The sequence below is a fragment of the Azospirillum canadense genome (assembly GCF_025961225.1).
Classification (GTDB): domain Bacteria; phylum Pseudomonadota; class Alphaproteobacteria; order Azospirillales; family Azospirillaceae; genus Azospirillum; species Azospirillum canadense.
Genome location: NZ_JAOQNG010000001.1, coordinates 1175976 through 1232250 on the forward strand (window position 1 = coordinate 1175976; position 56275 = coordinate 1232250).

56 protein-coding genes and 1 tRNA gene (2 of these 57 only partly in view) are annotated in these 56275 nt (G+C 69.2%); 35 read left to right on the top strand and 22 right to left on the bottom strand.

Features of this window, described 5'->3' with window-relative positions:
• The 11 genes from ruvA to ftsH (M2351_RS05620) form a co-directional block, all read left to right on the top strand.
• Window positions 1-174, top strand: partial view of a Holliday junction branch migration protein RuvA gene (gene ruvA / locus M2351_RS05570; RefSeq protein ID WP_264655134.1) — the 3' portion only. It extends 459 nt beyond the left edge of the window; the window shows 174 of its 633 coding nt (coding positions 460-633); its start codon lies off the left edge, out of view; its stop codon occupies window positions 172-174.
• Window positions 171-1277, top strand: coding sequence for a Holliday junction branch migration DNA helicase RuvB (gene ruvB, locus M2351_RS05575; RefSeq protein ID WP_264655135.1), 1107 nt, complete (start codon window positions 171-173; stop codon window positions 1275-1277). Before ruvA ends, ruvB begins: the two co-directional genes overlap by 4 nt.
• Window positions 1267-1743 (top strand): tol-pal system-associated acyl-CoA thioesterase, encoded by a 477-nt coding sequence (gene ybgC / locus M2351_RS05580; RefSeq protein WP_264655136.1) that lies wholly within the window; start codon window positions 1267-1269, stop codon window positions 1741-1743. The genes ruvB and ybgC overlap by 11 nt, the downstream gene beginning before the upstream one ends.
• Window positions 1744-1748: 5 nt before the next feature.
• Window positions 1749-2471: a protein TolQ gene (tolQ, locus tag M2351_RS05585; RefSeq protein WP_264655137.1), complete on the top strand. Its 723-nt coding sequence runs from the start codon at window positions 1749-1751 to the stop codon at window positions 2469-2471.
• Between the two features lies 1 nt (window position 2472).
• On the top strand, window positions 2473-2952 hold the full coding sequence (gene tolR, locus M2351_RS05590) for a protein TolR (RefSeq protein ID WP_264655138.1): 480 nt from the start codon (window positions 2473-2475) through the stop codon (window positions 2950-2952).
• Between the two features lie 16 nt (window positions 2953-2968).
• Window positions 2969-4081 (top strand): TonB C-terminal domain-containing protein, encoded by a 1113-nt coding sequence (locus tag M2351_RS05595; RefSeq protein ID WP_264655139.1) that lies wholly within the window; start codon window positions 2969-2971, stop codon window positions 4079-4081.
• Between the two features lie 2 nt (window positions 4082-4083).
• The gene (gene tolB / locus M2351_RS05600; RefSeq protein ID WP_264655140.1) at window positions 4084-5436 is read left to right on the top strand and encodes a Tol-Pal system beta propeller repeat protein TolB; all 1353 of its coding nucleotides are present in this window, start codon (window positions 4084-4086) and stop codon (window positions 5434-5436) included.
• A 148-nt stretch (window positions 5437-5584) separates the two neighbouring features.
• On the top strand, window positions 5585-6061 hold the full coding sequence (pal, locus tag M2351_RS05605) for a peptidoglycan-associated lipoprotein Pal (RefSeq protein ID WP_264655141.1): 477 nt from the start codon (window positions 5585-5587) through the stop codon (window positions 6059-6061).
• Between the two features lie 233 nt (window positions 6062-6294).
• Window positions 6295-7218 carry a tol-pal system protein YbgF gene (ybgF, locus tag M2351_RS05610; protein WP_264655142.1) on the top strand — a complete coding sequence of 308 codons (924 nt, stop codon included), beginning with the start codon at window positions 6295-6297 and terminating at the stop codon, window positions 7216-7218.
• Between the two features lie 21 nt (window positions 7219-7239).
• Window positions 7240-8601: a tRNA lysidine(34) synthetase TilS gene (tilS, locus tag M2351_RS05615; RefSeq protein WP_264655143.1), complete on the top strand. Its 1362-nt coding sequence runs from the start codon at window positions 7240-7242 to the stop codon at window positions 8599-8601.
• 82 nt (window positions 8602-8683) lie between these two features.
• The gene (ftsH, locus tag M2351_RS05620) at window positions 8684-10621 is read left to right on the top strand and encodes an ATP-dependent zinc metalloprotease FtsH (RefSeq protein ID WP_307421008.1); all 1938 of its coding nucleotides are present in this window, start codon (window positions 8684-8686) and stop codon (window positions 10619-10621) included.
• A gap of 70 nt (window positions 10622-10691) precedes the next feature.
• Here ftsH (M2351_RS05620) and M2351_RS05625 read toward each other — a convergent pair whose 3' ends face one another.
• The 7 genes from M2351_RS05625 to M2351_RS05655 form a co-directional block, all read right to left on the bottom strand.
• The gene (locus tag M2351_RS05625) at window positions 10692-12848 is read right to left on the bottom strand and encodes a response regulator (RefSeq protein WP_264655144.1); all 2157 of its coding nucleotides are present in this window, start codon (window positions 12846-12848) and stop codon (window positions 10692-10694) included.
• 172 nt (window positions 12849-13020) lie between these two features.
• Window positions 13021-13095 (bottom strand) — tRNA-Thr (locus M2351_RS05630).
• Window positions 13096-13223: 128 nt separating this feature from the next.
• Window positions 13224-15200, bottom strand: a complete 1977-nt coding sequence (locus tag M2351_RS05635; RefSeq protein WP_264655145.1) for a polysaccharide biosynthesis protein — start codon at window positions 15198-15200, stop codon at window positions 13224-13226.
• 62 nt (window positions 15201-15262) lie between these two features.
• Window positions 15263-16216, bottom strand: coding sequence for a UDP-glucose 4-epimerase family protein (locus tag M2351_RS05640; protein ID WP_264655146.1), 954 nt, complete (start codon window positions 16214-16216; stop codon window positions 15263-15265).
• Window positions 16216-17232 (bottom strand): MraY family glycosyltransferase, encoded by a 1017-nt coding sequence (locus M2351_RS05645; RefSeq protein ID WP_264655147.1) that lies wholly within the window; start codon window positions 17230-17232, stop codon window positions 16216-16218. The genes M2351_RS05640 and M2351_RS05645 overlap by 1 nt, the downstream gene beginning before the upstream one ends.
• Complete coding sequence (locus M2351_RS05650; protein ID WP_264655148.1) at window positions 17229-18407, bottom strand: glycosyltransferase family 4 protein; 1179 nt, start codon at window positions 18405-18407, stop codon at window positions 17229-17231. The genes M2351_RS05645 and M2351_RS05650 overlap by 4 nt, the downstream gene beginning before the upstream one ends.
• Before the next feature lie 10 nt (window positions 18408-18417).
• Complete coding sequence (locus M2351_RS05655; RefSeq protein WP_264655149.1) at window positions 18418-19401, bottom strand: SDR family NAD(P)-dependent oxidoreductase; 984 nt, start codon at window positions 19399-19401, stop codon at window positions 18418-18420.
• 188 nt (window positions 19402-19589) lie between these two features.
• Between M2351_RS05655 and M2351_RS05660 the strand changes: the two genes are divergently transcribed.
• Genes M2351_RS05660 through M2351_RS05670 form a run of 3 tightly spaced genes read left to right on the top strand, consistent with a single transcriptional unit; the run spans window position 19590 to window position 22079 of the window.
• Entirely contained in the window at window positions 19590-19928 is a 339-nt protein-coding gene (locus M2351_RS05660; protein WP_264655150.1) for a hypothetical protein, read from the top strand.
• Between the two features lie 19 nt (window positions 19929-19947).
• Window positions 19948-21939 carry an asparagine synthase (glutamine-hydrolyzing) gene (gene asnB, locus M2351_RS05665; RefSeq protein ID WP_264655151.1) on the top strand — a complete coding sequence of 664 codons (1992 nt, stop codon included), beginning with the start codon at window positions 19948-19950 and terminating at the stop codon, window positions 21937-21939.
• Entirely contained in the window at window positions 21936-22079 is a 144-nt protein-coding gene (locus tag M2351_RS05670) for a hypothetical protein (RefSeq protein WP_264655152.1), read from the top strand. Before asnB ends, M2351_RS05670 begins: the two co-directional genes overlap by 4 nt.
• Before the next feature lie 83 nt (window positions 22080-22162).
• On the opposite strand, the gene M2351_RS05675 is transcribed toward M2351_RS05670, so the two are convergent.
• Window positions 22163-22606, bottom strand: a complete 444-nt coding sequence (locus tag M2351_RS05675) for a GNAT family N-acetyltransferase (RefSeq protein ID WP_264655153.1) — start codon at window positions 22604-22606, stop codon at window positions 22163-22165.
• Window positions 22607-22749: 143 nt separating this feature from the next.
• On the opposite strand from M2351_RS05675, the gene dcd reads away from it, so the two are divergent.
• From dcd to M2351_RS05700, 5 genes are all read left to right on the top strand, one after another.
• Entirely contained in the window at window positions 22750-23304 is a 555-nt protein-coding gene (gene dcd, locus M2351_RS05680; protein WP_209765588.1) for a dCTP deaminase, read from the top strand.
• A 51-nt stretch (window positions 23305-23355) separates the two neighbouring features.
• Window positions 23356-24660 (top strand): UDP-N-acetylglucosamine 1-carboxyvinyltransferase, encoded by a 1305-nt coding sequence (murA, locus tag M2351_RS05685; protein ID WP_264655154.1) that lies wholly within the window; start codon window positions 23356-23358, stop codon window positions 24658-24660.
• A 49-nt stretch (window positions 24661-24709) separates the two neighbouring features.
• On the top strand, window positions 24710-25168 hold the full coding sequence (locus tag M2351_RS05690) for a DUF2948 family protein (protein WP_264655155.1): 459 nt from the start codon (window positions 24710-24712) through the stop codon (window positions 25166-25168).
• A gap of 60 nt (window positions 25169-25228) precedes the next feature.
• The gene (locus M2351_RS05695) at window positions 25229-25648 is read left to right on the top strand and encodes an OsmC family protein (RefSeq protein WP_264655156.1); all 420 of its coding nucleotides are present in this window, start codon (window positions 25229-25231) and stop codon (window positions 25646-25648) included.
• Window positions 25649-25712: 64 nt separating this feature from the next.
• Complete coding sequence (locus tag M2351_RS05700) at window positions 25713-26738, top strand: SDR family oxidoreductase (RefSeq protein WP_264655157.1); 1026 nt, start codon at window positions 25713-25715, stop codon at window positions 26736-26738.
• Here the strand turns inward: M2351_RS05700 and sugE are convergent.
• The 5 genes from sugE to M2351_RS05725 form a co-directional block, all read right to left on the bottom strand.
• A complete protein-coding gene (gene sugE / locus M2351_RS05705) occupies window positions 26728-27045 on the bottom strand; it encodes a quaternary ammonium compound efflux SMR transporter SugE (protein ID WP_264655158.1) in 318 nt (105 codons plus the stop codon). The two genes, M2351_RS05700 and sugE, sit on opposite strands and share 11 nt — an antisense overlap.
• A gap of 154 nt (window positions 27046-27199) precedes the next feature.
• Window positions 27200-27412 carry a hypothetical protein gene (locus M2351_RS05710; protein WP_264655159.1) on the bottom strand — a complete coding sequence of 71 codons (213 nt, stop codon included), beginning with the start codon at window positions 27410-27412 and terminating at the stop codon, window positions 27200-27202.
• 71 nt (window positions 27413-27483) lie between these two features.
• Complete coding sequence (locus M2351_RS05715; RefSeq protein ID WP_264655160.1) at window positions 27484-28041, bottom strand: hypothetical protein; 558 nt, start codon at window positions 28039-28041, stop codon at window positions 27484-27486.
• Window positions 28038-28619: a hypothetical protein gene (locus tag M2351_RS05720; RefSeq protein ID WP_264655161.1), complete on the bottom strand. Its 582-nt coding sequence runs from the start codon at window positions 28617-28619 to the stop codon at window positions 28038-28040. Before M2351_RS05720 ends, M2351_RS05715 begins: the two co-directional genes overlap by 4 nt.
• 13 nt (window positions 28620-28632) lie before the next feature.
• Window positions 28633-29754, bottom strand: coding sequence for a hypothetical protein (locus M2351_RS05725; protein ID WP_264655162.1), 1122 nt, complete (start codon window positions 29752-29754; stop codon window positions 28633-28635).
• A gap of 230 nt (window positions 29755-29984) precedes the next feature.
• On the opposite strand from M2351_RS05725, the gene M2351_RS05730 reads away from it, so the two are divergent.
• The 4 genes from M2351_RS05730 to M2351_RS05745 all read left to right on the top strand — a co-directional run bounded on the left by M2351_RS05730 (window position 29985) and on the right by M2351_RS05745 (window position 34002).
• The gene (locus M2351_RS05730) at window positions 29985-31775 is read left to right on the top strand and encodes an ATP-binding response regulator (protein ID WP_264655163.1); all 1791 of its coding nucleotides are present in this window, start codon (window positions 29985-29987) and stop codon (window positions 31773-31775) included.
• Between the two features lie 182 nt (window positions 31776-31957).
• The gene (locus M2351_RS05735) at window positions 31958-32509 is read left to right on the top strand and encodes a SiaB family protein kinase (protein WP_264655164.1); all 552 of its coding nucleotides are present in this window, start codon (window positions 31958-31960) and stop codon (window positions 32507-32509) included.
• Between the two features lie 54 nt (window positions 32510-32563).
• Window positions 32564-32962: a DUF1987 domain-containing protein gene (locus tag M2351_RS05740; RefSeq protein WP_264655165.1), complete on the top strand. Its 399-nt coding sequence runs from the start codon at window positions 32564-32566 to the stop codon at window positions 32960-32962.
• On the top strand, window positions 32959-34002 hold the full coding sequence (locus M2351_RS05745; protein WP_264655166.1) for a sensor histidine kinase: 1044 nt from the start codon (window positions 32959-32961) through the stop codon (window positions 34000-34002). Before M2351_RS05740 ends, M2351_RS05745 begins: the two co-directional genes overlap by 4 nt.
• Window positions 34003-34008: 6 nt before the next feature.
• Here M2351_RS05745 and M2351_RS05750 read toward each other — a convergent pair whose 3' ends face one another.
• The 6 genes from M2351_RS05750 to M2351_RS05775 form a co-directional block, all read right to left on the bottom strand.
• Window positions 34009-34770 (bottom strand): response regulator transcription factor, encoded by a 762-nt coding sequence (locus tag M2351_RS05750; protein ID WP_264655167.1) that lies wholly within the window; start codon window positions 34768-34770, stop codon window positions 34009-34011.
• Between the two features lie 116 nt (window positions 34771-34886).
• A complete protein-coding gene (locus M2351_RS05755; RefSeq protein WP_264655168.1) occupies window positions 34887-36476 on the bottom strand; it encodes a SpoIIE family protein phosphatase in 1590 nt (529 codons plus the stop codon).
• Window positions 36473-37270: a substrate-binding periplasmic protein gene (locus tag M2351_RS05760; protein WP_264655169.1), complete on the bottom strand. Its 798-nt coding sequence runs from the start codon at window positions 37268-37270 to the stop codon at window positions 36473-36475. The genes M2351_RS05755 and M2351_RS05760 overlap by 4 nt, the downstream gene beginning before the upstream one ends.
• A 157-nt stretch (window positions 37271-37427) precedes the next feature.
• Entirely contained in the window at window positions 37428-39206 is a 1779-nt protein-coding gene (ftsH, locus tag M2351_RS05765; RefSeq protein ID WP_264655170.1) for an ATP-dependent zinc metalloprotease FtsH, read from the bottom strand.
• A gap of 154 nt (window positions 39207-39360) precedes the next feature.
• A complete protein-coding gene (locus tag M2351_RS05770; protein WP_264655171.1) occupies window positions 39361-40341 on the bottom strand; it encodes a J domain-containing protein in 981 nt (326 codons plus the stop codon).
• Between the two features lie 48 nt (window positions 40342-40389).
• Window positions 40390-40848 carry an RT0821/Lpp0805 family surface protein gene (locus tag M2351_RS05775; protein ID WP_264655172.1) on the bottom strand — a complete coding sequence of 153 codons (459 nt, stop codon included), beginning with the start codon at window positions 40846-40848 and terminating at the stop codon, window positions 40390-40392.
• 200 nt (window positions 40849-41048) lie between these two features.
• Between M2351_RS05775 and pdxH the strand changes: the two genes are divergently transcribed.
• The 10 genes from pdxH to M2351_RS05825 all read left to right on the top strand — a co-directional run bounded on the left by pdxH (window position 41049) and on the right by M2351_RS05825 (window position 51459).
• Window positions 41049-41657, top strand: a complete 609-nt coding sequence (pdxH, locus tag M2351_RS05780) for a pyridoxamine 5'-phosphate oxidase (RefSeq protein ID WP_406567363.1) — start codon at window positions 41049-41051, stop codon at window positions 41655-41657.
• Between the two features lie 45 nt (window positions 41658-41702).
• Window positions 41703-42617 (top strand): cation diffusion facilitator family transporter, encoded by a 915-nt coding sequence (locus tag M2351_RS05785; protein ID WP_264655173.1) that lies wholly within the window; start codon window positions 41703-41705, stop codon window positions 42615-42617.
• A gap of 154 nt (window positions 42618-42771) precedes the next feature.
• A complete protein-coding gene (locus tag M2351_RS05790; RefSeq protein ID WP_319801871.1) occupies window positions 42772-44175 on the top strand; it encodes a methyl-accepting chemotaxis protein in 1404 nt (467 codons plus the stop codon).
• A gap of 242 nt (window positions 44176-44417) precedes the next feature.
• Window positions 44418-45452, top strand: a complete 1035-nt coding sequence (locus M2351_RS05795) for a methyl-accepting chemotaxis protein (RefSeq protein ID WP_264655174.1) — start codon at window positions 44418-44420, stop codon at window positions 45450-45452.
• Between the two features lie 100 nt (window positions 45453-45552).
• Complete coding sequence (locus M2351_RS05800) at window positions 45553-45786, top strand: hypothetical protein (protein WP_264655175.1); 234 nt, start codon at window positions 45553-45555, stop codon at window positions 45784-45786.
• 227 nt (window positions 45787-46013) lie between these two features.
• Window positions 46014-46838, top strand: a complete 825-nt coding sequence (locus M2351_RS05805) for an MBL fold metallo-hydrolase (RefSeq protein WP_264655176.1) — start codon at window positions 46014-46016, stop codon at window positions 46836-46838.
• Window positions 46839-46901: 63 nt separating this feature from the next.
• Window positions 46902-48134, top strand: a complete 1233-nt coding sequence (locus tag M2351_RS05810) for an SLC13 family permease (RefSeq protein WP_264655177.1) — start codon at window positions 46902-46904, stop codon at window positions 48132-48134.
• Window positions 48135-48316: 182 nt separating this feature from the next.
• On the top strand, window positions 48317-49366 hold the full coding sequence (locus tag M2351_RS05815; protein WP_264655178.1) for a glycosyltransferase: 1050 nt from the start codon (window positions 48317-48319) through the stop codon (window positions 49364-49366).
• 16 nt (window positions 49367-49382) lie between these two features.
• Window positions 49383-50966: a DUF2339 domain-containing protein gene (locus tag M2351_RS05820; protein ID WP_264655179.1), complete on the top strand. Its 1584-nt coding sequence runs from the start codon at window positions 49383-49385 to the stop codon at window positions 50964-50966.
• Between the two features lie 103 nt (window positions 50967-51069).
• Window positions 51070-51459 carry a COG4315 family predicted lipoprotein gene (locus M2351_RS05825; RefSeq protein WP_264655180.1) on the top strand — a complete coding sequence of 130 codons (390 nt, stop codon included), beginning with the start codon at window positions 51070-51072 and terminating at the stop codon, window positions 51457-51459.
• 254 nt (window positions 51460-51713) lie between these two features.
• Here the strand turns inward: M2351_RS05825 and M2351_RS05830 are convergent, their stop codons facing one another.
• The 3 genes from M2351_RS05830 to M2351_RS05840 form a co-directional block, all read right to left on the bottom strand.
• Window positions 51714-52355: a PRC-barrel domain-containing protein gene (locus M2351_RS05830; RefSeq protein WP_264655181.1), complete on the bottom strand. Its 642-nt coding sequence runs from the start codon at window positions 52353-52355 to the stop codon at window positions 51714-51716.
• A 149-nt stretch (window positions 52356-52504) separates the two neighbouring features.
• Window positions 52505-53410 carry a CAF17-like 4Fe-4S cluster assembly/insertion protein YgfZ gene (gene ygfZ / locus M2351_RS05835; protein WP_406567364.1) on the bottom strand — a complete coding sequence of 302 codons (906 nt, stop codon included), beginning with the start codon at window positions 53408-53410 and terminating at the stop codon, window positions 52505-52507.
• Window positions 53411-53537: 127 nt separating this feature from the next.
• Window positions 53538-53969 carry a GreA/GreB family elongation factor gene (locus M2351_RS05840; protein WP_264655183.1) on the bottom strand — a complete coding sequence of 144 codons (432 nt, stop codon included), beginning with the start codon at window positions 53967-53969 and terminating at the stop codon, window positions 53538-53540.
• Window positions 53970-54229: 260 nt separating this feature from the next.
• On the opposite strand from M2351_RS05840, the gene M2351_RS05845 reads away from it, so the two are divergent.
• Window positions 54230-55780, top strand: coding sequence for an ABC transporter ATP-binding protein (locus M2351_RS05845; RefSeq protein WP_264655184.1), 1551 nt, complete (start codon window positions 54230-54232; stop codon window positions 55778-55780).
• A gap of 28 nt (window positions 55781-55808) precedes the next feature.
• On the top strand, window positions 55809-56275 hold the 5' portion of the coding sequence (locus tag M2351_RS05850) for an ABC transporter permease (protein ID WP_264655185.1). It continues 634 nt past the right edge of the window; the window shows 467 of its 1101 coding nt (coding positions 1-467); it begins with the start codon at window positions 55809-55811; its stop codon lies beyond the right edge, outside the window.

Here is a 56275-nt window from a genome sequence, read left to right on the forward strand (position 1 = left end):
GGAGCGGTCACCCAGGACAACGCGATCATGGCGGACGCCGTCTCGGCCCTCGTCAACCTCGGCTACGGCCGGTCGGAAGCCTTCGGCGCCGTCGTGGCGGCCGGGCGGAAGCTGGGCGACGCGGCCAACGTGTCGGAGCTGATCCGCCATGGCCTTAAGGAACTGAGCCAATGACGGCTGATCAAGACGGGCAGAGCCCGGAGCGGCTGGTGCAGCCGGGGCCGGGCGCCGGCGATTCCACCGAATCCTCGATCCGCCCGCTGTCGCTCGCCGAGTTCATCGGGCAGCGGCAGGCGCGCGAGAACCTGTCGATCTTCATCCAGGCCGCGCGCTCGCGCGGGGAGGCGTTGGACCATGTCCTGCTGTTCGGCCCGCCGGGGCTCGGCAAGACCACGCTGGCCCAGATCGTCTCGCGCGAGCTTGGGGTCGGCTTCCGCGCCACCTCCGGCCCGGTCATCGCGCGGGCGGGCGACCTCGCCGCGCTGCTGACGAACCTCCAGCCGCACGACGTCCTGTTCATCGACGAGATTCACCGCCTCAATCCCGCCGTGGAAGAGGTGCTTTATCCGGCGATGGAGGATTTCCAGCTCGACCTCATCATCGGCGAGGGGCCGTCGGCGCGGTCCATCCGCATCGACCTGCCGCCCTTCACGCTGGTCGGCGCCACGACGCGCTCCGGCCTGATCACGCGCCCCCTGCGCGAGCGCTTCGGCATTCCCGTGCGCCTGCAATTCTACGAGCCGGACGAGTTGGAGCTGATCGTCCGCCGCGCCGCGGGCGTGCTCGGCATGGCCATAACGCCGGAGGGTGCGCGGGAGATCGCCAACCGCTCCCGCGGGACGCCGCGCGTGTCCGGCCGGCTGCTGCGCCGCGTGCGCGATTTCGCCGCCGTGGCCGGCGTGCCGGAGGTGGACGCGCGCATCGCCGACGCCGCCCTGACGCGGCTGGAGGTCGACCGTCTCGGCCTCGACAGCATGGACCGGCGCTACCTCGGCATCATCGCCGGCAACTACAACGGCGGCCCGGTGGGCGTGGAAACACTGGGCGCCGCGCTCGGCGAGCAGCGCGACGTGCTGGAGGAGGTGGTGGAGCCCTACTTGATCCAGCAGGGTTTCCTGCAGCGCACGCCGCGCGGCCGCATGCTGACCGACCAGGGCTTCCGCTACCTGGGGCTCAACCCGCCGTCCGCGCCGACGCGGCAGTTCGACCTGCTCGACCGCCTGTCTGGTTCCGGGGGCGGCTCTGGGGCCGATCCGGAGGACGGCGATGATGCCTGACTCTCAAAACGCGGAGTCCGCAAATCTGTCGGGCTGGTTTGACGAGAACGCGCAGCACCGCCTTCCCCTGCGGGTCTACTACGAAGACACGGACGCCGGCGGGCTGGTGTATCACGCCAACTACCTCCGCTTCTTCGAGCGGGCGCGGACCGAGATGCTGCGCCTGACGGGTTTTACCAACGCCGGTCTGACCGACAGCGACGGTGTGTCATTTGCGGTACGACGGGTGGAGATCGATTTTGTCGCTCCCGCCAAGCTCGAGGATACGCTTGAAGTGGTGACGCGAATCACCGATACCGGCGGGGCTTCCTTCGCAGTTGCACAAATCGCCCGCCGCGACGGCCGCGACCTCGCGCGGTCGCAGGTGCAATTGGCGACGATCAACCGGGCCGGACGACCCGCGCGCCTTCCGGCGCCGGTCCGCGAGGCGCTCATTAATTTGTGCACAAGGCAGAAGCGAGACTGACAGCGATGGATCTTAACTCCGCCCAGGTGGTCGGGGCCGCGGCGAAGGCCCATGACATCACGATGTGGGGCCTGTTCTGGCAGGCCGACCTGATCGTCAAGTGCGTGATGCTCATGCTGTTGGTCGCCTCGGTGTGGTGCTGGGCCATCATCATCGAGAAGCTGATGCGCATCCGCCGGCTGAACGCCCAGGCGGACGCCTTCGAGGAGAGCTTCTGGTCCGGCGGCTCGCTGGACGCGCTGTACGACCGCATCGGCCAGGCGCCGTCCGACCCGATGTCGGCGACCTTCGCCGCGGGCATGCGCGAATGGCGCCACGCCGCCGACCGCGGTATCGGCAGCATGAAGGGCTCGCTCCAGCAGCGGGTCGAGCGCGTGATGTCGGTGACCATCGGCCGCGAGATGATGCGCGCCGAACGCTACATGACCTTCCTCGCCTCGGTCGGCTCCACGGCCCCCTTCATCGGCCTGTTCGGCACGGTGTGGGGCATCATGAACTCCTTCACCTCGATCGCCTCGTCGGGCAACACCAGCCTCGCCGTCGTGGCGCCGGGCATCGCGGAGGCGCTGTTTGCCACCGCCATGGGCCTGCTGGCCGCCATCCCCGCCGTCATCTCCTACAACAAGTTCAGCACCGACCTCGGCCGCTACGCCGACCGGCTGGAGACCTTCTCGGGCGAGTTCTCGGCGATCCTGTCGCGGCACCTCGAGGAGCGGGGGGCCGCCTGAGATGGGAGCCCAGCTCGCAGGCAAGGGCGGCCACGGGCGCGGCAAGCGCCGCGGCTACCGCGCGATGGCCGAAATCAACATGACGCCCTTCATCGACGTCATGCTGGTGCTGCTGATCGTCTTCATGGTCGCGGCGCCGCTGCTGACCGTCGGCGTTCCGGTGGACCTGCCGAAGACCAACGCCGCTCCGCTGGAGGCGCAGAAGGATCCGCTGTTCGTCACCGTGCAGTCGGATGGCCGCGTCTACGTCCAGGAAACGGCGGTCGAGATGGGCAACATGGTCGCCCTGCTGATCGCCGTCACCAACAACAACCCCGAAGCCCGCATCCTGGTGCGCGGCGACGCCAAGATCGCCTACGGCAAGATGCTGGAGGTGATGGGCACCATGAGCGCCGCCGGCTTCAAGAAGGTCGGCTTGGTTGCCGAGATGCCCACCGGCCCGACCGCGGCGGGTCCGCGCGTCGGCGGGGCGAAGCGCTGAGTCCAAGGCGAAACCCATGCGCAACCACCTGATCGCCTCGGCAACGCTGCACGTCGCGCTGATCGCGCTGATCGTGCTCGGCATGCCGCCCAGCGATCGCAAGCTGGACATCCCCGAGTCCATCCCGATCGAGATCGTGGACATGGGCGAGGTGACCCAGGCCGCGCGCGTCGACAAGGGCGAGCCCAAGCCGCAGGCGCCGAAGCCGCCGGTGCCGGAGGCAAAGCCGACTCCGCCGGCCCCGCCGCCGCCGGAAGCCGCGTCGGAGCCTCCGCCCCCGCCGCCGAAGCCGGAACCCAAGGTCCCGGAGCCGCCGAAGGTCGCCCAGGTGCCGCCGCCCCCGCGCGAGCCGACGCCGCCCAAGCCGACTCCGCCCCCGCCGCCGCCCGATCCGGAACCGACTCCGACCCCGAAGCCGCCCGAGCCCAAGCCGGAACCAAAGCCGGAGCCGCCCAAGCCGCAGCCCCCGAAGCCGGAACCGCCCAAGCCCGAGCCGCCCAAGCCGGAACCTCCGAAGCCCGAGCCCCCCAAGCCCGAGCCGAAGAAGCCGGAACCGCCAAAGCCTGAGCCGGCCAAGCCGGAGCCGAAGGCCGAGCCCAAAAAGCCGGAGAAGGCGCCGGAAAAGGAGACGGCGAAGGCTGACCCGCTGCAGGACCTGCTGAAGAACGTTCAGAAGAACGCTCCGAAGTCGGCGCCTTCCGACAGCAAGGCGGACGCCAAGCCGACCCAGCACGCCGCCGCCCCGTCGGCGCCGGCCGGGGCCGCCAAGGCGGTGAACGGACCCGACAAGCCGTTCAAGCCGTCCGGGCGCGCCATCGACGGCATCCGTGGCGCGGTGAGCAAGAACTGGAACTTCGATCCGGGCCGCAAGGACGCCGGAAACATGCAGGTGGAGATCATCGTTGAGCTTGGCCGCGACGGTTCCGTGCTGAACGCCACGATCAACGAGAAGTACCGGTCCCGCTACATGTCGGACGCGGCCTTCCGGGCGTCGGCCGACGCGGCGCTGCGCGCGGTGAAGCGGGCCAGCCCGCTGCCGATCAGTGAGTTCTCCGGCGACTTCACGCCCGCCAAGTATGAAGAGTGGCGTTACTTCGTGTTCAATTTCGACCCGAGGGATATGTTCTGACCATGACGATGAAGACGAGGCTTCTGCTGAAGGTTGCCGGCTGCACCGGCGCCCTGCTGCTCGCCCTCGGCGTCGCGGGGCCTGCCCCGGCGCTCGCCGAGGTGCGCATCGACATCACCAAGGGCGTGGTCGAGCCGTTGCCGATCGCCATCACCAGCTTCGCCGGTTCCGGCGGACGCGAGGCGCAGATGGGGTCGGACATCTCCAAGGTGGTCTCGGCCGACCTTGAGCGGTCCGGCCTGTTCCGGCCGCTCGACCCCAAGGGCTTCCTCCAGACGCCCGACCAGCTCCGTTCCGGCGAGCCGCGCTACCAGGATTGGCGCGCCGTCGGCGCCCAGGCGCTGGTCGCCGGCAACACCACCGCCATGGGCGACGGCCGCATGAAGGTGGACTTCCGCCTGTGGGACGTGGCCGGCGGCCAGTACATGCAGGGCCTGAGCTACACCGCCACGTCGGACAGCTGGCGCCGCATCGCCCACATCGTCGCGGACGCCATCTACAAGCGTCTGACCGGCGAGGAGGGCTACTTCGACACGCGCATCGTCTATGTGGCCGAATCGGGCCCGGCGAACGCGCGCAAGAAGCAGTTGGCCATCATGGACCAGGACGGTGAGAACCATCAGTTCCTGACCGACGGCCAGACCCTGGTGCTGACCCCGCGCTTCTCGCCGACGGCGCAGGAAATCACGTACATGTCGTACTTCAACAAGAAGCCGCGCGTGTACCTGTTCAACATCGACACCGGCCGCCAGGAAGTCCTGGGCGACTTCCCCGGCATGACCTTCGCCCCGCGCTTCTCGCCGGACGGCAACAAGGTCATCATGAGCATGGCGCAGAATGGCAACACCGACATCTATGCCCTGGACCTGCGCACCCGCCGCCAGACCCAGCTGACCGATTCGCCGGGCATCGACACCGGCCCCAGCTTCTCGCCGGACGGCCAGCGCATCGTCTTCGAGTCGGACCGCGGCGGCAGCCAGCAGCTCTACATCATGGGCGCGGACGGCTCGGGCGTGAAGCGCCTGACCTTCGGCGAGGGCCGCTACGGCACGCCGGTGTGGTCGCCCCGTGGTGACCTGATCGCGTTCACGCGCCAGCGTGGGGGCAGCTTTGCGCTGGGCGTGATCCGTCCCGACGGCACGGGCGAGCGCATCCTGACCGAATCCTTCCACGTGGAAGGCCCGACCTGGGCGCCGAACGGCCGCGTTCTCAGCTTCTTCCGCGATGTGCCCTCGGGCGACGGCCGCGGGCGCAGCGCGAAGCTGTACACGATCGATGTCACCGGCGCGAACGAGCGGCGTGTGATCACTCCTCTGGATGGTTCCGATCCCGCATGGTCGCCCTTGATTCCCTAGTGGCTTAGCCCTATTTTGCGCGCGCAAGATCGACGCTTAAGACGAAGGTCGGCAGTTTGACGTTTGTCGGGGTCTGGCAAACGTCGGCGTCGCTCGCACTCCATCAGTCCGGCCAAAACATCGAGTGTCGCTTAGGGGGTCAATAGACATGCGTATCAAGTATCTCAGCCTCATCGCCGCCGTCGCGCTGGTCGCCGCTTGCGAATCCGCTCCGAAGGACGCGGGCAACGCTTCGGGCACCGGCACCAACCAGACCAGCTCGATCCGTCCGGGCTCGCAGGAAGACCTGGTCGTCAACGTCGGCGATCGCGTCTTCTTCGGCTTCGACCGTTACGACCTCGCTCCGGAGGCTCGCGCCACCCTGGACCGTCAGGCTTCGTGGCTGAAGCAGTACCCGAACGTCACCGTGACCATCGAGGGTCATGCTGACGAGCGCGGCACCCGCGAGTACAACCTCGCCCTGGGTGAGCGTCGCGCCAACTCGGTGAAGAACTACCTGGCCGCCGGCGGCATCAACCCGTCGCGCGTCAAGGTCATCTCCTACGGCAAGGAGAAGCCGGCCGTCCTCGGTTCGAACGAGGCCGCCTGGGCCCAGAACCGCCGTGGCGTGACCGTCGTCGACTAACGACGGCGCCCGTCCGGGTTCCAGAAAACGCCGCTCCGGAGCGATCCGGGGCGGCGTTTTTCGTTTTGCCTTCATTGGAATTGCACCGCACACGCGGGTGATGCCCAAAATCACCACCGTGCATGGCGTGTCGAGTTCTGCTACACAGCCGCCTTAGTTTCGCCCGCTTGCCCCGGCACCATTTTTCCCGCCACCAGCCTCACGACGGCATCGCCCGGACAGGACCTTCCCGCATGACCAAGACCTCTTCCTTCGCCGCGCTGCTGCTTGGCGGCCTGCTGTGCAGCGGCTCCGTGTACGCCCAGACGGCGTCGATGCAGGAACGCCTCGAACGGCTGGAGTCGGGCGTGGCGGCGCTCGGTGGGGAGGGTGGTCAAGTTCAGGTGGCGCAGGCCTACCCGCGCGCCAACAACTGGAACCAGACGGCCCAGGCGGCGGAGATGTCGCCGTCGCTGGCCGCCGACTTCGAGGTCCGCCTCCAGAAGCTGGAGCGCGCCATGTCGGAGCTGACCGGCCGGTATGAGGAGGCGACCTATCAGGTGTCGCAGTTGAAGGATCGGCTGGAGCGCATCAACAGCGACATCGATTTCCGTCTGAAGGACCTGGAGACCAAGGCTTCCGGTGGAGCCAGCGATCCGTTCGGCGGTTCGAAGCCCAGCGCCGCCGCCCCGGCTGGCAAGGCGCCGGAGAAGGTCGTCGACAAGGCCCCGGAGAAGCCGGCCGACAAGCCGACGCAGACCGCCTCGGTCGCCCCGCTGCCGGCCAACGCCAGTCCGGACAAGCAGTACGAGCACGCTTTCGAGCTGCTGCGCCAGTCCGACTACGACAAGGCGGAGAAGGCCTTCACTGACTTCCTGGCGAAGAACAAGGGCCACCAGCTGGCCGGCAACGCCCAGTATTGGCTTGGCGAGACCTACTACGTCCGCAACAAGTTCCAGGAGGCCGCCGTGGCCTTCGCCGAGGGCGTGCAGAAGTATCCGAAGAACTCCAAGGCGGCGGACAACCTGCTGAAGCTCGGCATGTCGCTGGAACAGCTGAACCAGAAGAAGGACGCCTGCACGGCCTTCAACCAGCTGATCAACAAGTTCCCGGAGGCCTCGGCCAGCGTGAAGCGCCGCGCCGACACGGAACGCCGCCGCATCAACTGCCCCAGCTGATCCTTATTAAGACCTAATTTCTTGCCCGCCGCGACCGACCCTTCCCCCGTATCCCCGGACGAATTCGCCGCCCGCATGGCGCGGCTCGGCGGTTTCGAGTCGGCCCCGCGGCTGGCGGTCGGCGTGTCCGGTGGGGCGGACAGCCTCGGTCTGGTGCTGCTGGCCCATGAGTGGGCGCGCGGGCAGGGCGGTTCCGTCCTCGGCCTGACCGTGGACCACGGCCTTCGACCTGAATCCTCCGACGAAGCGGAACGGGTCGGCCAATGGCTCGCCGACCGCGGCATCGCCCACGCCGTTCTGCACTGGGACGGCGACAAGCCCAAGACCGGCATCCAAGCCGCTGCGCGCGCCGCGCGGCACCGCTTGCTCGCCGAGCGCTGCCGCGATGAAGGCATCCTGCATCTGGCGCTCGCCCATCACCGCGACGACCAAGCGGAGACGGTGCTGCTGCGCCTTGCCCGCGGCTCCGGGATCGACGGGCTGGCCGGCATGGCGCCGGTCCGCGCCGCGGGTCCCGTCCGCGTGATCCGGCCCTTGCTCGATCTGCCGCACGACCGCTTGGCGGCCACCTGCCGCGCCCATGGGCAGGACTGGATCGAGGATCCGTCCAACCGCAACCCGGCTTTCGCCCGCGCCCGGCTGCGCGCCGCCGAAGACGCCCTGTCGGCCGAGGGGCTGGACGCGGACCGGCTCGCCGACTCCGCCCGCCGCGCTGCCCGCGCCCGCGCCGCGTTGGAGGCGGGTGCCGCGTCCCTTCTGGCTGGCGCGGCGGCGGTCTATCCGGAAGGCTGGATTCGGCTGGACCCCGCGCCCTTGCGGGATGCGCCGGAGGAACTCGGCCTGCGCGCGCTCGTCCGTTGTCTCCTGGTCGTCGGCGGCGCGCCCTATCCGCCCAAGGCGGAAGCGGTCGAGCGCCTGTTCGCCGAAGTGATGCGCGGGCTGGAGGCTGGCCGGACGCTGGCTGGCCGGACACTGGGCGGCTGCCGAATCCTTCCTCGCCGTGGCGGTCTGGTGATTGCCCGCGAGCCCGCCGCGGCTACGGAGCGGGCGACCATCCGGCCCAGCGAAACGCTGTGGTGGGACCGGCGCTTCACCGTCCGGCTGGGACCGGAGAGCGGCGGTGCCTTCACCGTTGCGCGCCTCGGCGACGACGGGTGGAAAAGCGCCCTGGCGCTGGACCCCGAGTCGGACGCTTTCGGGCTCCCCCAACCGGCGCGCGCGTCGATGCCCGCGCTGTGGGACGAACACGGACTTGCCGCGGTGCCCGGTCTTGGAATTTTCCGTAAGGAATCAACCGTTTCGGCGGAGGTGTTCTTCACCCCGGCGATGCCGTTGGCGGGGCCAGCTTTTCCGGTTGTTTCGGCGGGGGGCGGCATTATTTAATCTGGGAACGTGCCCGTAAGACCGGGGAATGCGTCCGCCACGGCGCAGGCTCCGGCGCTGGGTTCGCAGAAAGGCTTTCGACGTGAACAATTTCGGCAAGAATCTCGCGCTCTGGATCATCATAGGGCTGCTGCTGGTGGCCCTGTTCAACCTGTTCCAGAGCTCCTCCACGCGCAGCCCGCAGACGACGGTTCCGTTCAGCGAGCTTCTCGCCGAAGTGGACCGCGGCCAGGTGGCCGACGTCACCATCAAAGGAAACCAGGTCTCCGGCCACTTCACCGACGGCCGGTCCTTCAGCACCTACGTCCCGCCCGAAGCCGGGCTGGTGGAGCGGCTGACGCAGAAGAACGTGCGCATCAGCGCCGTCCCCGACGACAGCAACGTGCCGTCGCTGTTCTCGGTCCTGCTGTCCTGGTTCCCGATGCTGCTGCTGATCGGCGTTTGGATCTTCTTCATGCGTCAGATGCAGTCGGGCGGCGGCAAGGCGATGGGCTTCGGCAAGTCGCGGGCGCGCCTGCTGACGGAGAAGGTCGGCCGGGTCACCTTCGACGACGTCGCCGGCATCGACGAGGCCAAGCAGGAACTGGCGGAAATCGTTGAGTTCCTGAAGGACCCGCAGAAGTTCCAGCGGCTGGGCGGCAAAATCCCGAAGGGCGTGCTGCTCGTCGGCCCCCCGGGCACGGGTAAGACCCTGACCGCGCGCGCCGTGGCGGGCGAGGCCAACGTGCCCTTCTTCACCATCTCCGGCTCCGACTTCGTGGAAATGTTCGTCGGCGTGGGCGCGTCGCGCGTCCGCGACATGTTCGAACAGGGCAAGAAGAACGCCCCCTGCATCATCTTCATCGACGAGATCGACGCGGTCGGCCGCCATCGCGGCGCTGGCCTGGGCGGTGGCAACGACGAGCGCGAGCAGACCCTGAACCAGTTGCTGGTCGAGATGGACGGCTTCGAGGCGAACGAGGGCGTCATCCTCATCGCCGCGACCAACCGTCCGGACGTGCTCGATCCCGCGCTGCTGCGTCCGGGCCGCTTCGACCGTCAGGTCGTTGTGCCGAACCCCGACGTGCTGGGCCGCGAGAAGATCCTGAAGGTCCACATGCGCAAGGTTCCGCTGGCGCCGGACGTGGACGCCAAGGTCATCGCGCGCGGCACCCCGGGCTTCTCGGGCGCCGACCTCGCCAATCTGGTGAACGAGGCCGCCCTGCTGGCCGCGCGGATCGGCAAGCGAGTCGTCGGCATGGCCGAGTTCGAGGCCGCCAAGGACAAGGTCATGATGGGCGCGGAACGCCGCTCCATGGTCATGACCGAGGAAGAGAAGAAGCTGACCGCCTACCACGAGGCCGGCCACGCCATCGTCGCCATCCACCAGCCGGACAGCGACCCGGTGCACAAGGCCACAATTATCCCTCGCGGCCGCGCGCTGGGCATGGTGATGCGTCTGCCGGAAGGCGACCGCATCTCCCTGTCCCAGGCCAAGCTGCACGCCGACCTGCGCGTCGCCATGGGCGGCCGCATCGCGGAAGAGCTGATCTTCGGAAAGGAGCGCGTCACCACCGGCGCCTCGGGCGACATCAAGATGGCGACGGACATGTCCCGCCGCATGGTCACCGAGTGGGGCATGAGCGAGAAGCTGGGCCCGCTGCTCTACGGCGAGCCGACGCAGGAGGTCTTCCTCGGCCACTCCGTCACCCAGCACAAGAACATGTCCGACGCCACCGCCCGCACGGTGGACGAGGAAATCCGCCGCATCGTCGACGAGGCCTACGCCGAGGCGCGGCGCATCCTGACGGAGAACATCGACCAGTTGCACACCCTGGCCAAGGGCCTGCTGGAGTACGAGACGCTGAGCGGCGAGGACATCTCCCGCCTGCTGCGCGGCGAGCCGCTGATCCGCGGCGACGAGCGCGAGAGCAGCTTCGCCCCGCCGAAGCAGCCGACCTCCACCGGCCGCCGCGCGTCGGTGCCGACCACCGGCACCAAGGAAAGCGGCGGCATGGATCCGGAGCCGCAGGGCACCTGAACCACCGGATGATCCAGCGAACGCACGAACAGCCGGCGCCCCTCGGGGCGCCGGTTTTCGTTTGCCGGAACTATTCCACGGACGCGTGCCGCGCCCGCTCCAGCGCGTCCGACAGTTCCACCGGGCCATAGGGCTTGAGGAGCAGCGCGCCGATGTCGTCAGCCGGCAAGGCATCGTCGTCGCAGCCGGTGGCGAGCACGACCAGCAGGCCGGGATGGCGCCGACGCGCATCCCGGGCGAGCGACAGCCCATCCCGTCCGGGCAGGCGCAGGTCCGTCAGCAGCACGTCCACCGTGTTCAGCCGGTCCAGCATGGTCAGCGCCTCCTCGGCGCTTCCCGCTTCGCCGACGACCTCCGCGCCGATCTCGTCCAGCATCTGCACGGTGGACATGCGGACCAGAGGGTCATCTTCCACCACCAGCACGCGGAGCGCGGTACGTCCCAACGCCGGAGCGGGGGCGAGCGCGGCCCGCACGGCGCGGGCCAGCGCGTCGCTCCGATACGGCTTGGGCAGGAGCGGGTAGGGAAGCGTCTCCGGCGGGTCCCCGTCTGGAGAGCGGGCCGGATAGCCTGAGGTCAGCAGCACGCGCAGCCCCGGCACGACATCGCACGCGGCGTGGGCGAGGTCGACGCCGCCGAGACCTCTCGGCATCACCACGTCGGTGAAGAGCAGGTCCACCCGCGGCGGCGCCGTCAGCATCGCGAGCGCCGCCACGCCGTCGGCGGCGACCAGCACCTGATAGCCCAGCCCTTGCAGCGTCTCCACGGCCATGCCGCGGACGTCCGCGTCGTCCTCGACCACCAGGATCGTTTCGCCGCGTCCCCGCAGGCCGGCGGCGGCGTCCGCCGGACCGGTCATGGCGGAGGCGACGGCCTCATCGGTGCCGAGGCCGGTGCAGGGCAGCCACAGCTCCACGGTCGTGCCTTGCCCGACGGCGCTGTCCACCCGCACCTGCCCGCCGGACTGGTGGACAAATCCGTAGACCTGACTCAGCCCCAGGCCCGATCCCCTGCCGACTTCCTTGGTGGTGAAGAAGGGGTCGAACACGCGGGGCAGAACGTCCGGCGGAATCCCGGTTCCGGTGTCGCGTACGCTCACCACCGCGTAGCGGCCTGGCGGCAAGTCGGCCGGCGTACTCTGGGTCGCGTCCGGATCGGGCGGGGAATGGCCCGATGTTGCGCCCCATGTGGCGATGGTGATGCTGCCGCCGGCCGGCGTGGCGTCGCGGGCGTTTACGACAAGGTTCAGCAGGGCGGCTTCGAACTGCGCCGCATCGATGCGGCAATGGGCATGGCCGCCTGGGTCATGGCCGCCTGGGTCATGGCTGCGGTCATGACAGGAGGCCAGCGCGACGCGCACCTCGACGGCTTCGCCGACGGCGCGCCGGATGAGAGCCTCCCCCTCGTGGATCAACCGGTCGATGTCGACCACCTCCGGCCGCAGGGGCTGCCGGCGCGCGAAGGCCAGCAGCTGCCGGGTCAGGCGCTCGCCGCGCTCCGCGGCCGCCAGGGCGGCGGCGCTGAGCCTGCGGATGCGGTCCGGCGCGTCTTCGGTGCGCGCGATCATGTCCAGGTTGCCGACGATGACGGTCAGCAAGTTGTTGAAGTCGTGGGCGACGCCGCCGGTCAGCTGCCCTACGGCCTCCAGGCGCTGCACCCGCGCCAGGGCGCCCTCGGCCCGCTCGCGCTCGCTGATTTCCGCCAGCAGGCGGCGGTTGGCGTCTTCCAGCGCCCGGGTGCGGTCGCCGACCAGACGTTCCAGCTCGACCGTCGCGCGCTTGCGCTCGTCCGCCTCCGCCTCGGTGCGGGCGCGCAAGACCTCCTCGTTTGCGCGCAGGCGGGCGAAGGCGCCGCGCAAGCGATGGGCGACCAGCACCATCAACAGGCAGGACAGGCTGAACAGGACGAGGTTCGCCGCGTCCGGCGCGCCGGGGGCGGGTCCGTCCACCACGGGTGTGGACATCACCGTGGCGGGCAGCAGGTAGGTCCAGGCGAGCAGTGCGCTGGCCGCCCAGGCGGTCAGGCCGGCGGCGCCGCCCCCGACCAGTGTGGCGAACAGCACCGCGGGAAACAGCGTCACAAAGGGAACGATGCCGGTGACGAAGGGCTCCACAGCCAAGCGCACCCCGGCGGCCAGGGCGACGAGGCCGAGCGCAACCCCGTGTGCCGCCGCCGGTGCGAGGCGAAGCGTGATCAGACGATCGAGCCAACGCGCCTGCACGTCCATGACCTGCGCTCCATGCGGCAGCGAGTCCCAGGCGGCGAATCCGGGGCGGCGAGCATGCTAGCGGGTTTGCGGCGGCGCAGCCAACGCTTCGGAAAGCGATCCACCATCGGGCGTGCGCCTTTCGGCGAATCGGGTCCGATGTCGGTGAGGCATCGATGAAGAAGGGGGAGGATGGTGCTGCCAGAGAGGATTGAACTCTCGACCTCTCCCTTACCAAGGGAGTGCTCTACCACTGAGCTACGGCAGCGCCGGGACGGTGTCAGGGGCCGCCGTCACTGTGCGGCCCGCCGTCGAAGTGGCGCGGGTTATGCCACAGCCTTCCGGCCGATGCAAGCGGCGATGAACCCGCGGCGTGAGAAAAAATCAGGCCTTCCTTCAGGCCTTCGCCCCGGCCGGATTCTGGGTGGCCGCGTTGGCGGCCGTGGGGGTGTCACCGACCGGCGGCAGCACCGCCTCGGCGCGGAAGTCGGGCACGATGTTGGACAGGATGGTCAGCACCCGCTCGGCGTCCCCACTGCGCGCGGCCGTTTCCAGCTCGCCCAGCGCCCGGTTGATCAGCGCGTAGTCGATCACGCGGGGGGACGCGAGGAAGACGCCGTCGGCCTCCGTGCGCGTCGGCGCCTCGGCCGCGGTCAGGATTTCCTCGAACAGCTTCTCGCCGGGGCGCAGGCCGGTGAACTCGATGCGGATGTCCACGCCCGGCCGATAGCCGGCCAGCCGGATCATCTGGCGGGCGAGGTCCACGATCTTGACCGGCTCGCCCATGTCCAGCACCAGCAGCTTGCCGCGGTCCTGGCCGCGCGCCACGCCGTGGGCGGAGGCCTGGAGCACCAGCTCCACCGCCTCGCGCACCGTCATGAAATAACGGCGCATGTCCGGGTGCGTGACGGTCAGCGGGCCGCCCTTGGCGAGCTGGCGGGTGAACAGCGGCACCACCGACCCGCTCGACCCCAGCACGTTGCCGAAGCGCACGGTCATGTAGCGGGTTGCCGTCTCCGTTCCATCACGCGGCGGCAGGACGTCCAGCGCTTGGCAATAGCATTCGGCGAAGCGCTTGGTGGCGCCCATGATGCTGGTGGGGCGGATCGCCTTGTCGGTGGAGATCAGCACCATCGCCTGGCAGCCGCTCGCCCGCGCCGCGTCGGCCACGTTGCGCGTGCCGATCACGTTGGTCAGCGCGCCCTCGCACGGGTTGGCCTCCACCAGCGGGACGTGCTTCAACGCGGCGGCGTGGAACACCATGGCCGGGCGCCGCGCCTGGAACAGGCGGAAAATGCGGTCGCGGTCGCGCACGTCGGCGATCACCGCGTGCAGGTCCAGGCTGGGGAAGCGCTCCCGCACCTCCATCTCGATGGCGTAGAGGTTGAATTCGCCGGCATCGACGAGGATCAGCGACTCCGGCTGAAGCGCGGCGATCTGCCGCACCAGCTCGCTGCCGATGGTGCCGCCGGCCCCGGTGACCACCACCCGGCGGCCGGTGACGAGGCTGGCAATGGCGCCGCGGTCCAGCACCGCCTGGGGGCGGCCGAGCAAATCCTCCAACGCGATCGGGCGCACCTCGATCTTGCCCTCGCCCAGCGCCGACTTGAACTCGGTTAGGCTCGGCAGGCGCGACAGGGCGAGGCCCAGGGACTCGGCTTGGTCCAGCAGTTCGCGCAGCACGGCGCCGGAAATCTCGGTCTGGCCCTTGGTGACGATCAGCCGCTGCGGACGGTCGCCGCGCCGGTCCAGATCATCCACCACGCGGGGCAGGTCGTCGGGCCCGCCCAGCACCGGCACCCCGCGCACGGCGTGGCCGACGCGCCGGCCCTTGTCGTCCAGCATGCCGACGACGCGGTAGGCCGCACCGGCGTTCTGGTCGAGCGAGCGGATGAACAGCTCCGCCGCGTCGCCGACGCCCAGCAGCAGCACGGGGATGCGCGGCACGCCCGCCACATGGTCGCGCAGGCCCAGCCGGCGGTCTTTCAGCAGCCGGTAGGCGAAGCGCGGACCGCCCAGCAGCACGATCTGCACGAACCACAGGATCACCGGGAGGGAGCGCGGCAGCGCCTCCAGCCGGGTCAGCAGGAACATGACCGCCAGGAAGCTCAGCACCACCACCGACACGGCGCGGATCAGCTGCAGCAGGTCGGGAACGGAGGCATAGCGCCAGATGCCCCGGTACAGGCCGGACAGGCGGAACACCACGGCGGCGATCAGCACCAGGATCGGCAATCCGTTGATCAGCGCGTCGCTGTAATAATCGAACGCCAGCCCGCCGACGCGCAGGTACAAGGCCACCACCAGGGCGATGGCGGTCATGACCAGATCGTGCAGGTAGATCATCAACGCCCGCGGGGACGGAATGCGCATTCTCGAAACCTTGACTGTCGTACGCTGAACGGCGGCGAGGAAACCGCCGGAATGTTAGCCGGTCAGCCGCGCAAAGCTTTGAACCATTCGGCGGTCAGGCGCAAGCCGTACGCCGGGTAATAGGGCGGCCGCCAGTTCAGCGCGCGCCGGATGGCGCCGTCGTCGACGACCAGCGTGCCGGCGATGCGGTCCAGCACCGCGTCTTTGCGCGCCAGCCGTGCACCGCGCTCCAGCCAGGACGGCGGGATGGGCAGCAGCCTTGCGGGCTTGCCCAGCGCGTCGGCGATGGCGCGGACCAGCTCCGGCGTGGACATCGGCCGGCCGTCGTGGACCAGGAAGCGCCCGCCCGCGGCCTGCGTGTTGGTCAAGCATTCCAGGATCGCGTCGGCGAGGTTGCCGACGAAGATCAGGCTGCGCCGGTTCTCCAGCGCGCCCAGCGGCAGAGGGATGCCCAGGTTGACCGCCTGGATCAACTTGCGGAAGTTGCCGCCGACGCCGGGGCCATAGACCAGCGGCGGGCGGATCACCACCACCTCCAGCCCGGTGCGGGTGGAGATCTCGGCCAGGGCGCGCTCCGCCTCCAGCTTGGAGATGCCGTAGGGGGAATGCGGGTCGGGCATGGTCTCCTCGCTCAGCGGCTCCGGCCGGCTCTCGTCGGCCAGCGCCTTGACGCTGCTGAGGTAGACGAGGCGCTTCACTCCAGCGACCGCCGCCGCCTCGGCCAGCACGCGCGTGCCCGCGGTGTTCACCTTGCGGAAGGCAGCCAGCGGGTCGGTGGCCGTGTCGCGCATGACGTGGACGCGGGCGGCCAGATGCACGACGGCGTCCATCCCCTCCAGCGCGGCGCCCCAGGCGGTCATCGGGCCGATCTCCCCAACCGCGACGACATCGTCGACGCGTGGCACGACGGTGCCGGGATTGCGCACCACGGCGCGGACGCTGTGGCCGCGGTCCAGCAGCAGCGGGATCAGCGTCCGCGCGACGAAGCCCGTGGCTCCCGTGACGAGGATCCGCATCAGGCAGCCGCCCGCACAGGGCGCGCCAGCAGGGCCAGCAGCAGCACGATCGCTGCCGCCCCCGCCGGAAGCACCGTCCAGCCGCTCGCAGCACCCAGCAGCACCGACACGACCGCCAGCGCCAGCAGCGCCACGTTCAGCGCCAGCACCAGCCGCACGACCTGGGCGTGACTGCGCCCGCGCTGCGTGGCCTTCTGGTAGAAATGCTCGCGGTGCGCCTGCCAGACCTTCTTGCCCTCCGCCAGCCGCCGCAGCAGCGTGAAGGTCGCGTCGGCCAGGAAATAGGCCGGCACCAGCAGCGCCGCGGCCCACAGGCCCGACGCCGCCACGGCCAGCAACAGCCAGCCGAGCGTAAAGCCCAGCGGCACGCTGCCGACGTCGCCCATGAAGAGCTTGGCCGGATGCCAGTTCCACACCAGGAAACCCATCGCCGCTCCCGCCGCCGCCAGCCCATACAGTCCGTAGGCAGGGTCGAGCCCGCCCACCGCCACGACCAGCGCCAATCCGGCGCCGATGGCCGCGGCCTCGCTGCCGGCCAGCCCGTCGATGCCGTCCATGAAGTTGAAGAGGTTGACGAACCACAGCCAGCCCACCGCCGCGACCAGCCGGTCGGCCCACAGCGGTAGCAGCCCCTGGAACACCAGCCCGTCGGCGGGCAGGGCGGTCAGCCCCGCGGCCACCGCGGCGATCTGCGCCAGAAAGCGCGGCGCCGGGCCCAGCCCGCGCCGGTCGTCCATCCAGGACACCGCCATCAGCGCCGCCGCACCGATCAGGATCGGCAGGACCCGCAGGCCGCCATCGGTGGTCAGCGCGACCAGCGCCCAGGCCAGCAGCAGCGTCAGCATCACGCCCCAGCCGCCGCCGCGCGGTGTCGGAATGGAATGGCTGGACCGGTCGTTGGGATGGTCCAGGATTGCGCGCCGCCGCAGATAGGCCAGGACCCGGCCGGTCAGCAGCCAGGAAGCGGCAAAGGTGCCGAGAATGGCCAGCAGATCGCTCGTAATGCCACTGCTCATGACGCCTCGGCGACCGGGTTGACCATCGGGAAGGCCGCGCCCATCAGGCGCCGGTACAGCTCCACCGTCTTCGCGCCCACGCGGTCCGACGCCATGTCGGATTCGACCAGCCGCCGGCTGGCCGCCCCGAAGCGCGCCCGCATGGCGGCGTCGCGCACCAGCACCTCCAGCGCGTCGGCCAGCGCCGCCGGGTCGTCGGGCGGCACCAGCAGCGCGTTCTCCCCGGCGTGGGCGACCTCGCGGCAGCCCGGCACGTCGGTCGCGACGATGGCGCGCCCGCAGGCGGCGGCCTCCAGCAGGCTCTTCGGCAGGCCCTCGCGGCGCGAGGCGAGCACGGCGATGTGGCAGCGCGCCCAGACCTCCCGCACGTCCGTGATGTGGCCGGGCAGTTCGACGCCGGGCAGGGCGGACCAACGGTCCAATTCGGCCTGCGTGACCGAGGTCGGGTTCTCCGGGTCGGGCGTCCCGGCCAGGATCAGGTTCACGTCCAGCCCCTTGGCCCGCAGCCGCTGCTGCGCCTCGACCAGCGGGCCGACGCCCTTGTCGGCGAGCAGCCGGGCGACGCAGCCGACGGTCACCGGCGGGACCGGTGGCTCGGGCAGCACCTGATAATGCACGGTGTCGACGCCGGAGCCGCGGATGATGCGCGCCCGCTCGTCGGGCAGCAGGCCGGCGGCGACCAGCATCTTGCGGTCGTCCTCGTTTTGCAACACGGTCACGCTGTTCGGCCGCTTCAGCACCGTGCGCAGCAACGGCCGCGCCACCGCCCCTGCCACGCGGGACTTCAGCCCGCCCGTGCCCAGGAAGGCGGAGCCGAGGCCCGTCAGCGCGTTCACCACCGCCGGCACGCTGGCCAGCCCGGCGGCGAGCCCGCCCAGCAGCACCGGCTTCATGGCGACGTGGTGCACGATGTCCGGCGCCTCCCGCCGGTACATCGCGGCGATCTCCGCCACAGCGGACAGGGTGCCGGCCGGGTTGATGCTGCGCCGGCTCCAGGACAGGGGCAGGACGCGGAAGCCTTCGGCCGCGATGCGGTCCGCGTGCTTGTCGACGCGGGTGGCGACGGCAATCTCGAAGCCGGCGTCGCGCGCCGCGCGGGCCATGGGCAGCCGATGGGACCAGAAATACCAGTCCTCGGTGACCAGGTAGATCAGCTTGGGTTTTGCGGCAGCCACGATCCGGTTCTCAGGCAAGGCCGTGATAGCTCTTGTACCAGGCGATGAAGCGCGGCAGGCCGACGTCGATGGGCGTGGTCGGCTCGTAGCCCAGGTCGCGGCGGCTCGCTTCGATGTCGGCGGTGGTCTCCGGCACGTCGCCGGCCTGGATCGGTTCCATCTGCTTGACCGCCTTGCGGCCCAGCGACTCCTCGATGATGCCGATGAAGCGCATCAGGTCCTCGGTCCGGTTGTTGCCGAGGTTGTAGACCGCGTGCGGCGCGCCGTTCACGTCCGGCTTGGCCGGCCGGTCCAGCGCCGCCAGCACGCCGGCCGCGATGTCCTCCACGAAGGTGAAGTCGCGCTTCATCCGCCCTTCGTTGAAGACGCGGATTGGCCGGCCCGCCATGATGGCGTCGGCGAACAGGTAGGCGGCCATGTCCGGCCGGCCCCAAGGGCCGTAGACGGTGAAGAAGCGCATTCCCGTCGCCGGGAACTTGTAGAGATGGCAGTAGGCGTAGGTCATCATCTCCGCGGCCTTCTTCGTGGCGGCGTAGATGGACATCGGCGAATCCACCCGGTCTTCGACCGAGAAGGGCATCTTCTTGTTGGCGCCGTAGACGGAGGAGGTGGAGGCGTAGACGAAGTGCTTGAGCTTCGGCATGTGCCGCGCCGCCTCCAGCATCGCGACCTGGCCGGTCACGTTGGCGTCGATGTAGGCGTAGGGATTCTCAAGCGAATAGCGCACGCCGGCTTGGGCGGCCAGATGCACGACGCCGGTCGCCTCCGCGAAGTCGGGGGCCAGCGCCTCGACCGCCGCGCGGTCGGACACGTCGGCCTTGACGAAGCGGAAGCCGGGCTTGGCCAGCAGGCGGGCCAGCCGCGCCTCCTTCAGCGCCACCGAATAGTAGTCGTTGAGGTTGTCGAGCCCCAGGACCGTCTCGCCGCGCTCCAGCAGGGCTGCCGCCACGTGCGAGCCGATGAAACCGGCCGCGCCGGTGACCACGATCGTCATATCCACCATCCTTAAACGACGCGCGCGTTCCATTCGCAGTGCCAAGTGGAAGCGCCCGCCTGTCCATCCGTCTTATGCCCGAGGCCGCGCCGCGATGCCAGTCCACAAAAAGGCGCCGGCCGCTTGACAGGGGCCGCGGTCACCCGATCTACTGCCGCGATCTTTCACCGTTGCCAGTCTGGACCTCCATGCCGCCCAAGAAGAATCCTGCGAACCTCAACCCGCTTCAGCTCAAGACGCTGACTCTGCTTCAGGAAATCGCCCGCCTGGAGAACATGCCGACGGAAGGCGAGGAGGGTGCGTTCGTCATCACGGCCCTGCCGCACGCCCACGGCAACCATTTCCACCTGGGCAGCGCGGTGGTCAGCGGCAGCGACGCGACGGGCCTGAACAACGGCTCCGTCTGGACCATCCTGGAGCGCAAGAAGATGCTGCGGCAGGAGCCCGGCCGCGCGGTCATCACCGCCGAGGGCATGGCCTATGACACCGGCCTGCGCGACAGCATCCTGCACCGGTCCGACCACTAACAACAACAGGCGACGCGCCGTGTGCGGCATCTGTGGCTTCCTGGCCCTGTCTGAACAGCGGGCCTATGCCGGTCATGACGCGACCGGCCTGGAGGCCGTGGCAAAGCGCATGGCCGATACCATCGCCCACCGCGGCCCGGACGGCGACGGCGTCTGGGCCGACGAGGCGGCGGGCATCGCCTTCGGGCACCGGCGCCTTGCCATCGTCGAGCTGTCGCCGCTCGGGCGCCAGCCGATGGAGTCTGCGGACGGCCGGTGGATCATCGCCTACAACGGCGAAATCTACAATTTCCAGGACCTCCGCGCCGAACTGGAGGCCGCCGGCCACAGCTTTCGCGGCCATTCCGACACCGAGGTGCTGCTGGAAGGCTGCGCCGCCTGGGGCGTGGAGCGCACGGTCCGGCGTCTCGTCGGCATCTTCGCCTTCGCCCTGTGGGACCGGCGCGACCGGGTCCTGTATCTGGTCCGCGACCATCTCGGCGTGAAGCCGCTCTACTGGGCGCGGATGAACGGGACCCTCCTGTTCGGCTCCCAGCCAAAGGCCCTGCGCGCCCACCCGGCCTTCGCGGCGGAGATCGACCGCGACGCGCTGGCCGCCTACATGCGCTTCAGCTACGTCCCGGCGCCGCACAGCATCTACAAGGGCGTCGCGAAGCTGGAGCCCGGCACGATCCTGACGATCCGGCCGGGGCGGGAGCCGGAGCGCACCACCTATTGGGACGCCGCCGACGCCGCGCGGGCCGGCATCGCCGACCGCCTGTCCCTGTCCGACCATGAGGCGACCGACGCGCTGGAATCGCTGCTGAAGGACGCCGTCGGCCGGCAGATGATGGCCGACGTGCCGCTCGGCGCCTTCCTGTCCGGCGGCATCGACAGCTCCACGGTGGTCGCGCTGATGCAGGCGCAGAGCGACCGGCCGGTGCGCAGCTTCACCATCGGCTTCGGCGAGGGCGACTACGACGAGGCCGACCACGCCCGCGCCGTCGCCGCCCATCTCGGCACCGATCATACGGAGCTGCGGGTCGAGCCCGCCCACGCGCTGGACATCATCCCCAAGCTGCCGGACTGGTACGACGAGCCCTTCGCCGACAGCTCCCAGATCCCGACGGTCCTGGTGTCGGAGATGACGCGGCGCTCCGTCACCGTGGCGCTGTCGGGCGACGGCGGGGACGAGCTGTTTGCCGGCTACAACCGCTACCTCCGCGCGCCGGCCGTCTGGCGCCGGGTGGCTCCGCTGCCGGGTGCGCTGCGCCAGGGGGCGGCTGGGCTGATCCGTTCAGTGACGCCGCAGGGTTGGGACCGTCTGTTCGGGCTGCTGCCCGCCGCCAACCGCATCCGCCAGCCCGGCGACAAGCTGCACAAGCTGGCCGGCGCGCTGGGCTCCGGTGACCCGGACGCGCTCTATCGCCGCTTGGTCAGCCAGTGGGACGACCCCGACGCGCTGGTCCGCGGCGGGCGGGAACCGCGCGGCCTGCTGTGGGACGACCGGGTGGCCGCAGCCATCCCGGACTTCGTCGAGCGCATGCAGTATCTCGACAGCGTCACCTACATGCCCGACGACATCCTGGCCAAGGTGGACCGCGCCAGCATGGGCGTGTCGCTGGAAGCGCGCGTGCCGCTGCTCGACCACCGGGTGGTGGAATTCGCCTGGCGCGTGCCGCCGGCCCAGAAGATCCGGGACGGGCAGGGCAAGTGGCTGCTTCGGCAGGTGCTGCACCGCCACGTCCCGCGGGCGCTGGTGGAGCGGCCGAAGTCCGGCTTCGCCGTGCCCATCGACGCATGGCTGCGCGGCCCCCTGCGCGACTGGGCCGAAGATTTGCTGGACGAGCGCCGCCTGCGCGCCGACGGCTTCTTCGACCCAGCCCCGATCCGCGCCCGCTGGGCCGAGCATCTGGCCGGGACCCGCAACCACCAGCACCCGCTGTGGAACGTCCTGATGTTCCAGGCCTGGCACCAGCGTTGGAGCACCCCAACTCCCACCGCCGCCCCGCTAGCCGCGAGCGCCGCATGACCACGACCGAAAACGACATCAAGAAGCCCGCCGCTCCTCCAAAGAAGGACGACAAGCAGGAACGCCTCGCCGCCCGCCTGCGCGAGAACCTGCGCAAGCGCAAGGAACAGGCGCGCGGGCGGGAGAAGGACGAGGGTTGAAGTCCTCGCGTTGGACCCCCACCCTAACCCTCCCCCGCCCAGCGGGGGAGGGTTAGGGTGGGGGTCCAACGCGTGAATTCCCGCTACACCAACCCCTTCCTCAGCCAAATCTGCGTGTACCCCGGCGGATACCCCTCCAGTTCGGCCCACACCTCGTACCCAAGCTTCTTGTAAAAGTCCGGCGCCTGGAAATCGTAGGTGTACAGCCGCGACCAGCGGCATTCACGGCGCACCGCCTCCTCCTCGGCCGCAGCCATCAGGCGGGAACCGAGGCCCGTGCCGCGCTGGCTTTCATGGACCCACAGGTAGTCCACATACAGCCATTCCCAGTTCGTGTAGCCGGTCAGGCCGCCCAGAAGCGTGCCGTCAGGGTCGCGCGCGGTCACGCTCAGCTCCCGCAGGTCGTATGGTTTGGTGAACTGTTCATTGAATCGGCGCAGCTCCCCATGGATGTGCTTCACCTCCGCCGGATCGAGTTTGTCGGCCAGCGAGAGCGTGACGGGAGCCGCGGTGGTGGTTTCAATCATCCGACTTTGTCCTTTTGCATTTTGTCGTTTTGTGGGGGCTTCCATGCAAAAAGCCCTAATTCCTTCCCTTGAGGATGCCCGCATGCTCCGCTACAACGCCTTGTAGGTTCAACCCCCTTTAGAGACCCGAGGAGACCCCGACGATGGGCATCATGCCGGACACCTGGATCCGCGAGATGGCCGAGACCAAAGGCATGATCGAACCCTTCGTCGAGAAGCAGCAGCGTCAGGGCGTGATCTCCTACGGGCTGTCCTCCTACGGGTACGACGCGCGGGTCGCCGACGAATTCAAAATCTTCACCAACGTGGACAACGCCATCGTCGACCCGAAGGAGTTCGACGACAGCAGCTTCGTCGACCGCAAGGTGGATGTCTGCATCATCCCGCCGAACAGCTTCGCGCTGGCCCGGACGGTGGAGTATTTCCGCATTCCCCGCGACGTGCTGGTGATTTGCCTGGGCAAGAGCACCTACGCGCGCTGCGGCCTGATCGTCAACGTGACGCCGCTGGAACCCGAATGGGAAGGCCACGTCACGCTGGAGATTTCAAACACGACGCCCCTGCCGGCGAAGGTGTACGCCAACGAAGGCCTCTGCCAGTTCCTGTTCCTCAAGGGGGACAGCGTCTGCGAGACCTCGTATGCGGACAAGTCCGGCAAGTACATGGGCCAAAAGGGAGTGACGCTGCCCCGGTTGTAACCAGCCGGGCTTCGGCCTCAACCACAGCTTCATACCGGACAAGACAGCTCCATGGACAAGATCCGCATCCGCGGCGGCAAGCCCCTGCACGGTTCCATCACGGTGGGGGGCGCGAAGAACGCAGCCCTGCCGCTGATGACGGCGGCGCTCCTCACCGACGAGACGCTGACGCTCACCAACCTGCCGATCCTCGCGGACATCAACACGCTGTGCAACCTGCTGCTCCAGCACGGCGTGGGGATCCGCCTGGCCGGGGCCGGCGGGGAATGCGCGGGGCGCGAGCTTGATCTGACCGCGCGCGACGTCACCAACACGACCGCCCCCTACGACCTCGTCCGCAAGATGCGGGCGAGCGTGCTGGTGCTCGGCCCGCTGCTGGCCCGCTGCGGGGAGGCGAAGGTGTCGCTGCCCGGCGGCTGCGCCATCGGCGCGCGGCCGGTGGACCTGCACATCAAGGGCCTGGAGGCCATGGGGGCGGAGATCCGCATCGAAGGCGGCTACATCGTCGCCAAGGCGCCCAAGGGCGGTCTGCGCGGCGCGGAGTACGTCTTCCCCAAGGTCTCCGTCGGCGCCACCGAGAACCTGCTGATGGCCGCCACGCTGGCCCGCGGCACGACGGTGCTGGTCAACGCCGCGCGCGAGCCGGAGGTGACCGACCTCGCCGAATGCCTGGTCGCCATGGGCGCCAAGATCACCGGCCTCGGCACCGACCGCCTGACGATCGAGGGCGTGGACCGTCTGCACGGCGCCCGCCACATGGTCGTGCCCGACCGCATCGAGACCGGCACCTACGCCATGGCCGCGGCCATGACCGGCGGCACGCTGGACATCCTGAACACCCGCCTGGACCTGATCAAGGCGGCCGTCACCGCCCTGGTCCCGGCCGGCGTGGAGTTCACGCCCATCGAGGTCGATGGTCAGGAGGGCGTCCGCGTCTCGCGCGCCAACGGCGAGCTGGTCGGCGTGGACGTGATGACGGAGCCCTTCCCCGGCTTCCCGACCGACCTCCAGGCCCAGATGATGGCCCTGATGTGCACGGCCAGGGGTGCAGGCATGATCACCGAGACCATATTTGAAAATCGGTTCATGCACGCGCCCGAGCTGACCCGCATGGGAGCCCGCATCACGGTGCACGGTTCGTCCGCCCTCGTCCGGGGTGTGGAGCGTTTGACCGGCGCGCCCGTTATGGCGACGGATCTCCGCGCGTCGGTGTCGCTGGTCCTGGCCGGTCTCGCGGCCGAGGGGGAGACGACGGTCAACCGCGTCTACCACCTCGACCGCGGCTACGAGCGGCTGGAGGAGAAGCTGGCGGCCTGCGGCGCGGACATTGAACGCATCCGGGCGGAAGACGACTGACGCCCGAAACCCGCCGCCGCAACCCCGGCGCCATGAACAAAGGAAGCCCATGACTCCGACGCCGATCAGACTGCGCGCCCAGGACCAGGACGACCTGAAGGTCGTGTCCGCCTGCCTCCAGGACGCCATCGTTCCCATCGGCGACATGTGCTTCCTGCCGGAGGAGGGGCGGTTCGTCCTGGTGGTCAACCGCTTCAAGTGGGAGACCGCCGGCCAGCCGCGCCCCGGCCCGACGGCGGACGACGACGACCTAGTCCCCTTCGAGCGCACCCACTGCGGCGTGCGGATCGAAGGGGTGACCGGCGTGAAGGTCAAGGACATCGACCTGAAGGACCGCCGCCAGATCCTGGAGCTGCTCGCCATCGAGGCGGCGGAGGGCGGCGTGGTGCTGGACTTCGCCGGCGGCGGCTGCATCCGGCTGGACGCGGCCAACTGGACCTGCTTCGTGGAAGACCTGGGCGAACCCTGGCCGACCACCTGCAAGCCCTGCCATCCGCTGGAAGAGTAGGAAGCCATCCCCTGTCCCGGGACGGGAGAGGGAGAAGACGAAAACCAGGAGAGAACCGCCATGAAGGCGCGCGTTGCGTGGGTTGACGGGAAGATGTTCGTCGGCGAGTCCGGCAGCGGGCATGCCGTGGTGATGGACGGCGCGCCGGAGGCGGGCGGGCGCAACCTGGGCATCCGGCCCATGGAGATGCTGCTGATCGGCATGGGCGGCTGCACCAGCTTCGACGTCGTCATGATCCTGGAGAAGGGCCGCCAGACCATCACCGACTGCGTCGCGGAGATCGAGGCGGAGCGCGCCGACACCGATCCGAAGGTCTTCACCAAGATCCACGTGCACTTCGTCGTCACCGGCCGCGGCCTCGACGCCGGCAAGGTGGAGCGCGCCATCGCCCTGTCGGCGGAGAAATACTGCTCCGCCTCCATCATGCTGGGTGCCATGGCGACCATCACCCACGACTTCGAAATCCGCGAAGCGCCCTAAACGGAACCAGAGGGCGGGCCGGGGGTTGGCACAGCACAGGCTGCACAACCCGGGAGACCCGCTCATGGTCCAGCATCGCCCCGTCGTCGTCGTCACCGGAGCGTCCGCCGGGGTCGGCCGGGCGACCGCGCTGGCCTTCGCCCGCGATTGGGGCGCCTCGCTCGGCCTGATCGCCCGCTCGGCCGAGGCGCTGGAGGAGGTGCGGGCGGAGGTGGAACGGCTCGGCGGGCGGGCGCTGGTCATCCCCGCCGATGTGGCCGACGCCGACGCGATGTTCGCCGCCGCCGACGCGGTCGAGCGGACGCTGGGACCCATCGAGGTCTGGGTCAACAACGCCATGGTCACGGTATTCGGGCGCGTGCGCGACCTGTCGCCGGAGGAACTGCGGCGCGTGACGGAGGTGACCTACCTCGGCTCCGCCCATGGTGCCATGGCGGCGCTGCACCACATGCAGAACCGCGACCGCGGGGTGATCGTCCAGGTGGGCTCGGCGTTGGCCTACCGCTCCATCCCGCTTCAGGCCGCCTATTGCGGGGCCAAGAGCGCCATCCGCGGCTTCATCGACAGCCTGCGCACGGAGCTGATCCACGACGGCAGCAACGTGCAGCTGACTATGGTGCAGCTTCCCGCGGTCAACACGCCGCAGTTCGACTGGGCGCGCAGCCACATGCCGCGCCGGGCCAAGCCGGTCGGCACCATCTACGACCCCGACGACATCGGCCGGGCCATCGTGCACGCCGCGGAGAATCCGAAGCGGGAGCACTGGCTGGGCTTCTCGACGGTGGAAGCGATCCTGGGCACCCACGCGCTGCCGGCCTTCGCCGACCACCAGGTCGCGACCATGGCCTTCGAGGGGCAGGAGACGGACGAGCCGGAACGGCCCGGCCGCCCCGACAACCTGTTTGAGCCGGTGCGCCGCCTGCACCGCACGCACGGCCGCTTCCGCGACCAGGAGCATCGGCTCGCGCTGACCACCACGGGCATGGCGGCGCGCGGCTTCGCCTTCCTGGCCGGGATGGCGGTGCTTGGCGGGATCGGTTACGCCGCGCGTGCGGCGCTGGCCCGCGACCGGACGGAGGTTATGGAGTGACGAGCTTTAGGCCGACGATCCCGGCCATGATCAGGGCGATGCAGCCCAGCCGGACGGCGTCCGCCGACTCCCCGTAGAGTAGGATGCCCAGGATCACCGTGCCCACAGTGCCGACGCCGGTCCACACGGCGTAGGCGGTGCCGAGCGGCAGGCTTTTCAGCGCGAGCCCGAGCAGGCCGAGGCTGGCGACCATCGCGCCCAGGGTGAGGATCGTCGGGACAAGGCGGGTAAAGCCATCGGTCTGCTTCAGGCCGATGGCCCAGCCGACCTCGAACAGGCCGGCGAGGAACAGGATGCCCCAGGCCACGGGGGAACCTCCGAAACCATGGAGGCAGGGTCGTCCCCGCCGGGCTTCCCGTGCCGACGGGCGGCAACCGGGGGTGAGGTCGTCCTCACGGGAAGGCCCTCGCATATGGGCACCGGGCCGTGGAGGTCAAGTCTATTCCCTCCGGCACATTCCCTCAGGCCCATTCCCAGTGGAAGCCGCTGTCCACCTCGCCCAGCACGGCGATCTCGCGGCGCGGGCAGCTGCGGTCGTGCAGCGGCAGGGGCTTGGCGGGGTCGGGCTGGCGCGTGTCGCGGGGCGGCTCAGCCTGGGAAACGAGGATGAGGGTCGTTGCGGGTCGGGCGGGGATACGGCGGGGCATGGCGTGGACCGGGGCTGGGGTGGACATGTCCCGACGCTACCGCCGGATCGAAACCGCCGCTGTTGCGTGGCCCACAGCCCAGGCGCTTTCCCGGTCCGTCAGGCGCGCCGGCGGGCCGCATCCGCGCCGGCGCCCCGCCCGCTGTCGAACAGCCGGCAGGTCGTGGCCGGGCCGACCTCGAACCCGCTGACGCGCGGGAAGCGCTGGGAGGCACGCTCCAGCGCCTCCCGCGCGGTGGTCGCGACCAGCAGGTAGGTCCGGCCGTCGCGCCATGCCGCGGTCATCCCCGCACCGCCGGGAAGCACATCGGGCGCGCGGCGGACAGGAACTTCCCAAATGGTGCCCGGCCGGGGCTCCAGCCGGGCGAAGACGTAGTAGCGCTCGACCGGCGCCTCCTGAAGCGTCTCGACCTGCCGTTCCAGGGCGTTGACGATGGTTTGCGCCTGCAGCAGCTGGTCGTCGACCCCGGCCAGCTGCTGCTGCGCGGCGTCGAGCTTGCCGGCGTCGTCCAGCAGTTGCTGGTTCAGCGCGCGCAGGTCCTTGTCCGCGGCCGACAGCCGCCCGCGCGCGGCCTTGATGCGGCGCTCGCCGGTGCGGTTGACGATGACGCTGCCGATCATCAGCAGGACCGCGATGTAGATCAGGACCGCCGTCACGCCCCCATCTCCGCCCCAATCTCCATTCCCGTTTCCACGGCCGTCTCAGCCGCCGGGGCGCTGCGTTGCAGGCGGCCGGGCAGCAGGCCGGAGCGCAGGTTGAAGGCGCGCTGCACGGCGGCCATCGCCGCGTCGGGCGTGTCGGCCCAGACATGGGCAATATTGCGGCGGTCCCAGATCTCGCGGGCGAACACCATGCGGCGCTGGTCGAGGCGGTTGAAGTCCGGCGCGGTGCGCAGGTCGCACTCGAAGAGCAGGGCAGGGCCGTCCAGCTCGCCCAACTCGTGGATCATCTCCACCTTCGACGCCTTCAGCGACCGGATCATCCCCGTCAGCCGGGCGCGGTCGGCGATCAGCCGGTCTAGCGTGGCCTGCTGCAGGTCGGTGCGCGATTTCGTGTCCTCGATCCGGGCGTTCAGCTCCTTCAACTCGTCGGCCTTCGCCTGGATCCGCCGCCGCGTCAGCGCGGTGCGGCCGCTCGCGGCGGTGATCCGTGTGCCTTCATAGACGACCGACAGGCCGAGCGCGCCAAGGCCGAGCGCAAGGACGGACAGGGCGAAAACGTCGAGGGCGGCCATGCGCCGATGCCCCTTACGACGCGCCGCGGGGCGTGTGCCCGGGGGTGTGCCGGGGGGTGTGGACATCCACGACCCCGGCCAGCGCGCGGCCCAGCCGCTTGGCGTCCATGGGCGAAAGGGGGCGTCCCGACGACAGCGCCGTGTCGAACAGCGTGCGCAGCCCATGGTCCAGGCCCCGCGCCTGGTCGGCGCGCATGGGCGGCACGCCGTTCGGCGCGGGCGGAACCGCGCCACCGCTGCTGCTGCCGGCCATCCACGCGACGGCGGCATCCACCAGGGGCAGCGGCAACAACGCGCGCAGCGCCGCGGCGAGCAGCGGGTCGTGGCGGGCGTACATCCCCGCCACGGCGTACAGGGCCATCGCGTCCGGCGGCATGCCACCGCCGGTCAGGACGCCGCGCACGCCCGCCAGCAGGTCTTCCACCTCCATGCCCGCGGCCGGGCCGGCGAGCCTCTGCCAAGCGGGCGCCACCCGCAGGGCGGTCGTCAGCGTCCTAAGGTCGGCGGCGACGAGCCTCCTGGTGGAATGCGGGTGGGCGGATTGCAGGTGGGCCGGGCGCCGCAGGGGCGACGCCTCGTCCGGCGCAACCGTGCCGCAGGCCGACCGCAGGTGTTCCTCGTTGGCATCGTCGAGGAAGGCGGCGAGCGCGCCGGGATCGCCCTGGAGGCCTTGCAGGATGGCCAGCGACCGCAGGCGCAGGAAGTCCGACCAGCGCGCCGCCTCGTCCGAGGCCAGCACCTCCTCCAGCGTGGCGTCGGTCAGCCGATCCTCGATGCAGGAGCGGATGGAGTCCGGCGCCGCGCCCATGCGGCGGGACAGCGCCGTCCACCATCCGCCGAGGTCGCCGGCGTGGATCAGGCCGGGCGGCGGCACCGGGGCGCCGCGCAGCTCCGGGTCGCGCAGCATCACCGGTTCAAGCCAGCGCTCCCACAGGCGGCGCGCATGATCCTCGCGGCGGCTCTTCAAAAGCTGGAGGAGCATCGCCCGCATCGGCGACGGCGGGCGGTCGGCCGCCGCGGACGCATTCCCGAGATGGGTGAGCAGCGTCGCGCGCGTCCGCCGGTCCAGGCGCAACAGGAGGCGGCGGACGGTGTCGTAACGACCGGCGCCGGCGGCTTTGGATTCCAGGCCCATCTCCGCTCCCCAATTTTGTGGAGAGAATAAACTAAATTATTAATACCTGGGTATGCTTCAATGATGATGATCGGTAGCAATCCGCGACCTCTTTCAACCGGATGCGCTGATTTGTAACAAGTTGCGACGGCTCTGGACGGCGACACGCGGGTTCCGTATGGGCTAAATGGAGGGAGCCCGGCGTCGAACCCGTCCAGTCCGTCGCGGCGGGTCTCTCCGGGAGAGGGTGCATGGGACAGCTGGAGGGCGACGGCCTGGACGACGAACCGCTGTTCGGACCCGGGGACGATTCCGACAACGGGCCCGCCGGGGGGTTCCGCATCGCGGAGCCCTGGCCGGTGCTGGTGGTCGACGACGACCCGCAGGTCCACGCCATGACGGAAGTCCTGCTGCGCGACTTCGACTTCGAAGGCCGCCCCTTCGAGGTGATCAGCGCGCTGTCGGCCGCCTCGGCACGGTCGCTGCTGGCGGCCCGGCCGGACATTCCCGTCGCTCTTCTCGACGTCGTCATGGAAACCGACGACGCCGGGCTGCGCCTTGTGCGCACCATCCGCGAGGATCTCGGCAACCGCCGCATGCGCATCGTGCTGCGCACCGGCCAGCCCGGCCAGGCGCCGGAACGCGACGTGGTCGTCGCCTACGACATCAACGACTACAAGGCGAAGAGCGAGCTGACCGCGCAGCGTCTCTACACCACGCTGGTCAGCGCGCTGCGGGCGTGGCGCGACATCGTCACCATCGAGCGGCACCGGCAGGGGCTGGAGCGTATCCTCGCCGCCTCCGCCTCGCTGTTCGAGACGCGCTCCATGCGCGCGCTGGTGGAGGCGCTGGTGGACCAGCTCTCCCGGGTCGTGGACCATGGCGCCGGCGCGGTGCTCGCCTGCCGCATGGTCGACCGCGGCGACGGCAAGGCGCGCGCCACCGTGGTGTCCGGCTCCGGCCGGTTCGCCCGGCTGGTCGAGCGACCGGTCGCCGGGGCGCTGACGCCGGAACTGGCCGCGCTGGTGGTCAACGCCTTCGAAACGCAGGAGAGCAGCTTCGGCGCCGACCGCTGCATCCTGGCCTTCCGCACGCGGGAGCACGGGACGACCGTCTTCGCCCTGGAACGGCCGGAACCCTACGCCGAAGACGACCACCGCCTGCTGGAACTGTTCTGCAACCGCGTGTCGATCGGCTTCGACAACGTCTGCCTCTATGAGGACCTGATCGCGCTGAACCAGTCGCTGGAACGGCGGGTGGAGCAGCGGACGGCCGAACTGGCCGCCAACCAGGCCGCGCTGGTCGCCGCCAAGGAGCGGGTCGAGCGGTCGCTGGAGGCGGAGCTGAACGCCCGCGAGCGGCAGCGCCAGTTCGTCACCATGGTCAGCCACGAATTCCGCACGCCGCTGGCCATCATCGACAGCGCGGCGCAGATGCTGACCATGCGCGCCGAGCGCGTCGACCCGGAGGCGCTGGAGCGCCTGCGCGTCATCCGCAGCAGCGTTCAGCGCCTGACCAGCCTGATCGACAGCCACATGACCGACGAGCGGATCCAGGCCGGGACCCTGTCGCTGCAACGGGCGCCGGTCGATCCGGCGGAGCTTCTGCGCTCCGTCGCCGAACCCTTCCGCAGCGCCTATCCCGGCTGCGAGTTCCGGCTGGACCTGCACGACCTGCCGCCGGTCCTGATGGCCGACGGGCACCTGCTGGCAATGCTGTTCGGCAACCTGCTGAACAATGCCCTGAAATACTCCGACGGCGACTGCGCGGTGACTCTGCGTGGCCGTCTGGAACGCGACCCTGCCGCCGGCGACCGGCTGGTGGTGGAGGTGATCGACCAGGGGCGCGGCATTCCGGAAAACGAGCTGCCGCTGCTGTTCGACCGGCATTTCCGCGGCGCCGGCTCCTCCGGCGTGCCCGGAACCGGCATCGGGCTGCACACGGTCCGTCAGGTCGTGCGGATGCACGGCGGCTCGATCGCCGTGGACAGCGTGGTGGGGAAGGGCAGCACCTTCCGCGTGCTGCTGCCCATGGACGGGTAGGCCCCGCAGATTGGGCGCGGCTTGGACGCAGTGTGGGCATGAACGCCGGTTGATCGGATGATGAGAAAGAATATGGCTCTTTTGTGTACGCAATGGGATAGTTGGTCCACGGCGTGGGTGGCGCGCCCAAAGGGCCGCCGATCGACCCATCGCACTCCGACCTGAGGTTCGTGGAAGGCATCATGCTTGCTGAGCAATACGCCGCCATCAAACGCGATCTCGACGACAAGGGGATCGTTTTCTCGTTCAGCGGGTATTTGTCCGAGGGAATTCTCTATTCGCTCGGCGAGGCGCTGCGCGAGAAGATGACGCTGGAGGAAACCGACGGCCCCACGGTGCGCCGGGTCTTCTCGGTCTTCGTGGAGCAGATGCAGAACATCATCCGCTATTCGGCGGAGAAGGTGACGGGCAGCACGGCGAAATCCGTGGAGCTGAGCGCCGGCATGGTCATCATCGGCATGGAAGGCGGCAAGGTCTTCATCGTCTGCGGCAACACGGTGATCAACACCGACGTGCCGCGCCTCAGGGAACGGCTCGACTACCTGAAGGGCTTGGACAAGGACGCGATCAAGACCTACTACCGGGAGCAGCTGCGCGAGGCCCCGGAGGAGGGCAGCCGCGGCGCCAACATCGGCCTGATCGAGATCGCGCGCCGCGCCAGCGAGCCAATCGAATACGACTTCCACGCCATGGACGGAGAGCGGAGCTTCTTCTGTCTCAAGGTGCGGATCTGACGTCACCTCTTTGACTTCGGCTACCTGATAGCGGCTGTGGACACTCGGACGACTATGGAACCCCTGAAAATCCCCGCCACCGGGCGCACGCCGGAGGTCGATTTCGATTTCGCGGCCGGCATCCTGCGTCTGAGCGGCGAGTCCTACCCCGACGACGTCGCCACCTTCTTCGGCCCGGTCTTCGCCGCCCTGCGGTCCTTCCTGGAGAAGCCCGGCGACCATCCGGTGCGCTTCGACATGGAGCTTCTGTACTTCAACAGCTCCAGCGCGAAGGCCCTGATGAACATCTTCCAGATGCTGGAGACGGCGGCGCGGGACGGGCGCTCCATCGCGGTCACCTGGTGCTACGAGGAAAACGACGAGTCGATGCAGGAATTGGGCGAGGACTTCGCCGAAGATCTGCGGCACGTCGCCTTCACGCTGAAGCAAGTTCCGGCCGACGGGGCGTCATGACCTTCAACCTCTTCGCCGCCGAGGAGCAGGCCATCGAGGAGGCCCGCCTTCTGGGGGAGAGGCTGAGCGCGGTCGCGCCCGAGGTCCGCGCCGATTTCGACGCGCTGGTGGAGGCGTTCAAGCGCAGCACGCGCGAGCAGCGGCGGCTGGTCCGGGTCAGCGACCGGCTGCAGGCCCAGCTGGGCTCCGCCAACCAGGAGCTGGAGCGTCGGCGGCAGGAGGCGGAAACGGCGCTGGCCGACCTGCGCGACGCGCAGGAGGCGATGGTCCGCGCGGAGAAGCTGGCCTCGCTCGGCTCGCTGGTGGCCGGCGTCGCGCATGAGATCAACACGCCCGTGGGCATCGCCGTGTCCTGCGCCTCGCACCTGTCCGACGCGACCGACCGGCTGCGCGCGCGGGCGCAGGCGGGGGAGCTGAGCAAGGCCGACTTCACCCGTTACCTGACCACGGCAACCGACACCTCGGCCCTGATCCTCACCAACTGCGAGCGGGCGGCGCGGCTGATCACCAGCTTCAAGCAGGTCGCTGTGGACCGTGCCAGCGCGGAGCGGCGGGCCGTGGACCTCAGCCGCTACATCCAGGAAACGCTGGTCAGCCTGGAGCCGAAGCTGCGCCAGGGCGGCCACGCCGTCGCGGTGGACTGCCCGGACGACCTCGTCGTCGACAGCTACCCCGGCGCCCTGTCGCAGATCCTGACCAACCTCGTCATGAACTCCCTGACGCACGCCTACGCGGACGGGCAGGCCGGCCGGCTGACGATTGCGGTGGACCAACCCGACCCCGCGACCGTGCGCCTGACCTACGGCGACGACGGGCGGGGCATCCCCGCGGCGAACCTGCCGCAGATCTTCGATCCCTTCTTCACGACGCGGCGCGGCGAGGGCGGCAGCGGCCTCGGCCTGCACATCGTGCACAACCTCGCGGTCGGTGCGCTGAAGGGCGCCATCGCGGTGGAAAGCACGCCGGGGGAGGGCACGCGCTTCGTCCTGACCTTCCCGAAGGACACGCCGGAGGATCCGCCCCGGAACGATGGGGCGTAGCCGCGCTTACAACACCCGGACGTGGGCGGAGAAGACGTAGCCCACGCCGTGGACCGACTTCAGCGGGGCGGAGGCGCCGATGGCGGCCTCGACCTTGTGGCGCAGGCGGCCGACGACGGTGTCGATGGATCGGTCGTCGGGGTTCCAGCGCCGGTTGTACAGCGCCTGGGAGATTTGGTCGCGGGTCGCCGGCTGGCGGGCCTGGCTGGCCAGCAGGGACGTCAGCTTCATCTCCATGCTGGTCAGGCTGATGCGGACGCCGGTCGGGCTGGTCAGCGACCAGTCCGTGGCGTCCAGCACCCAGCTCGCCTCCTCCCCGGCCGAGGCGCCGGGCGGGGTGCCGTTCAGGTGCGGCGCGGCGGTCGTCGATGATGCGCCCGTGCGCTGCGCCGCCACGTTCGACTCCAGGCGGCGCAGCAGCGCCTTGCACTGGGCTTCCAGCTCGCGCATCTCGACCGGTTTCACGAGGTAGGCGTCGGCCCCGATCTCCAGCCCGACCACGCGGTCGACGGTTGATCCGCGGGCGGTCACCATGATGATTCCGATGCTCGGCATTTCGCGCAGGCGCGTCGCGATCTTGAATCCATCCTCGCCGGGCAGGTTGACGTCGAGGATCACCAGGGAAACCTCCCTGGTTGCGATCGCCTCGTCAAGCTCTCGCCCGTTCTTCGCCCCGATGGAGTCGAATCCGCACCCACGCAGATACTCGACGAGATCGCGACGGAGCGAGGCTTCGTCCTCGACGACAACGATCGTAACCGCCGGCATGCTTCTCCGCTCCCCCGGTTCCGACTTGCGGAACCTCCTGTGTCGGGCCGGAAATTATATGATTTTCAATGACCCGTCGAGACGGTTCCCGTCCGGGTAGGCGACGGGGAATTTCGTCACGCCATTTCACATGCATCCGACTCCGCACCGGAGCCGGAGCGTGCGGCGGGAAGGACGCGGAAGCCGACCATGGTGATGTCGTCGCGTTGCGGCTGGTCACCCTGGAAACCGCCCAGGCTGGTCGCGATGATCGATTTCTGGTTGCCGAGGGGCAGGGTGAGGCACCCCTCGATGACCTCGCGCAGGCGACGCTTGCCGAAGCTGCGGCCGCGCTCCCCGCCGCACTGGTCGGTCAGCCCGTCGGTGCAGAGATAGAAGGCTTGGCCGGGGGCGAGGGGGATGGTCTGGTTGGTGAAGGCGGGCTCGGCGCCGTGGCTGCGGTAACCCAGGCTGCGGCGGACGGCGCGCAGCTCCGTGATCCCCTCGGGCTCGCTGACCCACAGCGGAAGCCGGGCGCCGGCATAGACCAGCGTCCCCTCGGCCGGGCGGATCAGGCAGAGCGCCAAGTCCAGCCCGTTGTCGAATCCGCCTTCCCAGGCCGACGCCGCGCCGTCCTGGTGCAGGGCGGCCCGCACCTTGGCGTCCACCTCGGTCAGCAGCGTTGCCGGATCGGCCGCGCCCAGGGAGTCCACCACGTTGTTCAGCACCGCGCTGGCGGTCATCGTCATGAAGGCGCCGGGCACGCCGTGGCCGGTGCAGTCGGCGACGCCCAGCAGGTAGCCGCCCTCGACCTCGCGGAAATAGTAGAAGTCGCCGCTGACCACGTCGCGCGGGCGCCACAGCACGAAATGGTCGGCGAGGCCGGTCTCCAGCAACTCGGCCTTCGGCAGGATCGAGGATTGGATCAGCTGCGCGTAGTTGATGCTGTCCATGATCCGGCGGTTGATGTCGGCCAGGGCCTCCGTCCGTTCCTGGACGCGGTGTTCCAGCGTCTGGGTGTAGTCCTGGACGGTCTCCGCCATGCGGTTGAAGGTGCGCGTCAGCAGCCCTATCTCGTCCTGCCGGTCCTGCTCGCCGTCCTGCGGGACGATGCGGGCGCTGTACTCGCCGTGCGCCACGGAATGGGCGGCCTGGGTCAGCCGCATCAGCGGCCTCAGCACGACCCGGTTCAGCATGTAGCTGATGATCGTAACCGCCGTGACCAGCGACAGCACCAGAAGGCCGACGACCGGCGCCAGGGCACTCAGCGTCACCTCGTCCACCTCGGCGGTGGAATAATGCAGCTTCAGGGTCCCGATGTGGCGAATCAGCCCGTCCCGCCCGCGCAGCATGATCGGCTGCTGGATCGTGACGAAGTTGCCGGGCGGGCCCGGCGCCAGCGCCTCGGCCACCGGATCGCCCCGGTCGGTTTCATAGACCGCGACGGAGCGGATGGCCGGGTCGCGGTCGCGCAGCGCCTCGATGATCTTGCGGACGGAACGCTCGTCGATCTCCCACAGCGGGCCGGCCAGCGCGTCGGTCTGCATCTCCGCGACCAGCTCGGCCCGTCGGATCAGCGCCTGCTTCTGCTGGCGCTCGACGATCCCAGCGGACACGGCCACGGCGATGACGCCGACGATCGTCGCGGTCAGCACGATGATTCCGCCGATGCGCGCCAGGACGGAGCGGTTGCTCCGCTCGACGGTGAGGCCGCGAAGAACGCTCATGAGGCGATTCCCTGCCGGGTCCACAGCGCCGCCAGGGTGCCGTCCGCCTCCAGCCGGTCCAGCGTCGCGTTCACCCAGGCGACCGACACCGGGGATCCGCGCCGGACGAGGATGGTGTGGTCGTAGACCTGGTCGGCGCGGTCTGACACCAGAAGTTGTGGCGCCATCTCCGGGTTCGCCTTCAGGAACCGCGCCAGGAAGGAGCGCGTGACGATGGCGAGGTCGGCGCGCCCGGCGGCGACGCTGCGCACGTTGCCCTCGTGGCTCACCGTCAGCCGCGTGTTGTACTGGCCTTCCAGCACCGCCGGGTCGGCGTTGAAGCCGGCGTAGGCGTAATGGTAGCCGAGCCGGCCGAGGATCGATTTGCCGTCCAGGCTGCCGAAATAGCCCTGGTTCATGCCCGGGCCGGCCCTGGTCACGAAGACCTCCGCGTCGCGGAAGAAGACGCGCGAGGCGTCCACCGGCCGCCCGGACCAGCCCCAGGCGAGGGATTCAAAGGCGATCAGGTCGAACCGCCCTTGCTCCAGGTCGTCGTAGCGGCGCTGCGGCGAGGTGCGGACCAGGTCGAACCGGAAATCCGACTGCGCGGCGTTCACCGCGTCGAAGAAGGCCCGCGTGACGCCGTTCCCGGATTCGTCCGCGTAGGGCGGGAACTCGTAGGCGCCGACCTTGATGGTGCCGGGCTTGCTGGCACCGGCTTTCGGCTGGGTCTGAGCAATGGCCTTTCCGGCACCCGCTAAGGCGGCCGCCGCCGCGAGCCCGATCACCGTGCGCCGGGCGATTCGTTCAGCCATCTCGGTCCCACACTTGGTTTGGTCCCAACGCCCGGCCCAACGGCCAGCCCGCGCGCCTTCCGGAAACGAACGCCCGCAAACGATTGAGGTAACTTACCCCTGTATGCCGGGTTGCGGCAATGCGCGTCAGCGATGCTGACGCGCAATTGTCCCCCGATCAAGCCGCTTCGGTTTCGCGCTCGGCTTCCGCCAGATCGCCGATTTCACCGCCGCTCAGCGTTTCACGCTCCAAGAGTGCAATGGCGATCCGCTCCAGCGCCGTGCGGTTGGTGACCAGCAGCCGGCGCGCGCGCTCCATGCCCTCGTCGGTGATGCGGCGGACCTCCTCGTCGATTCGCCAAGCGGTCCGTTCCGATCGGACGACCGCCGGGTCGTTGCCGGCGTGGGCGACGAAGCCGATGGCCTCGCTCATGCCCCAGGCGGTGACCATGCGGCGGGCGAGGTCGGTGGCCGCGCGGAAGTCGGCCTCGGCCCCGGTCGTCACGGCGTCGTCGCCGAACACCAGTTCCTCCGCCGCGCGGCCGGCCATGGCGACGGCGATGTCCGCCTGCAGCTTGGCGCGGGACACCGACACGCGATCACCCTCCGGCAGGCGCACGACCATGCCCAGCGCGCGGCCGCGCGGGATGATGGTGGCCTTGTGGATCGGATCCGCCTCCGGGCTGCGCAGCGAGACCAGGGCGTGCCCGGCCTCGTGGTAGGCGGTCAGCCGCCGCTCGTGGTCGGACAGCGCGAGGCTGCGCCGCTCGTTGCCCAGCAGGACGCGGTCCTTGGCGGCCTCGAAGTCGTTCATGGTGACCACCATGCGGCCGTTGCGCGCGGCGGACAGGGCGGCCTCGTTGGTCAGGTTCGCCAGCTCGGCGCCGGAGAAGCCCGGCGTGCCACGCGCCACCGTCCGCACGCAGACGTCCTGGGATAGCTGGAGCCGGCCGGTGTGGACGCCCAGGATCGCCTCGCGCCCCGCCACGTCGGGCAGGCCGACATGGATGTGCCGGTCGAAGCGGCCGGGCCGGGTCACGGCGGGATCCAGCATCTCCGCCCGGTTGGTGGCGGCGATCACCACCACCGCACCGCCGTCCACGATGCCGTCCATCTCCACCAGCAGCTGGTTCAGCGTCTGCTCCCGCTCGGAGTGGGAGTTGGACTCGCCGCGCTTGCCGGCGAGCGCGTCCACCTCGTCGATGAACAGGATGCAGGGGGCGTTGGCCCGCGCGGTCTTGAAGACGTTGCGCACGCGCGCGGCGCCCAGCCCCACGAACATTTCCACGAAGTCGGAGCCTGACGCGGTGAAGACGGGCACGCCGGCCTCGCCGGCCGCCGCCTTGGCCAGCATGGTCTTGCCGGTGCCCGGCGGGCCGACCAGCAGGATGCCCTTGGGCACCCGCGCGCCGGCCATGGCGAAGCGCCGCGGGTCGCGCAGGAACTCCACCGTCTCGCGCAGTTCCTCCTTGGCCTCGTCCACGCCGGCGACGTCGGCGAAGACGGTCCGGGTGTCGCGCGGCCGGACGCGGGTGGCGCGGCCCACGCCGAGGAATTGCCCGCCGCTCAGCAGCAGCACGCCGACCAGCACCCCGACCACCAGGAAGGGCGCCAGCTTGTCCAGCACGTCCATGGTGCGCGGCACCAGCCCGCCGGGGCCGTCGTCGAAGCTCATGGCGACCTTGCGGCCGCGCAGCTCCTTCAGCAGGTCGTCGGTGACCGGCATGACGACGTGCAGGCGCTTGCCGTCGGTGGTGGCGACATGCGCGCCGTCCTCGCGGAAGACCACCTCGGCCACCTCGCCCCGCTCGGCGGCGGTGACGAAGTCGCTGTAGGTCGCGGGCGCCTCCGCGCTCTCGCGGGCGTAGTCGGTCCAGGCGGCGAAGCCCAACCAGACAAGCAGAAGCGCAGCAATAGAGGCGAGGGCGACGATTACTTTTTTGGGGATCGGCGGCATGACGTCCTACGCAAGCGGCGAAAACCGTGTTCGGCAATTCGTCGCAATTGATGACGGCGCGGACGCACCGCATCAACCGCTTTCGGACGCAGCCTTTTCTTTGACATAGGGATTACCACTTTCGCCCGCCTCTCGGCGGGCGAAGGGCTTTGGCCTACTCCAGCCCGGCCTTCTTGCGCACGTCGTAGCTGCGCGTCTTGGCCCATTCCTCGATGAACTTGACCAGCTCCGCGTCGGGCGGGTCGGGGAGGAGGACTTTCAGCTTCACATACTGGTCGCCGGCCTGCTTGGTCGCCTGGTTCATCACGCCCTTGCCGCGCAGGCGCAGCGTGGAGCCGGTGTTGGACCCCGGCGGCACCTTCACCGCGACCGGGCCGCTGATCGTGGGCACGCGGATGGTGGCGCCCAGCACAGCCTCGTTCAGGGTGATCGGCACCTCGACGTGGATGTCGGCGCCCTGCCGGGTGAAGTGGGGGTGCGCCTCCACATGCACCTCGACGATGGCGTCGCCGGCCCCGAAGCCTCCGGCGCCGGGCAGGCCCTGGCCCTTCAGACGCAGCTTCGCCTGATCCTCCGTGCCCGGCGGCACGGTGACGTCGATGCTCTTGCCGTTGGACAGGTTGATGCGCCGCTTGGTGCCCTGCGCCGCCTCGATGAAGGGGACCGTCACCGAATAGGCGATGTCCGTGCCGCGCGCCTTGGCCCCGGCGGAGGAATGGCCGCCAGCTCCCGCTCCGCCCGAAGACCCGCCGGCCCCGCGCCGCCGGCCGCCGCCGAACAGCTCGGAGAACCAGTCGTCGCTGCCGCCACCGCCGCTCGTGAAGAAGGAATCGTCGGTCGAGGAGTAGCCGCCGCGTCCGCGCGACCCGCCCGAATAGGCGTGGGAACGGGCGCCGAATCCGTGGTGCCGCTCCTGGCCGGAGGGGTCGATCTCGCCGCGGTCGAATCGCGCGCGCTTGTCGGGATCCGACAGCAGCGTGTAGGCCGCCGAGATCTCCTTGAACCGCTCCTCGTTGGCCGCGTTCCCCGGTTTCAGGTCGGGGTGGTTCTCCTTGGCCAGCTTGCGGTACGCTTTTTTGATGTCGTCGGCGCTCGCGGAACGGCTGAGTCCGAGGATTTGATAAGGGTCACGCATGCTGTTTTCGGCCAAAGCTTTCCCACCCCGAATCCCGGGGCAATGGTGTTACGAGTTCGCGATGATCTTCCACGCACCATCGGACTGTTTGCAAGCGGTTCCGTAACCCAATTCCGTCTTGCTCCCGGTGGTGACGGTCTGCTGATACTCCCGGCAGTACTGGCCGGCGTTGTTGTAGCCATCCCGGGTCGTGGTCAGGGTACCCGAATGGCCGGTCTGCGGGTTGGTCCAGCCGATCTTCTCGCCGATGGGAGCGGAATAGGCGCGCTTGGCCGCGGTTTCGGCGGCGGCGGCGTCGCCTTCGGTGATCGTCACACCCTTCCCGATGAAGGCGCCGACCAGCGTGCCCACGCCAGAACTGGCGACCTTGCTCGACGAGGAGCCGTACTGCGACGAGATGACGCCGCCGTAGATCCCCTCTTCCTTGGCGGCTTGCTTGGGGGTTTCAGCGCAACCGGCGAGCAGGGCGACGGCCAGCGCCGCCGGGACGAGCTTCTTCACGAACATCGGATGTTGCCTTCGACAAGGTTAGGAGCCGGCGCGCCGAAAGGATGGCGCTCCGGTGGACACTGATATATGCGAGCCTATGCTATCTGTGAATTGGGACGAAGCTGTGACCAGCATTTCAACCCCAAGCACAGCGCACGACGCACGCCAAATGGGGCTCGGCAGGACGGGCCCGCAAGAGTGGAGCGCACGAGGGGACCATGAGCCAGACGACCGACCGGGATCCGTACGAACTGTTCCAGGAATGGCTGGAGGAGGCCGGGAAAAGCGAACCCAACGACCCCAACGCCATGGCGCTCGCCACCGCCGACGCCCACGGCGTGCCGTCCGTCCGCATGGTGCTGCTGAAGGGAATCGACCCGCGCGGCTTCGTCTTCTACACCAACACCGAAAGCCGCAAGGGCGAACAGCTGGACGCCAACCGCAACGCCGCCCTGTGCTTCCACTGGAAGACGCTGAAGCGCCAAATCCGCGTGGAAGGGGCGGTCGAGCGCGTCACCGACGAGGAGGCCGACGCCTATTTCCAGAGCCGCGCGCGGGAAAGCCGCATCGGCGCCTGGGCGTCGCAGCAGTCGCGCCCGCTGGAAGGCCGGTGGGAACTGGAGAAGCGCGTCGCGCAGTTCGCCGCCAAGTTCGGGCTGGGCACGGTGCCGCGGCCGCCGCACTGGACCGGCTACCGCATCCTGCCGCGCCGGATCGAGTTCTGGCAGGACAAGCCCTTCCGCCTGCACGAACGGGTGCTCTATCTCCGTGCGGATGATGGGGGCGCGACGCCGGCACAGTGGACGACGGAGCGGCTTTATCCGTAAAAAGCCGGCGCCTGCCGCCGCCCCGGCGGGGCGACGGGGGAACGGATGACCGAAACGCACACACACCGGCTTCGCCGCTACGCGACCTACGCCAGCGTGTCGGTGTCGATGACGCTGATCGCGGCGAAGCTGGTCGCCTACCTGACGACCGACTCGGTCAGCCTGCTGTCGTCGCTGATCGACAGCAGCACCGACCTGATGGCGTCGGTCGTCACGCTGCTGGGCGTGCGCACCGCCCTGCGTCCGCCGGACGAGGCGCACCGCTTCGGCCACGGCAAGGCGGAGGCGCTGGCCGCGCTCGCCCAGGCGGCCTTCATCGGTGGTTCCGCCCTGTTCCTGACCATCGAGGCGGTGCGCCGGCTGCTGCGCCCCGAACCGGTGGGGGAGGGGCTGGTCGGCGTGGCGGTGATGCTGCTGTCGATCGTGCTGACCGCCGGCCTGATCACCTTCCAACGCCACGTCATCAAGTCCACGGGCTCCGTCGCGATCGGGGCGGACCGGCTGCATTACTCCGGCGACCTGCTGATGAACACGGCGGTGATCGTCGCGATCCTGCTGACCACTTGGACGGGCATCGGCGCCTTCGACCCGCTGTTCGGCCTGGGCATCGCGGCCTTTCTCCTCTACGGCGCGCGCAATGTCGGGATGGAGGCGCTCAATGTCCTGATGGACCGCGAACTGCCGGAGGAGGAGCGGGCGCGCATCACCGCGTTGATCGCGGCGCACGCGGAAGTTCGCGGCATGCACGACCTGCGCACGCGCAGCACCGGGGTCAGCGCCTTCATCGAACTGCACCTGGAATTGGATCCGATGCTGACCCTCACCGCGGCGCACGACATCACCGATTGCGTCGAGCGTGAGCTGCGCGACGCCTTCCCCAACGCCGAGGTGACCATCCACCAGGAACCGGCCGGCCTGGACGACGAGCGGCTGGACCGCCGGATCGCCGAAAATGGATAAGAGGAACGTTGGATGTTCGAACTTCGGTTGTGTTCTCTGTGACTTCGACCTTTGGAGTACCCCTTACGTCGTTGCGGATTTGTAGAAATTCGGCAATAATCGGTTCATGGAATCGGCATTCCACAAAATTATGTGACCAATTTGGTGGCGACAAATGGACAGTGGCTTCGGCAACCGTGCGAATCTGATTTCGGACATCGCCACTGAGGCGGGAAACCTCGGGATTGAGATCGCGGACATTGCCGGTCATGTCGAGGACGTCAACGGGCGACTGGGGCATCAGGCGACGGTCTTCGCCCAATTGCGCGAGACCGGCAGCAAGATGACGCAGAGCACGATGCGCATCTCCGCCGCCTCCATGGTGGCGCGGACGGTGACGGAGCAGGCCCGCCAGGAGGTCGAATCCTCCCACGACCGGGTGGAGAAGTCGATGGCCGACATCCACTCCCTGGTCGCCGCCGTGGGCGGGATGGAAGGGCAGATCGCCGGCCTGCAGGAGGCGCTGGACCGGGTCGGCCGGGTCGCCAAGGAAATCTTCGTGATCGCCAAGCAGACCAACCTGCTGGCGCTGAACGCCACCATCGAAGCGGCGCGCGCGGGCGAGGCGGGGCGGGGTTTCGCCGTGGTCGCCAACGAGGTGAAGGCGCTCTCCAAGAAGACCAGCGAGGCGACGACGGAGATCGACGCCACGCTGAAATACCTGAACGATCAGGCGCAGCGGCTGATGGTCGAAAGCGCGGCCAGCGCCGGCAAGGCGCGCGCCGTCAGCGAGGGCACCACCGCCATCGGCTCGGTGATCGAGACCGTCGGCCGCGCCATGACGGAACTGCACAAGGAAACCGACAAGATCGACGCCGCCTCGGCGGAGATCGGGGGCAACTGCGACGAGCTGGAACGCGAGATCAGCGACCTCGCCGTCGGCGTCCAGCTGTCCAGCGACAATCTCGCTCAGGCCCGCGACCGGGTGAATACGCTGCTGGGCATGAGCGAGCGGCTGATTGGCATCACCGCGGAACTGGACGTGGAGACGGTGGACACGCCCTTCATCCGGCTGGTCCAGGACTCCGCCGCGCGCATCGCCGCCAGCTTCGAGGACGCGGTGGCGCGGGGCGAGATCGCCGAGGGCGACCTGTTCGACCAGACCTACCGCCCGATCCCTGGGTCGAATCCGCAGCAGCACCTGACCCGCTTCACCGAATTCTGCGACCGCGTGCTGCCCGGCGTGCTGGACCCGGTGCGGACCCAGAACGACCGCATCGTCTTCTGCGTCGCGGTGGACACCAGCGGCTATCTGCCGACGCACAACCGCGAATTCAGCAAGCCCCAGGGCTCGGACCCCGTGTGGAACGCCGCGCACTGCCGGAACCGGCGCATCTTCAACGACCGCGTCGGGCTGGCCGCCGGCCGCAATGTCAAGCCCTTCCTGCTGCAAACCTACCGACGCGACATGGGCGGCGGGAAATACACGCTGATGAAGGACGTCTCCGCGCCGATCAAGGTCCGCGGCCGGCATTGGGGCGGCCTGCGCATCGCCTACAAGGTCCGCACCTCTGATTGAACCGAACCTCCGATTGAGGGCGCGGGGCGGCCGACGATTCACGGTGCGGTTTTGTGACGCCGGTATGACATTGCGTCGCAGGGGTGCGACGCATCGGCGGCCCGCTTTCGTCTTGCAGATCGGATCGCTTTGATCACAATGCAAAGCGGGTGGGTTGCGGACAATTGAAACGGCCAGCGGACGCGCGTCCGCCCGGTCGGCCGTTGGGAGTCGTCACCGACAGATTTCGGAGGTGATGCCCCATGCCAGAGCGTATCGTCGCGCTGTCGCGCGCCGTGTCCGACCTTGCCACCCGCAAGATGGACGAAATCCAGGCCGTCACGAACACGACGAAGATTCTGGCCCTGAACGCCCTGATCGAGGCGATGCGCGCGGGCGAGGCCGGGCGCGGCTTCGCGGTGGTCGCGCAGGAGGTGAAGGCCATTTCGGAGCGCATCACCGGCATCGGCGAGGAACTGCGTGGCCAGATGGCCGTGCAGACCGAGGAGCTGAACACGCTGGGCAAGCGGCTGGTTTCCCAGCTGCGCGGCGGGCGGCTTGCCGACCTCGCGCTCAACATGATCGACATCATCGACCGCAATCTGTACGAGCGGTCCTGCGACGTCCGCTGGTGGGCCACCGACAGCGCGGTCGTCGAATGCACGGCAACGCCGACGGCGGAGCATTGCCAGCACGCGGCCCGGCGTCTGGCCGTCATTCTCGGCGCCTATACGGTCTACCTGGACCTGTGGGTGGTCGACACGCGTGGGACGGTGCTGGCGAACGGACGGCCGGACCGCTACCGCCGGGCGGTCGGCAGTTCCGTCGCCGGTGAATCCTGGTTCCGCGACGCCATGGCGACGCGCAGCGGCGCGGACTTTGCGGTGGCCGACATCGCGGTCAACGACCTGCTGGACCGAAGCACCGTCGCCACCTACGCCACCGCCATCCGCGAGGGCGGGGAGGAGGACGGCGCAGTCATCGGCGTGCTGGGCATCTTCTTCGATTGGCAGGCGCAGTCCCAGGCCGTCGTCGATTCGGTGCGCCTGACGGAGGAGGAACGGTCGAAGACGCGCTGCCTGCTGGTCGACCGGCGGCACCGCGTCATCGCCGCATCGGACCGGCGCGGCGTGCTGTCCGAACCTTTCGCCCTGCGCACCGATGGCCACACGCACGGAAGCTACGCCGACGAGACGGGCAGCGTCATCGGCTTCGCGCGGACGCCGGGGTACGAAACGTACCGGGGGCTGGGCTGGTACGGAGTGATAGTGCAGGAATCGATCCCCGCACACGGCTGATCGTTTCCCTTTGACGAAATTCGTCACCTTTTGATGTCGTCTCTGAAATCCGCGTGAAACACGCATATGGTGGTATTCAATCCATCCGAAGGGGTGGGACATGCAACAATTCGGGCTTGCTTTAAGAATGGAACACCGGGATGCCGACATCGTCGAGCAGGCCGTCAGCGACGTTCTTCTCGCCGATGTCATCTCCCAGGAGACTAAAGCAAGACTGGTGAATGGACTGACGGTGCTGAAGGCCGGCCTGGACTGCCCCGATGCCGGCTGCTCCGGCTGCTTCCATCGCCGCAATTGCGAACGGCTGGTCGAAGGCATCCTTTCGACCACCTGAATCCCCGGCCCGGCGGCTTTGGAGGAGCGTGGAGACGGCGACTACTCCTTCGAAGACACGCGGGGGTGTGACGACCGTCACCGCGCCGTGTTGAATCCATGCTAAGCTGTGCCGTTTCCGGTCGATGGCAGGGGCCGTTGCCCGGACGGGGCCGGTGCTTTGGATCGGTCCGAACAGCGACCGGCCCGTTGGCCGGTCCGGAAACGGTGCGGCGGGACGAGGTCGGCATGGGTTTTTCGATCACCTTCTGGGGGGTGCGTGGCACCGTGCCGTGCCCCATGCCCACCCACATGGGCTTCGGCGGCAACACCAGCTGCGTCGAGGTCAAGGCGGGCGACCAGCACATCCTCATCGACGCCGGAACCGGCATCCGCATGCTCGGCAAACGCCTTCTTAAGGACGGCGTGACCGAGGCGACCCTGCTGATGAGCCACACGCACCTCGATCACATCAGCGGCTTTCCCTTCTTCGCGCCGGCCTACACGAAGGGCTTCCGCCTGCGCATCATCTCCGGCCACCTCTGCGGCAGTCCGGGCATCGAGGCGGTCATGGAGCGGCAGATGGAACGGCCGCTGTTCCCGGTTCCCATGCGCACCATGGGCAGCAACATCACCTTCGACGAGATCGCCGCCGGACAGAGCTTCCGCCTGGGCGAGGACGTGGAGGTGCGGACAGCCCCGCTGAACCACCCCGACGGCGCCACCGGCTATCGGGTCGAGCACCAGGGCAAGTCGATCGTCTACGTGACCGACACGGAGCATGTGCCGGGCCAACTCGACCAGAACATCCTGGGGCTGATCGCCGGGGCCGACCTCGTCCTCTACGACACCACCTACACCGACGAAGAATGGCAGAACCGCATCGGCTGGGGCCATTCCACCTGGACCGAAGGCGTGCGGCTGGCGCGCGCCGCCGGCGTGAAGCGTCTGGTGCTGTTCCACCACGACCCCGACCACGACGACAAGGCCATGACGGCCCTGGAAAAGGCGGCACAGGCGGAGTTCCCGGAAAGCTTCGCCGCGCGCGAGGGCATGACCGTCACGCTGGCCTAAGTCCCGGCACGGCGGTTATAGAGGGGCCCGCCGATCCGTCCTATAAGGCCAAGTACCCTTTTCATGACCGCTTCCATCCTCGCGCTGTTCACCGCCACCTACCTCGGCATGGCGGTGGGGCGCTTTCCCGGCCTGCGCGTCGACCGCACGGGCATCGCGCTGGTCGCGGCCATCCTCCTGCTGGGCATCGGCGCCCTGACGTCGGAGCAGGTGGTCGAGGCGATCGACTTCCCCACGATCTTCATCCTGTTCGGACTGATGGTCCTGTCGGCCCAATACGCGGCCAGCGGCTTCTACGACTGGTGCGCGCTGCGGGTGGCGCGGGCGGCGCGGTCTCCGGCGCGGCTGCTGGCCGTGACCGTGCTGGTGGCCGGCGGCCTGTCGGCCCTGCTGGCCAACGACGTGGTGGTTTTCGCTATGACGCCGATGCTGTGCGTCGGGCTGACCGCCCGCCGGCTCGACCCGCGGCCCTACCTCATCGCGCTGGCCGGGGCGGCCAACGCGGGATCCGCGGCGACGGTGATCGGCAACCCGCAGAACATCCTGATCGGCCAGATCGGGCATCTGGATTTCTGGCGCTTCGTGACGGCCTGCGGCGTGCCGGCGCTGGTCGGGCTCGGGGTCGTCTACGCGGTGGTCTGGTTCGCCTGGCGCGGCCACTTCGGCCTGCCGGACGGCGACGGCGGGGACGGCGAGGGCGTGGAACTCGACCGGCCGCAGCTGGCCAAGGCGGTGGTCGCGACTCTCGTCCTGCTCGTCCTGTTCACCACCGCTGTCCCGCAGGAAACCGGCGTGCTGCTGGTGGCGGGCGCCATGCTGGTCAGCCGCCGGCTCGCCACGCGGAACATGCTGGGCATGGTCGACTGGCACCTGCTGGTGCTGTTCGCCGCGCTGTTCGCGGTCAACCACGCGCTCGGCCTGACCGGCCTGCCGGCGGAGATGGTCGGCTGGCTGGAGCGGGAGGGCTGGCTTCCCGACCGGCTGGCCGTGATGACCCCGCTGGCCCTGGTCGCCAGCAACAGCATCGGCAACGTGCCGGCGGTGATCCTGCTGCTGAAGGCTTGGCCCGGCCCGCCGGAAGGGGCGCTCTACGGGCTGGCGGTGCTGTCCACGCTGGCCGGCAACCTCCTTCTGCCCGGCAGCCTCGCCAACATCATCGTGGCGGAACGGGCGCAGGCGGCCGGCGTTCGCCTGGGCTTCCTCGACCACGCCCGCTGCGGCGTGCCGATGACGATCCTGTCCATGGTTTTCGCCGTCCTGTGGCTGTGGGGCATGGGGTGGATGCGGCTGTCCTGACACGACACATCTTCCTGCGTCGCCCGTAAGGCGCAGAACCCGGCCTCGCGGGGATTCCGGGCTATGCGAATGGCGCACTCCCTCTCCGTCCGGAGCATTGCCTCGACTGCGCCGAGCGAAAACCTACGGTCTGCGCCGTTGTTTTCGCGGTGACCCACGCACAGGACGGAGAGCGGAGCAGCATGTCGGAAGCCATCAGGCAGCAGGGACGGGGAGAGTCCGAGGCAGCGGAGCCCAGGACTGCGGTCCGTGTGGCCGCCGTGATCGTCACGCACAATCGCCTGTCCCTGTTGCGCGGCTGCCTGGCGGCCATCCACGCCCAGGAACCGCGGCCGGACCGCATCGTCGTCGTGGACAACGGGTCGAGCGACGGCACAGCCGAATGGCTGGCCGAACAGCAACGGCGCATCCCCGAACTGCTGGTCGTCCGGCAGGCCAACGTCGGCTCGGCCGGCGCCTACCACACCGCCTTCGACACAGCCCTGCGGCTCGGCGCGCGGTGGATTTGGAGCACCGACGACGATGGCATCCCGGCGCCGGGCGCGCTGGCCGAGCTTCTGCGCCAGGGCGAACGCCACGGGCTGGACATGGTCGGCCCCATGGTCGTGGCGGCGGAGGATCGCGACGACCTCGCCTTCAGCATGCAGGGCCACAGCACGGCGGCCTCCTTCACCGCGGCGGCGGAGGACGGGATCGTCCCCGGCGCCATCGCGCTGTTCAACGGCACGCTGCTGAACCGCCGCGTGTTCGAGCGGATCGGCAACATCAAGCGCGAGATGTTCATCTGGGGCGACGAGTGGGAGTTCACGCTGCGCGCCCGCCGCGCCGGGCTGAAGGACGGAACGGCCGTGCACGCGCTGCACGTACATCCGCGCAACAGGCGTACGCAGCGCCCGCTGGCCGGCGGGCTGCTCGGCACCGTAGAGGAGATGCCGGCCAACCGCGCGCCCTTCTTCTTCCGCAACATGGGCTACATCCACGCCACGTACGAGCCGGAATCGATCCGGCGCATGATGGTGAAGTACACCCTGTACTTCCTCCTGCACCGCCGCTGCGACCTGGCGGGCCTGCGCGGCTTCTGGTCGAACTACCGGGCCGGCCTGCACGACCGCTACCCGGACGACCTGATGGCGCTGGCCGCCAAGCGGCCGATAGCGGTGAATGGTGCCGTGAACGGCGCTGCCGACAGCCCGGCATCCCTGCCGGGCGCCATCTCGGGCGAACGAGCGTAAGGGCGGGGGAAGCGGCATGCACGGCGAATTCAGCCTCGACGGGCGGGCGCCCGCGCGCCCGGACAGCTGGTACCTGTGGCCGGCGGCGCTGGTGGCGCTGGTCGCGGCGGTGATTCCGATCTGGATGGTCGAGATTCCAGCGCTCGGCGACTACGTCAACCACGTCACGCGGATGTACGCGCTGGCCTTCCTGGACCAGGACCCGGCGCTGGCGCAGTTCTACACGATCCGCTGGGCAATCATCCCGAACCTTGTGATGGACATCGTCGTGCCGCCGCTCGCCAAGCTGATGGGCGTGCACACGGCCAGCCGCCTGTTCGTCACCGTCAGCTACCTGCTGCTGGTCAGCGGCACCATCGCGCTCTACCGCGCGGTGTGGGGGCGGGTGGAGCTGGGGCCGCTGGCCGCCAGCCTGTTCCTCTACACCATGTCCACCTACATGGGCCTGTTCAACTACCTGTTCGGGCTCGGGCTGGCGCTGTGGGGGATCGCGGTCTGGATCCGCTTGCAGGACCGCGCGCCGTGGGTCCGCGGTTTCGCCTCGCTCGGCTTCGTCCTGGCGCTATTCATCTCCCACCTGTTCGCGCTGGGGCTTTATGGGCTGACCCTGCTGTCGGGGGAAATCTGGCGCCTCTACGCGTCGGGCGACTGGCGCCGGCCGCAACGCGCGTTGCCGGACCTGGTGGCCTTCGGCCTGCCGTTCCTGGTCGTGCCGCCTCTGCTGCTGATGAGCCCCTCCTCGGGGTTCGCCGACGCGGTGATGTGGGTCGGCACGGCGAAGCTGATGGGCTTCGACTTCCTGTTCGGCGCCTACACGACCGCCGTCGGCTGGGTGACCGGCGTGGCGGTGTGCCTGGGCGTCGCCTGGGGCCTGTGGAGCGGGACGCTGCGCGTCCATCCCGTGGGCATGATCGCCATCGGCATGGGCCTGGCCGTCTACGCGGCGATGCCGCTGGTGCTGTTCGGCTCCTGGTTCGCCGACAGCCGCCTGCCCATCGGCATCACCTTCGTGGCGTTGGGCTTCGTGCGCTGGGACCTGGGCACCGCGCACATGCGCGCCGCCTTCCTGTCGGTGGTGCTGGCCTTGTCCCTGCTGCGCAGCGCCGACGCCGGCGTGGCGATCGCCAAGGTCGACCCGCTGCTGGAGGAGGTGCGCCTGTCCACCCTGCGCATCGAGCCGGGCAGCACGGTGCTCGCCACCTACGCCGACGAGTCGCTGCGCAAGTCCACCTTCCGCCCGACCCAGTTCACCGACGACCGCGCGCTGTCCTTCGGCCTGCACCACTCGCCGGTGCTGGCGCTGATGGACCGGTCGAGCCTCGTCCCCATTGCCTTCACGCATCCGGGCAAGCAAATCCTGCTGCTGAAGCCGCAATACGCGGACCTGGACGGCGATTTCACCTACATGCCGCGCATCGGCTACGTCGCCGACGCGGTGCGCCAGCCGGACCTGCGCGAGAACTACTACTGGACCGACTGGCCGAAGCGCTTCCGCTACGTCTACGTCCTGTTCACCGAGCCCGGCCGAGCGAACCCGGTGCCGGAGCACCTGACCCTCGTCCAGGAGGGCCGGCACTTCCAGCTCTACAAGGTGAAATGAGCAGGCGGCATCGTCTTCCCAGGGAATAATCCACACTCCGGCGGCGTCCATATCGTGGGGACCGGGCAGCAGGCCCGGCCCGAACGATCGGGAGGTCCACACCATGCACCGCTTTGCTCGCTTCACCGCCGCCGCCATCCTCGGACTGGGCGCCCTGACGGCCGCCGCCGTCGCCCAGACCATGCCGACCAAGACCGCCCAGGGGACCGGCGGCTCGATGCTGACCGACTCCAAAGGCATGACGCTCTACGTCTTCGACAAGGACGCCGGCGGCAAGTCGGCCTGCAACGGTCCGTGTGCCACCAACTGGCCGCCGCTGATGGCCTCGGCCGACGCCAAGCCGATGGGCGACTACACGGTCGTCACGCGCGACGACGGCGCCAAGCAGTGGGCCTACAAGGGCAAGCCGCTCTACACCTGGGCCAAGGACGCGAAGGCCGGCGACACCACCGGCGACAACGTGAACAACGTCTGGCACGTCGCGCGCCCGTAACGCGAACGGGACGCACGAAAACGCCCCCGCAGCGCCATGCCGCGGGGGCTTCGAGGATTCCCCCTCTCCCCTCCGGGGAGAGGGAAGGAACCCACGCGCAGCGTGGGAAGGGTGAGGGGGCCGGCGCGCTCCGCGCGCCGCCAAGGGGCATTCTGCCCCTTGGCAATCCCCTGGCACAGGCGGTGCCTGTGCTGCCCCCTCACCCTAACCCTCTCCCCGGAGGGGAGAGGGAACAGTCTTTACACGTGGCCCTATTACTGGCCCGACGAGCTGCTGCCCGACGGCGATCCGGCGCCCGACGGGGTCATCGTCGTTCCGGGCGTCGTTCCGGGCGTCGTCCCGGACGGCGCCATCGTGTTGCCGGTCGTCCCGGTCGAGGAGCGGCTGGCCGCGTCGTTCGTGGTGCTGCCCGCCTTGTCCTTGTTGCGGTTCAGCGAGGTCGTGGTGTCGGAGTACTTGAACTCCGGCATGTTCTTGACCTCGTCGCGGCTCATGCCCGAGAGCTGCACGCGGTCCTGGTTCTGGTCCCAGTTGGCTTGGCTGTAGTCCACGGCGATCTGCTTCTCGCCGATGCCGAGGAAGCCGCCCGACGAGATGACGATCTGCTTCGCCTGGCCGGTGCTGTCGAGGATGATGTCCTCAACCTCGCCAACCTTCTCGTTGTCCTTGCCGTAGACGTGCTTGCCCAGCAGATGCTCGGCGCTGGCCAACTGGCCGCCGGTCAGGCCGGACGATTGCTTCATCTCCGTCTGGGTCTTGCCGGTCTGGTTCATCTCTGTGGCGGTGGGGCCGCCCGCGGCGGGGTTGCCCGTTCCAGGCGTCGTGCTGCTTTGTGCGAACGCAGCGCCGGTCATCAGCGCCAGGACGGACGCGGCCGCAAAAATTTCCCTCCGCATGGATTTTTCCTTTCCCTACTTCGTCACGTGTGTGGCGGTTTGCCCAAGAAGGCAACTGGACAACAGGCGGGAAAGGACTTGGTCACGCACAAGCTGGAAAATCTTTGGGCCGCACCCGGCCAGAACAGGTTCCAGAGTTTCTGAAGAAATCAGAAGCTGGCCCAGCCCGGTTTGCGCGCCATCACGGTGCAGTCGCCGGCTTTCAGCGGCGTGCCGTCTTGCTCCGCACGGGCAACGTCTTCCAACCGCAACAATGCAAGCGCGGTGGAGCCGCTTCCGCTGCGCACCTCGCCGACCTCGCGGCCGTCGAGCGTCACCGGCGTGCCGGGGGCGGGCAGGGGGCCGTCGACCGCGACCGGGAACAGCTTCTTCTTGATCAGCGCGCGGTACTTGGTGCGCGCCGTCAGCTCCTGCCCCATGTAGCAGCCCTTGTCCCAGGAGATGGCGTTCAGGTCGTCCAGGTCGTTCTCCAGCGGGATGGACTTCTCCGGGATCAGGTCGCGGCTGCCGTCCGGCACGCCGAGCGCGATGCGGTGCCGGTCGTAGTCCTCGGCCCCGGCCGGGGCGAAGCCCGCGCCCTCCAGCGCGGCGGCAAGCCCCTCCCGCGGCAAATAGGCGCGGGCGCCCAGCGCCGGCAGGCGCGGGTCGGTGAAGGCGACGCCGCCAGCGAAGGGCAGGGCGGCCCCCGGTTCGTCCGGCAGGCCGAGGCGGGCCAGCGTGTCGCCCCCGAACAGGGCCACCACAGCCATTCCCTCTGCCCGGTCCTCCAGCGTGATCTTGGAGCGCAGCTTGTGCATCTTCAGCCGGCGCAGCAACTCGGCGCGACGCTCCGTCTCCGGGTCCAAAAGCAGGGCGCCGCCCGAATCGACCATCCGGAAGTCGTGCAGGAACTTGCCCTGCGGCGTCAGCAACAGCGCGTAGGCGGCGCGCGCCTCGCCGACGCGCAGCACGTCGTTCGACACCAGCCCTTGAAGGAACGCCGCGCGGTCCTCCCCGCCGACCGCCACCACGCCCCGGTCCTCCAGGACCGCATAGGCCGCATGTTCCGCCGTCATCGCCGCTTCTCCGGTCACTTTCGCGCTGCACCAATAGTTGGGCGAAGGGCGTGGGCGTGGCAAGGGAGTTGGGCGCCGCGCAAGGCGCATGGCGCGTCCGCGAAACCGTGCGGACGCGCCGGGCCGGTTACGCGCCCGTGCCGTGAATCTCGACGATGCGCACGGTCTTCGTGCGGCCGTCGAGCGTCCCGTAGGTGATGGATTGCCCCTCGGACAGGCCGAGCAGGGCGGCGCCGACCGGGGTCAGGATGGAAATCCCGTCGGGGCGTCGGCTGGCCTCGTTGGGCGGTACCAACGTGGCGGTGTGCCGGGTTCCCTGGTCGTCGGCGAAGGTGACGCGGGTGCCCAGCCGGACGAATGTGGATTGGGCGGCAAATTGGGCGTCCCCTGGGCCGTTCCCGGCGCTGTCCGTGACGGCGGCGCGGTTCACTTCGCGCTGCAGGTATTCGATCACGGCGGCCGGTTGGCTGAGATGGGCAAGAAGGGTGTCGAGGAGTCCGAGATCACGCGGGGTGATTCGGATCGGTGGTGGATCGCCCAGCAGCGCCTTGCGGTTCATGATGGTCTCCTTATAAAGGCTGCCGGAATTGGCAGCCGACTCATAGTACAGAGGGTGGCTGTCTGCGCTTGTCAACCGGCCCGACCCGTCGCTGCGGAGAATTGGCGCGCTTTTGGGCATTTGATGAAAGGGTGACCTCCGCGTTCGCCTGTTGACGGCTGGCGTTCCGAGCGGGCAAGTGTGTTAAGAGGTGGCACGGCGTTGGCAATGCCGCACAGCGATAACCCCTATTTGGATCCGCCTCCTTGGATTCCGTACCTTTGTCCACCACACGGGCGTCCACGCCGCCGCACCGCCTGGAGTTGTGCGGCATCACCAAGCGCTTTCCCGGCTGCTTGGCGAACGACGCCGTCGACCTCGTCCTGAAGCCGGGCGAGATCCATGCGCTGCTTGGCGAGAACGGCGCCGGCAAGTCGACGCTGGTGAAGATCATCTACGGCGTTCTGCACGCCGACGCCGGCACCCTGCTCTGGCAGGGGCAGGAAACCACGATCCCCGACCCGGCCGGCGCCCGCCGGCTCGGCATCGGCATGGTGTTCCAGCATTTCTCCCTGTTCGACACGCTGACCGTGGCGGAGAACATCTCGCTCGGCCTCGACAACCCCGGCCCGATGGACGCGCTGTCGCAGCGCATCGCCGAGGTGTCGGAGCGCTACGGCCTGTCGCTCGACCCGCGTCGGCACGTCCACCACCTGTCGGTGGGCGAGCGGCAGCGGGTGGAGATCGTGCGCTGCCTGCTCCAGGACCCGCGCCTGCTGATCATGGACGAGCCGACCTCCGTCCTGACCCCGCAGGAGGCGACGCGCCTGTTCGAGACCCTGCGCGTGCTGGCCGCGGAGGGCTGCACCATCCTCTACATCAGCCACAAGCTGGAGGAGATCCGCGCGCTCTGCGACACCGCGACGGTGCTGCGCGGCGGCCGGGTGGTCGGCAGCTGCGACCCGCGCAAGGAGACCGCGCGCAGCCTCGCCGAGATGATGATCGGCACCGAGCTGTCGACGCCCGAACGCCTGCCGCACGGCGTGGCCGGCGCGCCGAAGCTCCAGGTCCGGCACCTGTCCACCACGTCGGACAACCCATTCGCCACCAATTTGAAGGACGTCTCCTTCGAGGTGCGGGCGGGCGAGATCCTGGGCATCGCCGGCGTGGCCGGCAACGGCCAAGCGGAACTGATGGCGGCACTCAGCGGCGAGGAGCTTCTGCCGGAGCCCGCGGCGGTGACCATCGAAGGACGCCCCGTCGGCCATCTCGGGCCCCGCGAGCGGCGCCAGCTCGGCCTCGCCTTCGTGCCGGAGGAGCGGCTCGGCCGCGGTGCCGTGCCCGAACTCAGCCTGTCGGAGAACGCGCTGCTGTCCGCTTACGCGCGGGAACCGCTGGTGCGCAGCGGGCTGGTCCATTTCGGCCGCGCCCGGTCTTATGCCGAGCGCATCATCGGCGCCTTCAACGTGGTGACCCACGGGCACCGGGCGGAGGCGCGGTCGCTGTCCGGCGGCAACCTGCAGAAATTCATCATCGGCCGCGAGATCCTGCAGCGGCCGCGCCTTCTGGTGGTCGGGCAGCCGACCTGGGGCGTCGACGCCGGGGCCGCCGCGGCCATCCACCGCGCGCTGATTGCGCTGGCCCAGGATGGTGCGGCCGTGCTGGTCATCAGCCAGGACCTGGACGAGTTGTTCGTGCTGAGCAACCGGATCGCCGTGCTGTTCCACGGCCGCCTGTCGGACAGCCGCCCCACCCACCAGACCAGCGTGGAGGAGATCGGCCTGCTGATGGGCGGCCTGTTCAACCACCCGCCCGACGAGGACGAGGAGTGATGTTGCTGATTTCCGGTGAGGCGCAGCCATGACCCTCCTCCGTCTCGAACCCCGCGGCGAGGCGTCGCGCGCCATGGTCTACCTGACGCCGCTGATCGCGGTGGCGCTCACGCTCGTCAGCGGCTTCCTGCTGTTCTGGGCCATGGGCTTCGACCCTGTGAAGGCGCTGCACGCCTTCTTCATCGAGCCGGTGTCGTCGGTGCGCGGCGTGGGCGAGCTGGCCGTGAAGGCCACCCCGCTCGTGCTCTGCGCCATTGGCCTCGCCATCGGCTTCCGGGCCAATGTCTGGAACATCGGCGCGGAGGGGCAGCTGACGCTCGGCGCCATCGTCGGCGGCGGCATTGCGCTCGCCTTCTACGGCGAGGGTGGCTGGTGGCTGCTGCCGCTGATGATCGTCGGCGGCATGGTGGGCGGCGCGCTGTGGGCGGCGATCCCGGCCTTCCTGCGCATCCGCTTCAACGCCAGCGAGATCCTGACCAGCCTGATGCTGAACTA

Coding starts and splice junctions, on each gene's coding strand:
- M2351_RS05795 (WP_264655174.1), top strand. CDS start 44,418: ATGCCAGAGCGTATCGTCGCGCTGTCGCGCGCCGTGTCCGACCTTGCC.
- ybgF (WP_264655142.1), top strand. CDS start 6,295: ATGACCAAGACCTCTTCCTTCGCCGCGCTGCTGCTTGGCGGCCTGCTG.
- M2351_RS05695 (WP_264655156.1), top strand. CDS start 25,229: ATGAAGGCGCGCGTTGCGTGGGTTGACGGGAAGATGTTCGTCGGCGAG.
- M2351_RS05750 (WP_264655167.1), bottom strand. CDS start 34,770: ATGCCGGCGGTTACGATCGTTGTCGTCGAGGACGAAGCCTCGCTCCGT.
- M2351_RS05825 (WP_264655180.1), top strand. CDS start 51,070: ATGCACCGCTTTGCTCGCTTCACCGCCGCCGCCATCCTCGGACTGGGC.
- M2351_RS05810 (WP_264655177.1), top strand. CDS start 46,902: ATGACCGCTTCCATCCTCGCGCTGTTCACCGCCACCTACCTCGGCATG.
- M2351_RS05745 (WP_264655166.1), top strand. CDS start 32,959: ATGACCTTCAACCTCTTCGCCGCCGAGGAGCAGGCCATCGAGGAGGCC.
- M2351_RS05675 (WP_264655153.1), bottom strand. CDS start 22,606: ATGATTGAAACCACCACCGCGGCTCCCGTCACGCTCTCGCTGGCCGAC.
- M2351_RS05805 (WP_264655176.1), top strand. CDS start 46,014: ATGGGTTTTTCGATCACCTTCTGGGGGGTGCGTGGCACCGTGCCGTGC.
- M2351_RS05710 (WP_264655159.1), bottom strand. CDS start 27,412: ATGTCCACCCCAGCCCCGGTCCACGCCATGCCCCGCCGTATCCCCGCC.
- dcd (WP_209765588.1), top strand. CDS start 22,750: ATGGGCATCATGCCGGACACCTGGATCCGCGAGATGGCCGAGACCAAA.
- M2351_RS05635 (WP_264655145.1), bottom strand. CDS start 15,200: ATGCGCATTCCGTCCCCGCGGGCGTTGATGATCTACCTGCACGATCTG.
- M2351_RS05815 (WP_264655178.1), top strand. CDS start 48,317: ATGTCGGAAGCCATCAGGCAGCAGGGACGGGGAGAGTCCGAGGCAGCG.
- M2351_RS05775 (WP_264655172.1), bottom strand. CDS start 40,848: ATGTTCGTGAAGAAGCTCGTCCCGGCGGCGCTGGCCGTCGCCCTGCTC.
- M2351_RS05760 (WP_264655169.1), bottom strand. CDS start 37,270: ATGGCTGAACGAATCGCCCGGCGCACGGTGATCGGGCTCGCGGCGGCG.
- M2351_RS05800 (WP_264655175.1), top strand. CDS start 45,553: ATGCAACAATTCGGGCTTGCTTTAAGAATGGAACACCGGGATGCCGAC.
- M2351_RS05790 (WP_319801871.1), top strand. CDS start 42,772: ATGGACAGTGGCTTCGGCAACCGTGCGAATCTGATTTCGGACATCGCC.
- M2351_RS05720 (WP_264655161.1), bottom strand. CDS start 28,619: ATGGCCGCCCTCGACGTTTTCGCCCTGTCCGTCCTTGCGCTCGGCCTT.
- M2351_RS05660 (WP_264655150.1), top strand. CDS start 19,590: ATGCCGCCCAAGAAGAATCCTGCGAACCTCAACCCGCTTCAGCTCAAG.
- M2351_RS05785 (WP_264655173.1), top strand. CDS start 41,703: ATGACCGAAACGCACACACACCGGCTTCGCCGCTACGCGACCTACGCC.
- M2351_RS05770 (WP_264655171.1), bottom strand. CDS start 40,341: ATGCGTGACCCTTATCAAATCCTCGGACTCAGCCGTTCCGCGAGCGCC.
- murA (WP_264655154.1), top strand. CDS start 23,356: ATGGACAAGATCCGCATCCGCGGCGGCAAGCCCCTGCACGGTTCCATC.
- pal (WP_264655141.1), top strand. CDS start 5,585: ATGCGTATCAAGTATCTCAGCCTCATCGCCGCCGTCGCGCTGGTCGCC.
- M2351_RS05735 (WP_264655164.1), top strand. CDS start 31,958: ATGCTTGCTGAGCAATACGCCGCCATCAAACGCGATCTCGACGACAAG.
- ybgC (WP_264655136.1), top strand. CDS start 1,267: ATGATGCCTGACTCTCAAAACGCGGAGTCCGCAAATCTGTCGGGCTGG.
- M2351_RS05655 (WP_264655149.1), bottom strand. CDS start 19,401: ATGACGATCGTGGTCACCGGCGCGGCCGGTTTCATCGGCTCGCACGTG.
- M2351_RS05755 (WP_264655168.1), bottom strand. CDS start 36,476: ATGAGCGTTCTTCGCGGCCTCACCGTCGAGCGGAGCAACCGCTCCGTC.
- M2351_RS05640 (WP_264655146.1), bottom strand. CDS start 16,216: ATGCGGATCCTCGTCACGGGAGCCACGGGCTTCGTCGCGCGGACGCTG.
- M2351_RS05690 (WP_264655155.1), top strand. CDS start 24,710: ATGACTCCGACGCCGATCAGACTGCGCGCCCAGGACCAGGACGACCTG.
- M2351_RS05830 (WP_264655181.1), bottom strand. CDS start 52,355: ATGCGGAGGGAAATTTTTGCGGCCGCGTCCGTCCTGGCGCTGATGACC.
- pdxH (WP_406567363.1), top strand. CDS start 41,049: ATGAGCCAGACGACCGACCGGGATCCGTACGAACTGTTCCAGGAATGG.
- ruvB (WP_264655135.1), top strand. CDS start 171: ATGACGGCTGATCAAGACGGGCAGAGCCCGGAGCGGCTGGTGCAGCCG.
- M2351_RS05625 (WP_264655144.1), bottom strand. CDS start 12,848: ATGGACGTGCAGGCGCGTTGGCTCGATCGTCTGATCACGCTTCGCCTC.
- M2351_RS05700 (WP_264655157.1), top strand. CDS start 25,713: ATGGTCCAGCATCGCCCCGTCGTCGTCGTCACCGGAGCGTCCGCCGGG.
- M2351_RS05820 (WP_264655179.1), top strand. CDS start 49,383: ATGCACGGCGAATTCAGCCTCGACGGGCGGGCGCCCGCGCGCCCGGAC.
- tolR (WP_264655138.1), top strand. CDS start 2,473: ATGGGAGCCCAGCTCGCAGGCAAGGGCGGCCACGGGCGCGGCAAGCGC.
- M2351_RS05670 (WP_264655152.1), top strand. CDS start 21,936: ATGACCACGACCGAAAACGACATCAAGAAGCCCGCCGCTCCTCCAAAG.
- ftsH (WP_264655170.1), bottom strand. CDS start 39,206: ATGCCGCCGATCCCCAAAAAAGTAATCGTCGCCCTCGCCTCTATTGCT.
- M2351_RS05730 (WP_264655163.1), top strand. CDS start 29,985: ATGGGACAGCTGGAGGGCGACGGCCTGGACGACGAACCGCTGTTCGGA.
- M2351_RS05725 (WP_264655162.1), bottom strand. CDS start 29,754: ATGGGCCTGGAATCCAAAGCCGCCGGCGCCGGTCGTTACGACACCGTC.
- tolB (WP_264655140.1), top strand. CDS start 4,084: ATGACGATGAAGACGAGGCTTCTGCTGAAGGTTGCCGGCTGCACCGGC.
- M2351_RS05840 (WP_264655183.1), bottom strand. CDS start 53,969: ATGAACCGCAAGGCGCTGCTGGGCGATCCACCACCGATCCGAATCACC.
- tolQ (WP_264655137.1), top strand. CDS start 1,749: ATGGATCTTAACTCCGCCCAGGTGGTCGGGGCCGCGGCGAAGGCCCAT.
- M2351_RS05740 (WP_264655165.1), top strand. CDS start 32,564: ATGGAACCCCTGAAAATCCCCGCCACCGGGCGCACGCCGGAGGTCGAT.
- M2351_RS05595 (WP_264655139.1), top strand. CDS start 2,969: ATGCGCAACCACCTGATCGCCTCGGCAACGCTGCACGTCGCGCTGATC.
- ygfZ (WP_406567364.1), bottom strand. CDS start 53,410: ATGACGGCGGAACATGCGGCCTATGCGGTCCTGGAGGACCGGGGCGTG.
- M2351_RS05645 (WP_264655147.1), bottom strand. CDS start 17,232: ATGAGCAGTGGCATTACGAGCGATCTGCTGGCCATTCTCGGCACCTTT.